Genomic DNA, 46,465 nt, shown 5'->3' with positions numbered 1-46,465 from the left:
GATTTTATTCTCCCCACCCCAACCCTCCCCATCAGGGGAGGGAGTTGCCCACCTTAACAAGCCTTAGCTCTCCGCTAATCTTCCCCACTATTTAGAGGTGACTTTATGAAAAACTTGATGATCGAGTAATAACTGACGTTACGCAGTAACCTGTTTGCCGCGCCGAGCACAGCAGGTTTTGTCGGGATCAGCCCGAATACCCGCAGGGGCGCGGCAGGGATGCCGAGCGTCGGCAAGTGTACCCAACCCGATTAAAAAAACCGTCGCGGTAACGACTCATTATTTGTTTTTTAAACCGCAGAATATGTCTGCGTAACATCAGTAACTAAGAGGAATCTATCCAAGACAAAAAAGCCGCTTAAACGTTAACCGCTGAGGCGACAATGACGCTGACAATTTCCGCTACCGCAAAGGGCAGGAAAATCAATTGGGGGGGCGTAGGGTCGATAAGCAATACTATTGAACAGCCTATATGTAAGCAGTGCTGGACTATTTGCGGCAACAGCCACAAGAAACCGAGGAAGCGGATGAGAAAGTTATCGCCCTTGATGTATGATTGCTCATTTACACTGGCAAAGCAGAACTGAAGAATTTTTTAATCATCAATAGTTTCAGCAATCCGCTATCGCGTATGGCTGGCCTTTATTTCAAAGGGCTTATCACGCTTGGAGGCAGATTTTGTAATGGTTAATGGCGGCAAGCCCAACCAGTAGCAACTGGCCTGCGGTAACAAGACGTTACCGCAGGTATGGCAACCGCCTATCACATACCTTTTTTCACGTCTTTAGCGGCACCTTCAACATGGCTGCCGCCGCTTTCTACGTCTTTGCCCATGCCTTCAATCGTGTTGCACGCAGTTAATGTCGCCATAAAACCCAATACTAATGCCCAAGCTAACAGTTTTTTTGTCATGATAATACTCCAAAAAGTGTAAATAAATGCCGGTTTGCCGATATGGCGTACCGGAAGCCGTCAGTAAAATAGGCTGACTGGCTGTTAATGTCAGTGGCCTATAGCCACTGTTTTTTCGCGTATCCCTAAATTTAGGAAGTACCTTATCGAATCTGCGTTAACCGTGGACAAGCTGTCAGTTATTTTTGCTGGCAAAAACTAACAGCCCACAGCCGGCGACCATCGCCGCCACCCCTGCCCAAATCGGAATATCGATGGTTTGGGTGTCTTTAACTGTCAGCTCTAACGGGCCTATCTTGGCTTCTTGAGTGTCCTTGGTGTAGCTAAATTGGTTATATACCAGACCCAGCAGACCCGCTGCGATCAATACGATTGCCATTATCTTGATTGTGCCCACGATCCTGCTCCTAAAAATATGAATGCGGCTGTCAGAATAAGTGGCCGGAAGTAACCGGCAGCAAGCAAGACCCTTTGCCCTACTGTTAGGATAATACTTCCCGCCTCTTGCTAAAGTCCCCGTCCTTGAATGACCCGCACCAAGATGACGATGATGGCGATAACCAGAAGAACATGGATAAACCCGCCCAATGTGTAGGCAGAGACTAAACCCAATATCCAAAGGATGATTAATATGAGTGCTATGCTTTCAAGCATGTGTGCTGCTCCGTAACAGGCCGCCCGTTGGCGGCGATAAAAACCACAGATAAATAAATGAAGTTATTGCCAAAAGCGAAAACACGCTTTATCCACCCAGCGGCCAACTTCCCATTTATCCCTAAATGACACTATTTTTCGGGTAATACCGTTACTATGTGAGAATCGGTCTAACGGATTTAATTACCTATCCGGGCAGACGGCGCTGTTAACAGCAGCCTTTCTTTACGGTTTCTTTTAGGTTGCCGACATCAGCCGGCAGTTTACCGGGCGTTTTTTGGACATTGCCGTCGGCTTCTGTAGCTTTGTCGTCCGGCATCTTGCCTGCGGCTTGTTTGCCTCGGCCTTTGGCGGTTTCGCTTTGACCGTGTAGTGGTTTTTTGTCCATAACAATCTCCAAGTGTGTTTGTCATCATCCGAACCGTGCAAACATTTCCTATTGCCCTGGCTAAAGGATACCAACAAACCTGAACAGTGTCGGTGCGGCAACGTACATAGGGAAAATATTTAGGTAGGGAAGAATGTTGAATGCTTAGCTAAGCGCATAAAACGGCGGGCTATACTATGCCCGCCGTATTGGCTGTAGCGTATTATTGCGCGTCTTTTAAATGGCTGACGGCTTCTTCGGTGGATTTTTTCGCTAACTCGGCGTGACCCATTTTGCCGTGGTCAATCGCATCATTCAGGCTTTTAATGCCCGCAGTCAAATGCTCGCTGGCGGCACTGGCATGGGTCTTGGCGGTTTCCGCATGTTCGGTGATGGTTTTGCCATCGGTGGCTTTGGCCGCCGCTTCTGCGTGCTTAATCGCTTCCGCGATATGGCTTTCGGCAGCATAAGTGGCAAATGAAGCGCCTGCTAAGCTAATGCCTAAGCATAAGGCGGCTATTTTCATGGTGTTATTTTTCATTATTATTTCCTGTATAAAACGGTTGGCTTGCGGTCATATCTGAAAATGGCGGCGCTATGCCGGATCAGATGCTGTTTTTAAGGTCTTCTTTCAGGTCGCCGAGACCGGACTTGACTTTACCGATATTTTTTTGCAGCTTGCCTTCCTCTTCCATTGACTCATTGTCCAGTACCACGCCAACCGCTTCCTTGACTTTGCCTTTGGTTTCTTCGACCCGGCCTTTCACTTGTTCTTTATTCATCACTAGCTCCCGATAATTGGTCCTGTCATGGCGACATTGCCATAAGCCTAAGCGCCGGATAGTTTCCCCACCGCTTGGTTGCACACATTACAGCTAAAACTGGCCCTGTTCGGTACGGCAACACACAGAGCGCGTTTTTTCTTCGCCCCGTCCAATAACCTAAGGCGGCGCCGCTTAGACAACATTTATTTACACTGTCCTTATGGCGGTCACAAACGGTATTTATGTACGCCAGCGTACCGACACCGCCGGAGGTTTTTCGCTAAGCTCGGTGCAGACTTATACAACAAAACCGTATCTTGCCAAGCTTAGCATTGACCGGATCCCCGCCCTTTTTTGTCATTGGAAAAACTTATGAAAACATCTGCCAGCACCACCACCCACCTTATCGTCGGTTCGTGCTTCGCTTTAGCGCTAGCCATCATTATTTTCTCGACCGCCCAAGCCGAAACGGCCGCCGTTACTGGGTCAAACGCTACCCCAGAACCTAAAATGATGGAGCATTGCCAAGCCATGCAGGCGCAGAAACAAAAGCTGCTTGATGATATAAAAGTCCAAGACACCGAGCTCACCGAACTGCTTGCCAAAATGAACACTGCGCCGGATGCGAAAAAAGTCGGCCTGCTGGCGGCTTTGGTCACGCGCATGATTGAGCAGCGCATCGCGATGGATGCGCGTAAAGCAAAAATGGAAGACATGCTGATGCAGCACGTCCAAATGGGCAAAGACGCAATGATGCCTGATGCCATGCCCAAAGGGGCCGACAAAAAATAGGCTGGTTGCGGGCATGGGTCTTAGGATACGATAGGGCTTTTAATCACCAAGGGCATCCCGTCCACAGCCGCACACTGGCCTAAACGGCAGGTCGGCCGGATGGTTTGCTCAGCAGGCAAGGATAAGAAAATGGGCATCAATACGAAAGATTTCCGCGTATCCGAAGGCGATAGCGTCAACCTCAAACACTGGCCGACGCAGACGGATCCGGTTTATGCATCAAAAAAGGCTTACCACCAATGGCTTGACGAACAAGTGGCGGAACTGAATGCCTTGCAACAGTTGCAATATGCCGCCAACCGCTATGCGGTGTTAGTTATTTTTCAGGCGATGGATGCGGCGGGCAAAGACAGCTCTATACGGCATGTGATGTCGGGGGTTAACCCGCAAGGCTGCCAAGTGTTCAGTTTTAAACACCCCAGTGCGGCGGAACTGGATCATGATTTTCTCTGGCGTACCACCCAATGTTTGCCGGAACGCGGCAGAATCGGCATATTTAACCGTTCCTATTACGAGGAAGTGCTGATTGCGCGTGTGCATCCGGAAATATTGCACAGCCAAGGCTTACCTGACGAATTGCTGGATGAAAAAAACATCTGGCAGGAACGCTATAAATCCATCGTCGATTTTGAAAAGCATCTGCACCGCAACGGCACCCGGATTATCAAGTTTTTCCTGCATCTGTCCAAAGAAGAGCAGCGCAAACGCTTTCTTGAGCGTATCGACACGCCGGAGAAAGTCTGGAAGTTCAGCATCGCCGACACAAAAGAACGCTATTATTGGAAACAATATATGCAGGCTTATGAAGCTTGCCTGAGCGCGACCAGCACCAAAAATGCCCCGTGGTATATCGTGCCTGCCGATGACAAAAAAAATACCCGCCTGATTATCGCCCAGATTATTGTCGATACCCTTAAAGGATTGGATATGCGCTATCCTAAAGCCGATGCCGCCCGTCAGCAGGAGTTGCTGGCGATACGCCAGCAACTGATGCAAGAAGATGCCTAGGCGTTCATGGCAAAGCAGCAGGCAAGCACACCCCATAACATGACGGCCACCCTAACCCCCTGCTCCATCACCTTAAAGCAAACGGAAAGCACCTTAGAAGCCGCCTTCTCAGGGGCTTGGGTGTTGGCGGCGGATATACCGCCCCTCTCCCCGGTTTTGGCGCAATTGGACAATAAGGGCGTTAAGCGCCTGGTGTTTGCCATGCAGGGCTTAGGCAAATGGGATAGCCTGCTGATGACCGAACTGATCCGCCTGATTGATGAGGGCAAAAAGCGCGGCATTGATGTTGACACCCGCACCTTACCCGAAGGGATACAGGGTTTGCTAAGCTTGGTTTATGCCGTTCCTGAACCAACCGGGAGGCAGCGCAGCGCCGCCCCGACCCAATGGCTGGCCGTATTAGGTACGGCGGGTTTAGATTTATATCAGGACGGCCAAGCATTCATCGGCTTTATCGGTGAGCTGGCCCTTAGCCTGCTGGCTTTGCTGCGCGGTAAAGCCCGCCTGCGCCCCGTTGATTTTTGGCGGCAAATCCAAGACTGCGGCCCTTCGGCATTGCCTATCATCACCTTGATTAGCCTGTTGGTCGGGTTGATTTTGGCGTTTGTCGGCGCGGTGCAATTGGCTTTATTCGGCGCGGAAATTTATATCGCCGATATGGTGGGTTTGGGCATGTCGCGGGATATGGGCGGCCTGATGGCGGCGGTCATCATGACAGGCCGCACCGGGGCAAGCTTCGCCGCACAATTAGGCACTATGCAGGCCAATAGCGAGATTGACGCGCTGAAAACCATGGGCTTTGAGCCTTTGCCGTTTTTGGTGCTGCCCCGCCTGCTGGCGCTGATCTGTATGATGCCGCTGCTGTGCCTTTATGCCGATGTGGTGGGCATTGCCGGCGGCGCCTTGGTGACGGTGAACTTTTTCGACATCTCGTTAGTACAGTACATTGAGCGCACCGCCTCAGCCATCCATCTTAAGGATTTTTCTATGGGCATCGTCAAATGTGCGGTTTACGGCGTGTTGATCGCGCTGTCCGGTTGCCTGCGGGGGATGCAATGCGGACGCAGCGCCTCGGCGGTCGGCGACGCCACCACCTCCGCCGTGGTCACGGGCATTGTCTTTATTGTCATTGCCGATGCCGTGATGACCCTGATCTGCAACCGCTTAGGCATTTGACGATGGCCACGCCCTGCCTGACCATTAAAAACCTGACCTTGGCTTATGCTGATTATGTCATTCAACAAGACCTTAATTTCACCGTCAATCAAGGGGATATTTTTATTATCATGGGCAGTAGCGGCTGTGGCAAAAGCACCTTGTTGATGAATCTTATCGGCTTAATGCAGCCCGTCAAAGGCGATGTGCTGTATGGTGAAGACAGCTTATGGCAAGCCGACCACCAAACCCGGCAGCGGCTATTGCAGCGCACTGGCGTATTATTCCAAAGCGGAGCCTTATTAAGTTCCATGACCCTGTTCGAGAATGTCGCCCTACCGCTCACCGAGCATACCCGTTTGGCTGCCGGGCGCATCCGCCAACTGGTCAACTACAAATTGGCTTTAGTGGGCTTGGCGGGCTTTGCGGATTTTTATCCGGCCGAACTGAGCGGCGGTATGCAAAAACGCGCGGGCTTGGCGCGGGCGATGGCGCTAGACCCGGAAATCCTGTTTTTTGATGAACCCTCGGCAGGGCTAGACCCGCTCAGCGCCAAGCTGTTGGACGATTTGATCCGCAACCTGCGCGACCACCTGGGCACGACCATCATCATGGTCACGCATGAATTGGCGAGCATTTTCGCCATCGGCACCAACAGCGTGTTCCTCGACACCGAAACCAAAACCATGATCGCCATCGGCCCGCCCCAACAATTACTGGCCGAGTCTAAAGACCCGAAAATCATCCGCTTTCTGACGCGTGGCGAAACCGCCGCCCGGCCAACAGACAGCCCCAAAACTCCTGCGGTGTGACATAATGAGCAAGCCAGTTAACCCTTACAGCATCGGTTTATTTATGGTCGGGGCGCTGATCTTGCTGGTCGGCGGCATTATGGTGTTTGGCGGCGGCCAACTGCTCAAGAAAAAAACCGAATACGTCATTTATTTCGACTCCGCCTTAAACGGCCTGAATGTCGGTGCGCCCGTCACCTTGCAAGGCGTGCAAGTCGGCACAGTCAAAGAAATTTCTCTGGAGCTAGACCAAAATGCCGCGCGTATCATTAAACCGGTGGTGATCGAGCTGGACTCGGAAATGGTCTTGGATGCCAGCGGGCAACCCTTTCAAGCCGCCGCCACCACACAAGAACGCCAACAAAACGCCAAACGCCTGATTGATGCCGGGCTAAAAGCCCAATTGCAAACCCAAAGCCTGCTGACCGGGCTACTGTCCGTGGAATTTAACTTCCATCAAAATGACCCGCTCAAGCTGACCGGACTGCACTACAAAGGCCTGGCGGAATTGCCCGCCGTGCCGACCACGGAAGACCAGATCAGAAGCACCGCCGATGAAATATTGCAAAAAATCCGCCAGTTACCGCTTGAAGCCATTGTCAAGGACCTTGCGGCGACCTTAAAAGCGGTGCGCGACATCGCCACCTCGGATGAACTAAAGAAAAACCGCGCGGCCTTGACCAAAACCTTAAATGAAACCGAAAAGCTCATCGCCACGATGAACCGCAATCTTGCGCCCTTATTGACCAATATGAACACAACGGTCACGGACACCCAAACCCTAGTGCGGCAATTCACCCACGACATTAAGCCCGTGCTGGCCGCCACCGAAAAAACCTTAGGGACGGCTAACAGTGTCTTGCTCGAGTCGAAAACCTCGTTAAGTTCGGTCGCAACCTTGGCCGCCCCCGACGCACCGCTCTGGCAATCGCTGGAAGCCTTGCGGGAAGCGGCGCAATCCACCAAAGAACTGACCGATTACCTGCAACGCCATCCCGATTCGATAGTGTATGGAAAGGAGTAAAAGACCATGAACGCCCTACCCGTACTGATGGTGTCGGCGCTGTTATTGAGCGCGTGTATGCACCATGACAGCAAGCCCATCGAATTTTACCGGCTCACAGCGGATGTAGGCCTTAAGCCGCCGCCGCCCACCCCTATTCCCGAAGGCATGATCGGCTTGGGGCCGATACACATACCCGACTATCTGAACCGCCCGCAAATGATGGTTGGCCTTAGCGAACACCAGTTTAAGCTGGCCGAACACCACCGTTGGGCAGAACGGCTGGACCAAAACATTGCCCTCGCCCTGTTCAAAGCCCTGCCCGCCCAGTTGGGCAGCGACCATCTTGTCCGCTATCCTTGGCCGCAACAGCAGGCTGTGGATTACCAAATCAGCATCGACATAGTGGAATTCCATGTCGGCGCCAATGGGCAAAGCCGCCTGATCGCCCAATGGGCCATCAAACATAAAGGCCAGACGGTCATAGACAAACGCTCGGAGTACCAAGCCGCCGCCTCAACCTCCGATTACAACAGCATGGTCGCCGCCCAAAGCCAATGCCTCAGCCAGTTAGGCCAAGAAATAGCCGCCGCGTTGCGGCATAGCCCATAATATTTATCTGGGTTTTAGCGGCACTAAAATATCGGAGAAAAAGGCGTTCCATGCCGCCAATATGGTTTGGATCACTGTGAAGGCTTTAGGGAGATAGCGGTTTTTTCACATTTACGCCGCTGCACCCTACCCTGAATTCATTAAAAGGGCAACAGACAAAAAGCCCATAAATTAACGCCAGGTGACTCGTTACACTTAAAGGCATGCCCAATATAGGTTTTTACATAAATGACCTTAAACGTGCTTTTATAAGCCTTAAATCCAACGCCACACCCACACCGGACAAATCACCCATTGCCGATAAAATCATTTTCTGGCCGTTTGGTAGCTCTCCATCTGCTTACGGTACATAAATGCATCATAGTCTTTTTCGCTCTTAAAACCTTGACGCTCCCAAACGGTCATTTTTTTCTTAACCGCCGGGGCTGCCTGTTGCTCCAATTCCCAATCATGCCCCCAGTCTTCTTTCAGGGCATTGACTAAAAAACCCGCATAAGACTTATCCGCCTTACCGTTACTGTACAATATATTTCTTTTAACGTAATCATAGCCTTGCTTTTTTTCGTATGCCGCCACGGAAGACAGCACTGTCTTCTTTGAACGGTGCTGTTCAGGAATTAAGCTAAGTAAGCCATCAAGCGGCGGCAAAGCCCCCTCCCCGTTATCCTTATCCGCCGGGTTCATAATCACGGCCTCATGCGTCAAAATGAGCAAGCGGATCGCTGTCACACGGCGGCCACCCTTAATTTCTTCAAAATTGAAATAAAGGTCAGATTTTTGCGTCAATTCTTTTTGCACAGCCACCAAAATAAAGCGCTTAAAATCGGCATACAACTGATATTGGTCAGGCCTAAGCCCCAAAACCTCCCGCAAAAATTCCAAGTCAAATTCCCTTTCCTTCAACTTTTCATATTGCTTCAATAACGTATAAATCCTGATGGTGTATTGGCTTTTAAAGCTCAATAACATCTCCAATTTACTCGACGTAAAATTGCCTTTAAGCTTTAACAAATAAGGTTTTAATAAAGGGTCAAAACTCAGGTTGACCTCTCCTGAACCATCAACATATTTGGCTGACGAGACCCAACCAATTTGCAGCAAACCATCCGTTTCATCAATATTGACAACCCGCTTCAATAAATTTTCAGTGGTTTTTTTACATTCCCTATAGGCCGAAGCCTTATCGACCCCCAAAAACTCGGCAAGCTCGCCAACACTGATGCAATACGGCTTGAAATCCTCATCATCAGGCTGAATCCTAGAGATCATCGTCAAAATCAAACGTTGCTCAGCTAGCGGCAAATTATATCTGGCCTCAACCAACTGATTCGATTGAGTGACAATCAGTGAAGTAGGTAATGGAATTTTCTTTTTTATCAGCATAAATTCATTAAACGCCCGCCAGAACAAAAATTAAAAACATTAAGTTTTAAATATAACACCATAATTTATGCCACACAAGAAATACAGTGCAAATTTCTCATATTTCAGCCCCAAAAGCAGTGCAAATTTCTCATATTAAGCCCACCTACCACACCATTAGCCCAGCTAAAAACACCCTAAATAGGTACAAAAATAAAATTTAACCAATTGATTTATATAAATTTAACCGTAATGTAAAAATAATTTCGCATTCAGCAATAACCTAAAAATTACCATAATGAAAAAGCCCAGCCTTTAAGCAAAAGCCTCCCCAAAAACCACCGCCATTGCCGCCAAAAACAGAAAAAAGCCGCCAGCAGGGAGCTAATATTCGCCTCACAGAACCGCCGAATCCTGATTACGATGCAAATTTCTCATAGTTCAGTGCAATTTTCTCATAGTTGACTGCAAATTCCTCATATTTCAGTGCAAATTCCTCATATTTCAGTGCAAATTCCTCATATTTCAGTGCAAATTCCTCATATTTCAGTGCAAATTCCTCATATTTAGGCTTGTAACCCCATGATTCACAGAAGGAAAAACGGTCCGAAAACATATAAAACAATTAAAACATTTAAAACAACTACAACAAGGCAGTTTGTCGTCAGTTTTTTTGAGAAACCAAACTATCTTGGCCAATCTTGTTATACTATCCCTGACAGCTAAGACGCGTACCTAAAAACCTTAAGCCCTATTGCCCGGATGACTATATGTCCGATTTGCTATCACCCCCATCAGAAGACGTTTTTAAGCGCTTTACCGCCACCTCGCTGGATGCGTTGCTCGCAGAACAGAGCATCACCCCTGAAGAACAGTCTTTGGCTTTATTTCACCGTTGCGCCGCCGAAGTGCCCGCCTACCGTCAGTTTTTACAAACCCGGCAGGTTAATCCCGACGCTATCGGTTCTTATGCGGCGTTCCAAACATTACCGCTAATGGACAAAACCAGCTACATGCGGGCTTATCCGTTACCCGCCCGCTGCTTCGGCGGTAGCCTTAACGGCACTGACCGTGTGGCGGTATCATCCGGCTCCACCGGACAGCCAACCTTTTGGCCACGTTCCGCCGCCGATGAACTGGCGGTGGCGGTGCGTTTTGAACAAGTGTTCCGTGATAGCTTCCAAGCCCACCAACGCCGTACCCTAGCGGTTGTTTGCTTTGCCTTAGGCAATTGGGTAGGCGGTTTGTTTACCACCTCCTGTTGCTGGCAGCTTGCGCGTAAGGGCTATCCGTTGATGGTGGCGACACCGGGCAACAATAAGGCGGAAATTTTCCGTATTGTCCGCGAACTGGCGGGGCATTTTGACCAGACCGTGTTATTGGGCTACCCGCCATTTGTGAAAGATGTGCTTGATGCAGGCATTGCCGAGGGCATCAATTGGGCGGATTACCAGACCAAGCTGGTGTTTGCCGGTGAAGTGTTCAGCGAAGAATGGCGCAGCTTGTTGGGCCAACGCATCGGTTCGCAGTCGCCCTGTTTTGATTCCGCTTCGCTGTACGGCACCGCCGACGGCGGTGTGCTCGGCAATGAAACGCCTTTCAGCATCGCCATCCGCCGTTGGCTGGCACACCACCCTGATGCCGCGCGTAGCCTGTTCGGCGAATCCCGCCTGCCGACCCTAGTGCAATACGACCCTAGCAACCGCTTTTTTGAAAGCCACGACGGCACTTTGGTGGTTTCGGGAGACAATGGCGTACCCTTGCTACGTTATCACATTGCTGATAAAGGAGGCTTGCTGAGCTTCAAGGCGATGCGAAAATTTTTACAGGCTCATGGTGTAGGGGGTATGTCAGAATTGGGCTTAGAGGAGGGTTTTCAGCCGCGTAACCTACCCTTTGTCTATGTATTTGGCCGTGCCGATTTCACGGTGTCCTATTACGGCGCCAACATTTACCCAGAAAACATTACGGTAGGCCTTGAGCAACCGGAACTGATGGCTTGGCTGACGGGAAAATTCGTCCTGGAAACCACAGAAACGCCAGACGGCGACAAATATCTGCATATCGCGGTGGAACTGCTGCCCAACATAAACCCCGAAGCGGTAAGCGTGCCCGCCATAGCGGCATCGGTTCGTGTGCAGTTGCTGCGCCTGAACAGCGAATTCGCCAACTACACGCCGCTTGAGCGGCAATTGCCCCACGTCAGCTTGTGTGCTTTCGCCGATCCGGCGTATTTTCCGGTAGGGGTGAAGCACCGCTATACGCGCGGGTGAGTTTTTCGCTTGCCGATGGGGTCCGGTTCATCGGTGCTGCCACTAAGTTAGTATAATCTATATAATATATTGATTTTTAATGATAAGTTTAAAATATCGGATAGAGAGGTTATCAGCAAGACACTATCGGCATCATGTTACATAACAAAAACACCTGAAAAAGTGTAACAACTTGTTACACTTTTTTGTCATCCGGCAGGTAGGCTTTGGCCGATCCCATATTTATTAAACTTGACAAGCCCTGTAACAGGCTTATAATGGCACTGGCTAGAAAAATATGATTTCGCTTTGTTTACCGACCCGATGTCCCCTCTGTAATTCCTCGCCCTGTTCTTCAGTTAGTCATTATAAAATTTATTGGCATTGGCATTGTCAATGAATCTTCATTGAAAACCGCATTAACAAACAATAAAGCTAAGCGACAGTTGTCGATGGCTTTTAACCCATACTATCCAATTTTCAACAAAAAAATAGACGAATGACCCCATCTAATAACTATAGTGCTTACTTTCAAGCGCAACTTCAAGTTACCCCCCCCAAAGCAGCCCAACCCGTTAAAGAAAAATCTAAAGTGGTTATACGATACAAGCGCAGTTGGACGAAAGAAGCCGGAACATTGGCTTAAAAAACCTTAATCCGTTCCAAGAATTTGGGTCATATAGGGCTTGCCTTGGTATAGCCGATGGGCTGGTCTTGTCGATAAGGCTACGGCTTTATATAGGCCTTTTGGCTAATTATGCGGCCCGCACCCGTTGCGCTTAAGTTAATGTTGACAGGATGAAAACTGTCCAGATAATTCTGGCAGGGATAAATCGCTAGGTATAAACTTTCGGATTTTTAATCCGGCCTAACAGCGTCACCCTCCAACTAAGGCCTGTCCGCGCTTTTTGCAGATTACTATGCACCAGCCAAATTCTCCAATTTCCTTTATAGGGTAGCCGCTTACTTATGATAGACTGCCGCCTAAGATTCCCTAATGGCTCTGTCATCACTTAATAAAGTCAATATCAGCGCTGCTGATCCGATAGTTGCCCCATCACTTTTCCCCTTCGAGACATGTAATGCCATTTTCCCATCTCGGTTTATCCGAAGCTTTATTGAAAGCGGTCGCCGATTCCGGCTACACGACACCTACCCCCATTCAGAGTAAAGCCATACCCGCCATTTTAACGGGGCAGGACTTATTGGCCGCCGCAGAAACCGGCACAGGCAAAACGGCGGGGTTTGCCTTACCGATTTTACAGCGCCTGGCACAAACCGATTATGGCCGCAACCGTCCGGTGCGTGCGTTGATTTTGACCCCCACCCGCGAACTCGCCGCCCAAGTCGGCGAATCGGTACAAAAATACGGCGCTTATCAACAGCCGCGCTTAAAATCCGAGGTGGTTTTCGGCGGCGTGAAAATCAATCCGCAAATGATGCGCTTACGCGGCGGTGTCGATATATTAACGGCCACGCCTGGGCGGTTATTGGATTTAGTGAGCCAAAATGCCCTAAAACTGGATAAAGTTGAAATTCTGGTGTTGGACGAGGCCGATAGGATGTTGGACATGGGCTTTATTAAAGACATCAGTAAAATTCTGGCGTTGTTGCCTAAAAAACGCCAAAACCTGTTGTTTTCGGCCACTTTTTCGGCGGACATACGCAAACTGACCAACGGGTTGCTGGTGAATCCGGTAAAAATTGAGGTCGCCGTGGAAAATGCCGCCGCCGATACCATAGACCAGATTGTCTATCAGGTGAATAAAACCGACAAAACGGCGTTGTTGGCACATCTGGTGACCAGCAAAAACTGGCGGCAAGTGCTGGTTTTTACCAGCACCAAGCATGGCGCGAACAAACTGGCCGAAAAGCTCAACACTGCCGACATCAAAGCGGCGGCTATTCACGGCAATAAAAGCCAAGGGGCCCGCACCAGCGCCCTAGCGGGTTTTAAAGCCGGCGACATTCGGGTCTTAGTGGCGACCGATGTGGCGGCCCGCGGTATCGACATCGCTAAGTTACCGCATGTGGTGAATTTTGAACTGCCCCGCTCTTGCGCGGATTATGTGCACAGGATTGGCCGGACAGGCCGTGCAGGACAAAACGGCCAAGCGGTTTCGCTGGTATCGCAGGACGAATATCAGGCTTTGAAGCTAGTTGAAAAATTGATAGGCACACAAATACCGCGTGCACAGATAGACGGCTTTAAAACCACCGCGTAAATTATCCTGTAAGCGTCTTGCCCGGCAACGCCAAATAAAAGCGGGGGCGACTTAAGCGAATAAGTATGCCCCCGTCTTGCATCACAATAGCTGGACCCGCCTATAAGCCACGGCAATGGTCTGTAAGTTTAGGCGTTTAACTTTTCTTCCAGTTCCTGTTGGCTCAAATGCCTGACGGCTTCGCCTTTGACCATAAAAATCAGGTGTTCGCAAAGGTAACAGGCGTGGTCGCCAATGCGTTCCAATGCCCGGACTGCCCATAGGCTGTGTAAAGTTCGGGTAATGTTGCGCGGGTCTTCCATCATGTGGGTGACCCATTGCCTGACAATGCCGGCATATTCAAGGTCGACCTTTTCGTCCATGGCTGTAATCACGGTGATGCCGTCTATGGACATTCTGGCAAAAGCGTCCAACGCCCCGTTAAGCATCTTTTTGACCAATTCGGCCATGTGCAGGATTTCGTGGTATTGGTCATGCTTGCCTTCTGTATCAGATAACTTGATAGCCACTTTGGCGATCCGTTCCGCATGGTCGCCGGCGATTTCCAACTCGCTGATAATTTTGATGACCGTCAGCAGCAACCGCAAATCAAATGCGGTGGGTTGCCTCAAGGCGATGATCTGCGTGCATTCCAAATCAATTTCTACCTCCATATCATTGATCAGGTTATCCCGTCTCATGACCAGTTCGGCGGTTTCCATATCGTTCGTGGTGAACGCTTGGATAGCTAAGGCCAATTGCTGCTCAACCAATCCTCCCATTACCAGTACCTTATGGCGTATTTCTTCGAGTTCCGTATTAAACTGCCGGGATATATGTTGGCGTATTTTGCTGTCGTCCATAGGGGGTGTTTTGTGGTTGATTTCAAGCCGCCGCGATTTTAAGGCGCGACGGGATTACGGCACCGACTGTTGGCGGGTGCTGCTTGTGCGGAAAACGCGGGTAAAACGGCGGGCCGATTTTGACATTTGAACGATAAGTGATGAAAGATTTCGTATCTACCTCCGTTAATGTTGCTGCACTTGCCCACTGGTCGCTTTATCTCCGTCAGTTGCCAGCCGCGAAAATCGGCGATAGCCGCAAGCGGAACGCCAGCCAAGTAAGCGTTGGTGGGCAATTCGTGTCAGGATAAACGGCAACAGCCGCCCTTTATATTGGGCTAAAGCCGGACGGAAATCAAGCGGCATCCGTTGGGCGGGTGCGAATTTATGGTGGGGTTGTAACGGCTTAAAGGCGGAAAACGCTTCGCTTTACCCAGCACTGGCCCGTAACGGTAAAGAAGATGTTTTTCAAAAAATGGCCGGACTCACTTCTTGTAAGTATCTGTGGCAGAAACTTATTTTATCCCATTGGTTAAGCTATCCGTGCGTTAGCGTACAGACTACAGCGCGTGATAAAAGCTATAGTTTTCTGCAAGCCGATAGCAACAAGATCGGCGGATGTTTTATGGAGAGGCCGTTACCCTTGCCCATTTTGCCAGGCTAACAATGCCGGATAAGCCCAACGATAAGTCTTGGCTTATCCGGTACTGCGCTTGGCTTGGACAAAAAAATGTCAGGCCAAGCTCATGGTACTTAACCGCACTCAGCGATATCTATCGCTTTAACAGGAGTATGAAAATGGACAAAACCTCGAAGATAACCCGCTTTTGTATAGGCCTTTTATTGATCACTTGGCTACCCGGCTGTGTGGTCGCCGACCGCTGTTGGAACTGTCATCGGCGGCGGTTCAGCTACGAAAATACTCTCCCATCGGATAGCCAAAAAATAGCCCAGAACAATCAGCAGAAAGCCCCTGTTAAAGGCCAATGATTGCCGCAATGCTGGCCGCCCCAATATTGATAACCGCCCGATAGGGTATAAGCCCCTGATTTTCACCTGTACGATGGGGAAGTTGCCCCTGCTAAGGGATTCTTCGGCTTTGCTCAAGAACCGGGGGTGGGTCGGACACGCTGAGAGGTAATGAACGCCTGCTTGATGTTATGCACATCCCTTCACCACCATCCCCAAACCCCGCAGGCAAATGCCGCCCACCTAACCTTTAAGCAAACATTATGGCAACTCAAGTCACCCAAGCGGAAGACAATCCTGCACTCAGCACTGTTATCGAACGGAACATCCGCACTATCATCCGCCTGCGGGTGAAAGCGGCCAGCGAACGGAATCTGCAAGACCGGATGGCGGATGCCATCACCGCATTTTCTGGGCGCATGATTTTTGTCTATGTGCATATCGTGTGGTTTGGGTTGTGGATTTTCCTTAATGAGGGTCATTTGACAATACCGTCTTTTGACCCTTTCCCTTACGGGCTTTTGACCATGGTCGTATCATTGGAAGCCATTTTCCTGTCGACTTTTGTCCTTATCAGCCAAAACCGCTTATCTGAAGAATCGGAACGCCGCGCTGATTTAGGCTTGCAGATCAGCTTGCTGACCGAACATGAATTGACCCGCGTCCTACAGATGTTGGATGCCATCCAAGGTAAATTGGGTATTGAAGACGATGAGAATAGCGAATTGGCCGACCTTGAAATGGAAACCAAACCGGAAGATGTGTTGGCAGAAATAGAACGCCTAAACCAACAAGCGAAGAGAAAAAAAACCAAGTCATGAAAACGAAGCCAACCTTGGCTAACCATAACTTTCTGGGTAGCCAGGGTTGGAAAATTAACAGGCCTAAATACGGGGGGAAAGGAGTTATCCGTAGTACATGCCTTAAGCCATGATCGATAATTTGGCTGTTTCTTCGTGATGCACATTGGCCTCTTCGGCTTTGTTCTGCATCAATATGCCCCGGGCTTTTTCAACTTCTTGCACCGAGCCGTGGACAATAAGGATGAATTTGTCGGCTTTCAGCGCGGTTTCATAGCGCAAGACACTGTCTTCAGGAATGCCGATACTCGCTAACGCCCCACCTAAGGCTGTCAGGCCACCCGTGATGACCGACATTTCAAGGGCGCCTAATATCCAGCTGACCAGCGGGCCGCCGACCATGACAGGGCCTATGCCCGGAATGAGGAAGAAGGCGGAACCGAACAGGATGCCCCATACCCAGCCCCAGAATAAACCGAACTTACCCCATGTCGCCATGCGGTCGCCAGTGTTGTAATAACCGACGACATTTTCTTCACTATGATAATCTTTGCCGATAACAGACAATTTTTTCATGTCGTAACCACATTTTTCCAGATCTTTGACGGCATGTTCAGCATCTTCATGATTGCTAAACAGCCCGACGGCTGAATTGTATTTTTCTAACATAGTATTGCTCCAATGATGTTGGTGAACGATACGGCATTAAGAATGGGTACAAGCTGCGGCTGATCTGGTTAAGTCCGCTATCTTTTGCCCCATAAGTGCCTGTAAACCGTTGCGTGAAGGGGGGATGGGTTTTCTTGCCCCCCCCTCATTTTCTCTGTCGCCGAATTATTTAGGCTCTGCCATTGCTTCGTGGGCGAGGGCTTTTTTCTCATATTCAGCCACTAAAGCTTCCTCGTTAACCGCTAAGGCAATTTGGCGGTTCGCCAAAAGGCGTTTGCTGGCATTGTTAAGCACGGAAGCGGCAGCCCTTTCGTGGGTCGCCAAACTTTGATGATATTGGGCATGGCCTTTTTGGATGGCGGCCTCTGCTTTATGGTCAACGGCGGTTTTTTCAGGTGTGGCGATAGCGGCCTGTTGCCCAGAAGCGACCGGTTCTTCGGCCCATAAAGGCGCAGAAGCCAAACCCATAAAAACCATACAAGCCAAACCAATATAAGTATTTTTGTTTATCATGTCGTTCTCGTCAGATTAAGGTTAATAAAACCGGGGGCGGTTGCGTACTATGCGTTTCACACCGCCTGGATCGGATTTGTAGTGCGTCACATTTTTTGCAGATTAGCCCTTAGACGGCCTTATCTGCGCGGTTATTATCATTTGTCTGCCCGGTAGCGTCTGTTCGTTGCCATACAGAAAACCACATTATTTTTATGTAACCCGTAGAACTGGCAATGGCCATCAACGCCGCTGGCCGGGCGGATAAGCTATGTGGTTGCCACGGTTAAATTTTTGGTAACGTGGGGCATATTCGCGCTGATACCAGTCATGTTTGACGAAATAGACCCGTTCATTACAGGCGTTGTATTGGCTACAATAGCGCCGCCATTGCCGGGCGTGGCCTGGCCGGACACGCAGATAAATGGGCGGGCGGTTGCTGGGCACAAATTGGGCAGCTACCGGTTGGCGATAATAGACCTGCGGCGGCGGATAACCGCCGACATTAAGCCGCCCATAGAAGCCGGACTCGCCGACCCTGATAGAGGCGGCTTCGGTAGTGCAGGTCAGCAAGGTGGTGACGGCGAGTAGTGCCGCGCCCAGAAAAAGTTTCATTACATATCCTTGTTTATTGTCAGTAAGTGACCGACATGATCCGCCCCTAGCGGTAAAAATTCTGTACGCTGGGGTACATAGGCGGACAATAAGCGTTGTAGGGGCAAAAAAAATGCCCTCCTAGTGTTTGAAGGGCATTATGAAACGTTGATATCCGGTTTGCCGGACAGTAACATACCCGGCCCGATGATTAGGAACGGGCATAAAATCACCAGAGGCGGTTTTATCTTTGGAGCGCGGGCATCTTGCCCGCCCTTGCGGGCAAGATGCCCGCGCTCCAAGACCTTTAGCGTATTTCCCACCCATTCCCTAGCTGGAGACAGGGCATGTTTCTAGTTTAGGGGCTGCAATGCAAGGCTGCCGTTGGCCACAGGCTTAAGCATTCGGCAAATATTCGGGCAGGTGTGTGCGGATGTCGGCAAGGCTGTGCGAGGCGATATTTTTTGCCAGTTCAAATGTGACGGCTTTCTGCACGGATTCTGGCAAACAGTGACGTAATAAGCCCAGCAACGACGGTTCGGCAATGATCAGCAATTGCCCGAATTGATTATCGTTATGGGCAGATTCCAACAGCGCGGCAATCGTGTGGGCGAACAGGTCGGCTTCGTGATGTTTCGGGTCAGTGGCTTGTTCAAAAGCGTGGGCGCTGCCGTCGGTGCTTTTTATTCTGCCGGGCAGGTCAGAGGTGATGTCCCGGTCATGCAAACGGCCTTCGGCATGGCCTAAGCCTTCGAGTTCAATCAAAGCTGATGAAGGCGTTTCGGCGGTAAAAATCCGCGCCTGGGTGTTGTCGGCAACGATGATCCATGTTAATTTCATAGCATTTTCCAGTTTGGTTGGTTAGGTAACAGGCCTATCCCCAACCCGGCGATTGGCGGTTTTTAACCAGCCAACAATAAAGGCAAGATAGGCGGTATTTTGACAAACTTAGCCGTGACGGCTTATTTTTAGCTGCCTCCGCAGACGTTCAAGCTCCTCCATTAAGTCCAAGGCCAAAGCGATACCTGCCAGATTTACGCCTAAATCGCGCTCTAAATTGAACGCGGCACGGACGCGCGCCAAACTGGCACCCGAAAACCGCCACGACGGCATTTCTGCGCCATCTGGTTCGATAATGCTCTCCTCCACTAAACGGACTAGCCAATCGGCTTGCACCCCGCAGCTTGTGCACAATTGCTCCAGCGTCAGGGTGTCGTCTTCAATGACCGTACCCGTATGGATAATAAACAGATTATTGGTATTCATCGGTATTTACACTCCCATGGTCTGGCGGGGGTTAAAATCAAACGCTTGTTGCAAATGCTGGTAAGCGGCTTTTTCCGCATCGGTTAGGGCGGGCGGCAAGACAACTTGCAGGACGACAAAGAAATCCCCAGGCGGTTTGCCGGGTATGCCGCGTCCCGGCAACCGTAATTTGCCGCCTTGCTTGGAATTGGGCGGCACTTTTAAATCCACCAGCCCGTCCGGCGTCGGCACTTTGATTTTCGCACCCAACGCCGCTTCCCAGGGGCTGATAGGAAGGTCCAGATAAATGTGTGCTTCAACGAGGCGGTACAGCGGATGCGGATTAAATTCCACCGCCAAGATCAAATCGCCCGCCGGGCCGTTACCGAACCCCGCATGGCCTTGGCCGGCCAGTTTGATATGCTGCCCCGGCTTAATGCCTTTAGGGATTTTGACATTCAGGCTGCGGTGTTTAAGCTGCACTTGGCCCTGGGCATTGCTGGTCGGGGTGCTTAAGGAAATGGCCCGTGTGGCGCCTTGGAAACTGTCCTCCAGATCAATATAGATTTTCGCGTGGCTGTCTTGCCCTTGTTCAGGACGGTTTGACCTTGCATCGTCAGAACGGAAACCGCCTTGGCCAAAAATCTGGGAAAAAAAGTCGCTAAAATGCGCTGAGTCGCCAGATCCTGCCGCACCGCCAAATTCAAAACCTTCATCCCAATGGGGCGGCGGCTTAAAATCTTGGCCTGCTTGCCAGTTTGCACCGAGCTGATCGTAAGCCGCGCGTTTTTCAACGTCTTTAAGCACCTCATAGGCTTCGCCCAAGGCTTTGAATTGTGCCTCGGCATCCGCCTCCTTGCTGACATCGGGATGGTATTTGCGGGCCAGTTTACGGTAGGCCCGCTTGATGTCGTCTTGCGTGGCATCACGCGCTAGGCCCATGATTTGATAATAATCTTTATACGTCATAATAAACGTCCTAAATGCTGACAATGAAGTTCCCGCCCGTTACCCGGCGGATAAGGCGGTAAAATAGCGGTTGTTAGGTTTTAGGGCTTTTGGCTAAATAAGTAGGCGTTCATTGCCCCGCCGCGCTCCAAAGCACAAGCCGCCGAGGTTATTTCCTGCCCCTTCCTTAAGGCGTTATGTTGCCCGGACGCATGGTTTCGGTCACATCTTTGCCGATGCCCCGATAGCCGATAAAGCGTCCCGACGGATCGAACACCGGTTCCCCGCTCACCATCAAATATTGCCGCTGACCGTTAGGTTTGTTCCTGCTGTAGACAAAATCCAGGAACGGTTTCCGGGCCGCCAAATTGGTTTCCAAAACCAGGCGTTCGGCTTCGTCCCAGATGATGCCTTGCTCTTCGACATTATCCAATACGTCATTATTAATCCGAATGCCCAGCATTTCATGCACCGGCCCGTAAACCATAGTGAATTGCCCGTTTGCGTCCTGCTCCCAATACCAATCTGATGACAGCTCGGTTAAGCGGCGGAAACGCTCTTCACTGGCCGACAGCTCAATGGTGCGTTCCGCGACTATTTGTTCCAAAGATTGGTTATAATATTCAAGATTTTTATACAACAGCCGCACTTCCAGCATATTACGGATGCGGTTTTGCACTTCAATGAGATCAAACGGTTTGCTGACAAAATCTTTCGCGCCCACCGTGAGCGCCCGCAATTTATGGTTAGGTTGGGCCGTGATCACTAAAATCGGCAAATAACCATCCGTTTCGATGCGTTTAAGCCCTTCCATCACCTGAAAGCCATCCATGCCCGGCATTTGCAAATCCAACAGGATCAGGTCGTAACGGTTTTTCTGATAGAGCCCGCAGACTTTGGTGGGGTCGGTAGTCGAGGCGATACAGGTATAACCCGCACCTTCCAACATCTGTTCAAGCAACAGCACATTGGATAACTGGTCATCAACTATCAAGATACTGGAATTAAGGATTTCTGCTGTGCTAATCATGGTCATTGTCCGGTTTATGGATAGCGCTCAAGCCTGTTTCAGAGCATGTCAGTACGTCATCCAAGGCATTTATAAACTCATTAATCTTGATCGGTTTGGTCAGATAACGGAAGAATCCGGCTTGTAAGCCTCTCTGAATGTCACCCGGCATCGCATTGGCGCTCAGGGCGATCACGGGAATATCCGCCGTGGCCGGATCTTCACGCAAAATATTTAACGTGTCTATGCCGCTGATGCCCGGCAGATTAATGTCCATCAGAATAATATCGGGATGATGGATACGCGCAAGCGTAACGCCTATCCGGCCTGTCTTGGCGCTGAGCATTTTGATATTTTTATGGTTGGTGATAATTTGCTCGACCAACAACAAGTTGGTCGGATTGTCTTCCACATAAAGCAGCGTGAACAGCAATTTGTTCTCCTGAACATGCAGCGTCACTTCGGCGGGCAAAGGCACTATGACCGCAGGTCCGGAAAACGTTGGCCGGATCAGTTCGACCCAAAAGACACTGCCCACGCCAACCGTACTTTCCACGCCGATATGGCCGCCCATCAGTTCGATAAGCCGTTTACTGACTACCAAACCGATACCGGTGCCTTCTTCAAGACCGTTCTCTTGTCCTAGGCGGTTGAAAGGCTGGAACAGTTGTTCGAGTTTGTCGGCGGACAGGCCTTCACCGGTGTCATGGACACTGATGCGTATACGTTCCGTTGTGTTTTGGCTATAGGTAACGGCAATCGTGCCGCCGGCACGGTTATATTTGATGGCGTTAGACAACAGGTTAAGAAACACTTGCTTTACCCGTGTCCGGTCGGCATTCACAATACAAGTGTCATCAAACGGCGGGTAACTCATGCTGATGCCGCTGGTTTGCGCTTGCGGTTCAATCATAGCCTGACAATCGTCCAGCACATCACTCAAGGAAATGGATTCCAAGGATAAGGAAATCTTGCCGGATTCGATCATCGCCAAGTCAAGGATTTCATTGATGAGCTCCAACAAATACCAGCCGGCGTGGAGAATCTGGTCGATACTGGTCTTTTGGCGCGGTGTAAGCGGCGGCGTACCCGCCTCAAGTAACTGGGCAAAACCGAGGATCGCATTCAGTGGCGAACGCAATTCATGGCTCATGCTGGAGAGAAAATCGGATTTTGCCCGGTTGGCATTTTCTGCCGCCGCCTTGGCTTTGTTCAGTTCCGCTTCGATACGCTTGCGTTCGGTAATATCGCGGATGGCGCTGGACACCAAGCGGCCTTTTTTGGTTTCCAGCGGGCTGAGGCTAACTTCAATCGGAAATTCGCTGCCATCCTTACGTTTGCCGAACAAATTCAAGCCGCCATCCATTTCGCGCGGTTGCGGCTCGGTCAGATAACCATCGCGCAAGTTGCTGTGCAGGTGGCGGAAACGGGACGGCATGAGCATTTCTACCGGTTCGCCGAGCAGTTCGGCGCGGCTGTAGCCAAACAGTGAAATCGTCAGGGCATTCACCAGCACAATCAGGCCTTGCTCATCGACAATGACAATGGCATCGGGGGCGGCTTCCAATAAGGCGCGGAATTGCTCCTCACTGTCGCGCAAAGCCTGCTCGGCGGTTTTTTCGGTCGTGACATCCAGAGCCACTAAGGTGGCGTGCTGAGGCTGCTGAAAATTGCCTTCCCCGGCAAAGCGGATATGCTTGCGTACGCGTAACCAGCGCACTTGGCCATTAGGCCATACCACCCGATGATCCATAAGGAAAGTCCTTGTCCCTCTAGGGGACAGCGCATGGGCGATGCACTGCATCACATCGGCGCGGTCATCAGGGTGGAAGCTGGCATGTATTGCTGCACGCGGCAAGGTCAATTTTACGTTGCCGAAGCCAAACATCTGTGCCGCTTCGGCGGAAAGGTGCGCCATCCCTGTGGTGTAATCAATATCGGCAAGCCCTAAACCGGCGACTTGCACACCTAGGGCCAGCCGCTCCTCGCTGGCTTTCAGGGCTTGCAAGGTGTGCATCCGTTCGCGTAACAGCACGAAACGTTCTACGGAATTCTCCACGGCCCGGGTCAGGCTTTCGGGAGTGATCCTGTGCTTGCCGATATAATCTTGTGCGCCGGCACGGAGCAGTGCCGGGCCTTTATCCTTAACCGCCCCTATAACCACTACGACCGGACACGGCGGCAACTCCGTACCCTCGCACAACACAGCCAATATTTCCTCGCTGTTCATATCCGGCAGGTAATAGCTTAGGATAATGCATTCGTAAGGCCCATCGGGTTTATCATGGGCTTTTTGCAAAGCTTCGGCACCAAGTTTGGCTTCGGTAAACCGATAGCGGCGTTCTGAGCCTGAGGCCAATTTTTGCCGAAGCTCGGCACGGTCATCATCATTTTCTTCAACCAACAAAATATGCCAGAGTGTATTCTTCATATTGCCAACAGAGGTTCAGGTGCACGGTATGGGTTAATGTTAGCCAGCAGCCACAGCATAGGGTTAACCATCAGGCAAGTCATTCCACTTTAATCCGCCGAAGCGGCGGCTTCGATAATTTCAACGCCAAATCTAAGGTGTTCATAAATTCATTGACCCGGATCGGTTTGGTCAGGTAACGGAAAAATCCGGCTTCCAAACCTTTGGCAATATCACGCGGCATAGCGTTGGCGCTGAGCGCGATCACCGGAATATACGATGTTAGCGGATCTTGCGACAAGATTTCCAACGCCATAATGCCGCTAATGCCGGGCAGGTTAATGTCCATCAGGATAACATCCGGTTGCGCGTGCCGGGCAATATCAACCCCCCGGTTGCCGTCGCGTGCCGACAGTAAGCGGATGTCCGGCCTGCTGGCCAGCAAGGTCGCAATCAACAACAGGTTGGCGGGGTTGTCTTCGACACACAGCACGGTATACAGCCGCGCGTCATCGGCCAATAGGGGTTGGGCCATGGCCATAGGTTCGTTATCGCCGTCGACACTGTGCGGTTCGGGCGTGACATTGAGTTCCACCCAAAACATACTGCCCACGCCCACCGTGCTGACCACGCCAATATCGCCGCCCATCAGTTCAACCAAACGCTTACTGACCACCAAGCCAATCCCCGTACCTTCTTCAATACCGTTCTCCTGGCCTAAGCGGTTAAAGGGCTGGAACAGTTGCAAGATTTTCTCTTCTGGCAAACCTTGCCCGGTATCGCGAAAACTGATGCGGACACGCTGGGCCGCGTTGACCTCATAGCTCACCGCCACTTCGCCCGCCACGCGGTTATACTTGATGGCATTGGACAATAAGTTAATAAATATCTGCTTGACCCGTGTCCGGTCGGCTTTGACAAAACAGGGGCTGTCAAAATGCGGGAACGTCACACGGATACCGCTTTTTTGCGCTTGCGGCTCGATCATCAATTGGCAATCACCCAGCACCTCCGCCAACGATACCGGTTCGGGCGACATCAATACTTTGCCCGATTCGATCAAGGCCAGATCCAGGATTTCGTTAATCAACTCCAGCAAATACCAACCGGCCTGTAAAATTTGGTCAATGCTGGCTTTTTGGCTGTCCGTCAGTGACGGTTTGCCCGCTTCGATCAATTGCCCAAAACCCAAAATGGCATTCAGCGGCGAGCGCAATTCATGGCTCATGCTGGAGAGAAAATCGGATTTGGCAAGATTGGCCTTTTCCGCGACAGATTTGGCCAACTCTAAGGCGATATTGGTTTCCTGTAAGGCGTGGTCGAGGAGTTTGCGCTCAGTCACATCCCGCGCCGCCGCGAACACACCTTGCAGGTTACGGTCCCGGTCATAAAACGTCGTGGCATTGTAGGACACCACAGTTTCTTTGCCATTGCGGGTACGCGCGGTCAGTTCGTAATTGGTGACGTTCTTTTCGTTCAGCACCAAATTAATGGCCGCTTCGGCGCGTTCGGGGTTGGTGAAAAAGTTTTTGAACGGTGCGCCAATCAGCTCGTCACGGGTACAGTCGGTGAGCGCTTCCATCTGCTTGTTGACATCGGTGATGATGCCAGCCGGATCGGTAGTCATAATCGCATCGATATTGGCTTCGATCAGCGAACGGGTATAAAACTGTTGGTCACGCAAGCGCTGGTCGAGTTTTTTCTGTTCCTCTTCAACCTGTTTGCGGGCGGTGTTGTCAGTGCCTATCAGCAGATAACCGATAATGGCCTCTTGGGCATCGCGCAAGGCCGTGACCGAGACCACCGCCGGAAAGCGGCTGCCGTCTTTGCGGATGTAGGTCAGTTCGTAAATGTCTTCGATGCCGCGCGAGGCCTTGAACACCAGGGCCTCAAAACCGGGCGTGATCGTGGTTTCCAACTCGGTGCTCAAGGCTTTGGCGCGGGCGATGACCTCTTGCGGGTCGGAAATGTCGGCGGGGGTGATTTTGTTCATCACGTCGGCGGCGGCATAGCCCAACATACGTTCCGCCCCGACATTAAAAATCTGGATGACACCCTTGGCATCGGTGGCGATACTGGAGAAGTTTGCGCTGTTAAAAATGGCGGTCTGTAAAGCCCCCGCTTTGACCAGCTCTTCTTCCGCCTGCTTGCGGGTGGTCAAATCACGCAGAATGCCGGTAAAATAACGCTGCCCATCCAACTGCATTTCGCTCAAGGAAATTTCCAACGGAAACGATCCCCCCGCCTTGTGTTGGCCTACGCTTTCGTATTGTGGCTCCATGCGGCTATTTGCCCTATCACCGTTGGCATTTAAGCAGATACGGCTTTGTTCTTTTGCCCATTCGGGCAGTAATACCCTAAAGTTTTGGCCGATCAGTTCGGCGGCAGTATAGCCAAAAATGCGCTCGGCCGCAGGGTTGACGGTTTCAATGCCGCCGTCCTCGGCATGGAACGTGATGATACCGTCCAACACGGTGTTGAGGATGGTCTGCACCAAGGCGTTACTGTCGTGTAAGGCTTGTTGCACGGCATAGTCGGCGGTGACATCACGGAACACCAACACCGCGCCGATCACTTGGCGGTCGTGGTCACGGATTGGGGCGCAACTGTCGGCAATATCGTATTCGTTACCGTCTTGGGCAATCAGCACCGTATGGTTGGCCAGACCTTGCACCGTGCCATGCTCCAAGGCCGCCATGACCGGAATGGTCGCGGCCAAACGGGTGGTTTTGTTGACGATTTGAAACACCTCGTCGATAGGCCTGCCGATAGCGGTGGCTTGTGTCCAAGCGGTGAGCTTTTCCGCCACCGGATTGAGCAGGGTGATCCGTGCCATGGTATCGGTGGCGATCACGGCATCGCCAATGGAATTGAGGGTAACGGCAAGTTTTTGCTCGTTGCTTTGTAAAACGGCGTTGAGTTGCGCCAGCTCTTTATTCGCGTTTTCCTGCACCTTTAAAAAATGCTGGGTTTGCAGATGCGTGACGTGCTTAAGCCGCTGTTGGGTTTGCCGATAAATCAGGTAAGCAAACGCCGTCGCCGACACCGCCATTATCAAGCTGCTGAAGATAATAATGCTGAATAAACGGCGCATAGCAGCCTGAAACTGGGCTTCGCGCTGCATTAAGGCGGTTTCTTCGCTGTTGATGAAGCCGCCCATTTCGCTACGGATAGCATCCATCCAGCGTTTACCCTCGCCACTGGCTACCGCCGTAACCGCCGCCGCCATACCGGTATGGCGGCGCAACTCAATAACATGCGCCAACTCGGCTATTTGGGCCTCTATCAACGGCGCTATTGTCGTCAGATGTTGTTGGGTTGCCATAGCATTGTCGCCCAAGATCAGTTGCCGCAATTCTTGCAAATGTCCCCCGACTTGGCCGCGTACCGCCGTATAAGGTGCCAGAAAGGTTTCATCGCCCGTCAGCACATAGCCGCGCTGCCCGGTTTCGGCATCTTTCAATTCCGATAACAAACCGTTCGCGTGGCTGATCACAGTATAGGTATGCGCCCTTGCCGCCGCCGCCGCCTCAGTTTGCTTAAATACCCAGAAAGCCAGCGTCGTCACCAGCACGGCGGACAGCACCGCGCCCGCCAGAAAAACCAAAGCCTTAGCGGACGTTTTCAAGGGCAAGTGTCCCTATGTCGTGCCGCTATCAGGCGGGCTAAGAATAGCTGGGCGGTGCTTGGGTTCATGACGTTACCTTTTTCGTTCTTGTTTAGTGGTTTAGGGCCGGTAAAATAAGTGGGCAAAATTAATTCGGAAATTGTTTGGCTGTGCCCGTATCACTCAGCAAACGATAAAATTCTTTCTTGACCACGTCATAACACTCGCAGGTACGCGATTCCAGCCCCGACCGGTCAAGCACGGTGATATGCCCCCGGCGGTAACTGATTAATGCGGCCCGTTGCAGATTGCCGGCGGCTTCAGTAATACCCTCACGGCGTACCCCCAGCATACTGGCGATCAATTCTTGGGTCATGGTCAATTCGTTAGACGGCAATTTATCCAGCGTCAACAACAGCCAGCGGCATAATTGCTGCTCTACCGAATGGTGGCGGTTACATACTGCCGTTTGGGACATTTGCGTCATCAGGGCTTGGGTATAACGCAGTAACAACCGCATCAGTGGCCCGGTGCGGTTGAATTCTTCCATCAGATGACGCGCCTTAAGCCGATAGCCAAAGCCGCCCGTATAGACGGTCGCCAAACTGGGGGTGGTGTTGCCGCCCATAAACAGGGATATGCCGACTATGCCTTCATTGCCGACCCCGGCGATCTCCGCCGATGCGCCGTTTTCCATCACATAATGCAGGGAAACAATGGCTGTGGTGGGGAAATAGACATGCTGCAATTGTTCGGCATACTCGTAAATAACATCCCCTAGGCGCATAGGAACCAGTTCCAGCTGCGGGGCAAGGCGCATAAGTACGTCTTCCGGCAACACGGCAAGAAGATGGTTCTGTTTGGGGTTATGTTGTGCGGACAACTTATCTGCCATGCTCTTGTCCTTGAAGCTTAACGCGGGTGAAAATCAAAATTGCGGCGTATGTAACAACGGAGATAACCTTTTGATAAGAAAATAGTGGGTGGCCTAAACAAAAATATTTACAACCCGTATCCTGCCTCGACCTTGCGGGGTCGACTATAAAGCTACGTCAGTTTGGTAAAAGTAAAGCCCATTAAGTTCCATTTGTCGTTTTAATGTACTCGCCTCGCGGCGGCATGAACAGATAAACGTCAAATACTAACAGTAAAGCCCGCTTGCATCTGTGCGCTAGCGCACAGATGCAAAAGCAAAAATGGCCGGGCTGGCAATCCAACGGCTTTACATACCAAAAGCGCGTACCCGTCAGGCACACGCTTTTGACCGCTTAAACTGAGGAGCGGGCAGAAAATAACCTCGGCATACGCTTATCGTGAGAACGTTTGCCTGAATTATGCCCTACCCATTCCTTAGTCTGTTTAGGCAACTAACAACAATTCCAATGTCCCAATATGCGCGTGTTGGGCGGGCAGTAACTTGGTTTCAATCAACGCCCGAATATCTGCCAGCAGTTCGGTGTCTTCCAAGGCAGACTTATAATCATCCGCACCGCTTTTTTCCCCTTCCAGCAAGGCTTTTAAGACCGATTCTTTACCTAACCAATTGGCGCCGCCCAAGACTATTTTTGCCCATGCTCCCCAAGCGCCTGAGCTTTCGGTAGGCTCGCCTGCCAAACGCTGGTTAAGGGCCTGTAAACTGGCCAAGGCTTCTTTGTGTTCTTCGAGCAGCGGCATCAACACTTCCGACTCGCCTAAGCCGACATCGGCTTTCAACGTATCCAATGCTTGTTGGTAAGTTTCTGTGGCCGATAATTCATTTTTCAGCAATTTTTCAATATCTTTAATGTGTTGCATAACATAACCCCGTGGTGGATAAAACTTGGTAAGATGGAGGAACAGCATCATCTGGCTTAAGCGCTGACTGCGGCTTCAGTCGTGACGGAAATGTCTTCGGCGTGGGCGTGCTCGAAGATTTTTTTGGCGACATCACGCTCTTCGCTAGTGGTCGCCCGCACTGAAATCAAGGCATTACCACTGCTGATTTTGCCCTCGTAGCGTTTGGCTTCATATTCGGGGATGCCCAGGCCGATTAATGCGCCGGTCAAACCACCCGTGGCCGCACCCACTGCCGCCCCGCTCAAAGCACCCATGATCGGGCCGGCGGCGATAAATGGGCCTAAGCCCGGAATCGCCAAACTGCCGATGCCGGCTAACCAGCCAAATATCGCCCCCGCACCTAAGCCCAGCGCACCGCCAATGGCGCCGCCTTCGGGGGATTTAGTGTGTTTTTCATGGGCAAAATCTTGGGTGGTGGATTTGTCCGGGAACAGCACGGAGATGTCGTTATTGGAAAAATCAGCCCCTTTTAAGTGGTTGACGATAAGTTCTGCTTGCTCCATTGATTGGGCGATACAAAATACGGCTTTAGTCATGACGTTCTCCTGGCCTTTATGGCGCTTTATTGTCTAATTGGTTATCTACCTGCATTACGCCCCGTGTTTGTGTGGCGATTTTTTGCAGTTTGGCACTTTCCGCCGCATTGGCTACCGGCCCGCGCAACGTCACCACGCCATTGCGGGTGATGATTTTTGCATTTTTGGCATCCAATGACAGCCATTTGTTTTTAACCACGGCCTTACGGATATGTGCCGTAATGCGGATATCCGTTTTCGTCTCTTTTTGTTCTTCCGGGGTTAAGGTGGTGCCGGACTTGTCGCGGGCATTGGTTTCGGTATTATCTAATGCGGGCCCGGCCGCCAAATAAACGGCGGTCTCATGGTCTGCCTGTGCTATCCCTGTTGCCAGCAGGAAACTGCCGGTTAACGTGAACATCAGCAATAAGCGTCTGGACATAGTGTTCTCCTTAAATGATGGTTGGGTCATGTTGAAGGTTTTCCATGACCGTGTTATCCCCGAATAGGCGCTATTTTGTGCCGACAACCGGGGTGGTAGCTGGGTGGGCGCTTAATAACCGACTTAACACAAAACCCATCCCTACCGCCACGCTGAGTGTGGCGACTGGGTTGTCGTTAATATAGTCCCGGCAATCTGCCATAAACTGCCGCTCCGCGATTTTTAACTGCCGGGCTTTTTTGTTGACTAACGCCGCCGCTTGGCAATGTTCAGGCGGTAATTCATTTGTTGTTTGCATCATCATGCCTTGTAAAAATAAAGGCCGCCAATCGCATCAAAAATGCCTATTGCGTGGCTAACACCTTATTTATTTATTGGTTAGGGGGTGTTTATTACTGTTGGCTTGTAGCAAGCGAGGCCTAAAAAAACGCCTTTAGACAAGTTGACGGGTAGATTAAAGGAAAACAAGCAGGAAGTCGGTGCGTTATCGCACTTAGGGGAATACAGATTGAAAACTTTAAGAACCCCCCGCACCCTCAGCAATGCATAGTAGGATTTCCAAGTGGCCGCGTTGGTCGGATGCCGCCGTCTCCAAAGTACCCTCACCCCGCTGTGTTCGCTACCGAACCGACTTTAGCAATTCTTGCCGTTAAGCTATTTTTGCGTCGCTGATATGGCAGGCTTGCCCATCCTATCAGAGACAGGCAATAGCTACTTTTTAAAAACCTAAGAGAAAGCCGATGAAAACCAAAAACGACTATATAGATAGCATGGCTGCGGAATTAAAAGCCTGGGGAATGCAGATCGATGTGCTGACAGCGCAAGCCGAGCGGTCGGTCGGCACGGCGAAACTGAAATATACCCAAGAGCTGAATTCGCTACGCGGCCATCAGCAAGCGGCCACGCTGAAAATGAGGGATTTGGAGACCGCCAGTGATGACACTTGGGAAAACATCAAAGAAACTGCCGATAAAGTGTGGGATGACCTTAGGACAGGCCTTAGCTCCGCGACCGCCAATTTCAAATAACGTCGTTAAGGGACGGGCATGGCATCAGCCCGTCACTGAAGGCCATTCTGATTGTCGCAACTTGAATGGCCCGCCCCGTGTGGCGATTTCAGGACGGCCTTGTCGGCCATGATGCTTTAACTCCCCCCCCATAATCCCCCACTTTAGGAGCACTACCATGTCACTAGGCACTATTTTACTTATCGTCATTATCCTCATGCTGATCGGGGTAATCCCTACTTGGCCGCACAGCCGCAATTGGGGTTATGCGCCCAGCGGTGGTTTGGGGTTAGTCCTTATCGTTATTCTGGCACTGATTGTTTTAGGCCGGATCTAGCCGCACCAGACCAGCAATCTCCAGCTTGCCAGTATCCGAAGCCGGAGATTCTGGGATTGGGCCCTTAAGCCAGTGAGCAAAAATTTTTTGCAGGATTATCCTCCCTATTTTTCCGCAATATTAAGAAAGCATCGTCATTTTGCACCGACGGCCCCTTCTTAAGCCTGTTTAACAATAGGCACATCGACTGACATGGCCTTTTTATCTCGCGTGGGTTTGGCGGCCAGCCCCCAATCCCCCGTTGAGTATCCACCACATTGACAGCCCCAACAGCACATTTATGATCAAGCACTTACCACAAAAACCGCGTGCCAGAGTCCTCCATCCGGGCGGCGAAGATCCCATACGCTTTGAATTGTTCAGCACCGAGCGGCTGGAACAACACGCGGTCAGTTTGGCGCAGGCGCAGAAAGTCAGCGGCCAAAAACAAGGCCAAAAACTGATTCCGCGTGTGCATGATAATGCCCAAGTGTTGTTTGAAGCCTATCAGGTGGTCGCCAAGGCGGTGCGTGAGCAACACGCCATCACCCCCGCCGCCGAATGGTTACTGGATAACTTCCATATCATTGAGGAGCAGGTCGGCGACATCCAAAACGATTTGCCGGAAAGCTATTATTTGGAATTGCCGAAACTGGCCGATGGGATGCTGGTAGGGTTTCCGCGTGTTTACGGTATCGTCTGGGCCTTGATTGCCCATACCGACAGCCGTTTTTCCGCTGAACTGCTGGCGCATTTTATTAAGGCTTATCAATCGGTCGACCCGTTGACGCTGGGCGAACTGTGGGCGATACCGATCACTTTGCGGATGTTGCTGCTCGATAACCTGCGCCGTTTGGCGGTGCGGGTCATGTCCTCGCAAACTGGCCGGAAGCTCGCCGATGATTTTGTCGACCAAGCCGAACAAATCGCCGCGTTGGCCGATAAGCCGGACGCGCCGTTGCCTACGCCCGTGTTGCCCGCCACGCCGCTGCGCCAATCTTACGCGGTGCAAATTCTGCAACGTTTGCATGACCCGCATTCGGGCGCGATGCCATCCTTGGATTTTCTTAATGAGTGGCTGACGGGTATAGGCCTTAGCCTTGATGATGTCGTGCATTTGGAACATGCCGACCAAATCGCCGACAATGCTTCGGTGCGTAACATCATCACCAGTATGCGGGCGATTTCGGCTTTCGATTGGAGTCTGTTTGTCGAAGAAATCAGTTTGGTTGATGGCTGTTTGCGCACTCATCCCGGCTACACGGCGATGGATTTTCTCACGCGTGACCGTTACCGCCATGCCATTGAAGATTTGGCAAGGCGCTCGCCGCATACCGAATTGGCCATCGCCCAGCAAGTGCTGGCGCAAACCCAGCGCGTCAGCGAACAGACCCAAAGCAACGGACGTTTACAGGAGCCGGGCTTTTATCTGATTGGTGCGGGCAGGTATGAATTTGAGAAAACCGTCGGTTATCAAACCACGTTCCGGCAACGTTGTTTGCGCACCACCATCGCCAACGCCGGGCTGGCCTATATGGGCGGGCTGATGGTATTGACCGGCTTGGTGTTGGCCTTGCCTTTAAGCCTCAGTTACGCGGCGGGCCTTAGCGGCCTGCAATTGGGTTTGCTGGCTCTGTTTGGGGTGTTTCCGGCCTCCGATATGGCGGTGTGCTTGGTCAACCACCTTATCAGTATTGGCCTGCCGCCCCGGCATTTACCGCGCTTGGAATTTAAGGGCGGCGTACCTGAACCGTTAAGTACGTTTGTGGTGGTGCCGACGCTGTTTATCAACGAAGCGGGGGTGCTAAACCAAGTCGGACAAATGGAAGTCCGGTATTTGGCGAATCCCGAAGGGCGGGTATTTTTTGCCTTGTTATCGGACGGTTGCGATGCCGATACCGAAATGTTGCCGAATGACGCAAGCTTGCTGGCCTGCGCCTTGGCGGCGGTAGCCGTGCTCAACGCCAAATACGGCGGGGAACGGTTTTTTGTCTTCCATCGCCGACGGCTGTGGAATGCCAGCGAAGGCAAGTGGATGGGCTGGGAACGCAAGCGCGGCAAGCTGCATGAATTTAACCGCTTGTTGCGGGGCGCGACTGATACCAGTTTTTTGCCGATTGACGGCCACGCCGCCGCCACGCCGTCCGGGGTGTGCTATGTCATTACCTTGGATGCCGACACCAAATTGCCGATGGGGGTGGTCAGCCAATTGGTCGGGGTCGCGGCCCATCCGCTGAACCAACCGGTGTTTGACGCGGCTTGCCAGCAGGTGGTGGACGGCTACAGTATCCTCCAGCCGCGCGTTACCCCCACCTTGCCGCTGCGGCAAGAACATTCGATGTTCCACCAAATTTTTGCCGGGACTTCGGGGACTGACGCTTACGCCAGTTCCGTGTCTGAAGTGTATCAAGATTTGTTTGCCCTGAGCACCTACAGCGGCAAAGGCCTGTACCATGTCGATAGTTTTGAGGCCGCCTTGGCAGGGCGGGTGCCCGATAACACCCAGCTCAGCCATGATTTGTTCGAGAGCGTGTTCGCCCGTTGCGCCTTGGTCAGTGATATTGAGTTTTTTGAAGAATTCCCATCCCATACTGAGGTTGCGGCATCGCGGGAGCATCGCTGGGCACGGGGCGATTGGCAGTTATTGCCGTGGATTTTTGGCCGTGGCGGTAAGGGGATGCCGATCATTGGTCGCTGGAAAATGCTCGATAATTTGCGCCGCTCGCTGTCCGCACCCGGCACTTTTTGCGCCTTGGTCACCATCTGGGCGATACCGAACGCCCCGCTGGCGGTATTGCTGGGCTTTGTCCTGACGGCCTTGGCGTTTCCGGCCATTTTAGCCATCACCAGCGAATGCAGCTTACCCCGGCGCGGCATTACCTTACTGACCCATGTCCGGGTGGCGGTGGAAAATATCCTTTTGGCGATCGTCAACAGTATTGTCGCCTTGACCTTACTGGCCCAACACGCTTGGCGGATGTTGGACGCGATAGGCTGCACCCTGATCCGGCTGTTTATTACCCGCCGCCAATTGCTGAAATGGGTTACGGCCTTACAGGCCAAAAATGCGTCCGGCCATACCCTGAAAAAGCTTATCCGCCCGCTGCTTGGCTCGTCCATCGTCGTCGGTACGGCGGCGACCGTGGTGTTGGTGTTTAATCCTGCCGGCATGGGCATAGCCGCGCCGTTTTTACTGTTATGGTGGCTGGCGCCTATCGCCGCCCGCGCCTTGAGCTTGCCGCCCCATTTGGATAACGCCGAAGCCTTATTAGCCGCCGATAGCGCCCAACTGCGCCTGATAGGCCGACGGATTTGGCGGTTTTTCACGACGTTTGTCACAGCAGAGGAAAACTACCTGCCGCCGGATAATTTTCAGGAAGACCCGGAACCGGTGATCGCGCACCGCAGTTCACCGACCAATTTTGGTTTGTATTTGCTGTCGGTGGTGGCCGCCCGCGATTTCGGCTGGCTAGGCCTGACCGACACCGTCCAGCGTCTGGAAGCGACCTTAGCAACTTTGAGCGCCCTGCCGCGTTTGCACGGGCATTTTTACAATTGGTATGACACCCAAAGCTTACAGGTGTTGGAACCTAGCTACCTGTCGACCGTAGACAGCGGCAATCTGGCGGGGCATTTGTTGGCCTTATCGGAAACCTGCCAAGAGTTTTTGGCCAGCCCTCCATTAGCCCCGGCCAATGCCTTGCTGGGGCTGGCGGACACCCAGCAGTTGTTACTGGCGGCCCTCGCCCAGATGACCGATGATAAACGGACATTGACCGTAACGTTTAAGGAATTGCAGCAAAAAAGCCTGAGCATCGGCGATCTGTTGGCCAGCCGCCCCACCGACACCGAGGCGTGGGGTTCCTTGTGGCGGCAATTGACCTTAAGCACCGAAACCCTGCACGACTTGGCTAGGGCTTATGCCGCTGAACGCGGTGAAATAGCGGACAATGAAGTGTTGGTTTGGGCTAAGTTGTTACGCAACGATACCCGTTCCCATGTCTTGGATATGCGCACGTTGTTGCCATGGCTGCCCGGCTCAGGACGTTTTATCGGCAGTACGGTGACGCAAACGCCGTATTTGACCTTGGATACACCGCTTAACGGCTTAGCGGCTTTGTATGGCCAAGTCTTGGCCGAGCTAAATGGCCTAGAGCCAAAATCGGCGGATGCCCATGCGTTGGCCGTGCTGTTAGGGCAAGCCAGAGACCAAACCGACAGTCTTACCCGCCGTTTGGCCGCCTTGGTCATGCAGGCAGATAAGCTGTTTTATGATATGGATTTTAGCTTTCTGTATGACCCGGAATGCCAGTTATTTTCCATCGGCTACCGCGTCACCGAAGGCATCTTAGACCCCAGTTATTACGATCTGCTGGCTTCCGAAGCCCGGCTGGCCAGTTTTATCGCCATTGCCAAGCGCGATGTGCCGGGTACGCATTGGTTCCATTTAGGGCGCAGGGTGACCCGCGCCGCCAAAGGTACGGTGTTGTTGTCGTGGTCGGGGTCGATGTTTGAATACCTGATGCCGTCTTTGGTAACCTTTACGCCACGCTACAGCTTGCTCGACCAAACCTGCCGCTTAGTCGTCATGCGCCAGATTGAATACGGTAAGGAATGTAATGTGCCGTGGGGGGTGTCCGAATCAGCCTTTAATAGCCGTGACCTGCAATTCACTTATCAATATTGCGCGTTTGGGGTGCCGGATTTGGGCATGAAACGCGGCTTGGATGATGACTTGGTCATTTCCCCTTACGCCACCGCCTTGGCGGCCATGTATCTGCCCCATGCCGCCGTGGAAAATTTCACCCGCTTGGAAAACGTCGGGGCGTTGGGGCGGTACGGTTTTTATGAAGCCTTGGATTTCACGCCCAGCCGTCTCGCGGAAGGGCAAAAATTTGCGGTGGTGCGCTGTTATATGGCGCACCATCAAGGCATGTCGCTGGTGGCTTTCGCCAATGCCGTCCATGACGGGCTGATGCGCCACCGTTTCCACCGGGCACCATTGATCCAAGCCGCTGACCTGTTATTGCAAGAACGGATTCCGCGCGGCGCCGACACCAACAGCTTGCCGGTTTTACAAGGTTTGGCCGCCGTCAAAGATTCGGTGCAACCGCCGGTGCGGCGCGTACCGTCACCGACTTCGCATGTGCCTTCGGCGCATTTGTTGTCGAATGGCCGTTATGCGGTGATGGTCACCGCCGCCGGTTCGGGTTATAGCGCGTGGCGCAATCTGGCGGTGACACGCTGGCGTGAAGATGTCACCCGCGACAGTTGGGGCAGTTATATTTATCTGCGTGATGTCGGCACCGGCCAAGTGTGGTCGGCAGGTTACCAACCCACCGTCGCACAGCCCGATACTTATGAGGTGTTATTTGCCGAAGACCGGGTGCGCTTGATCCGCACCGATGGCGATATTATCAGCACCTTAGAGATTGTCGTCTCGCCGGAAGACGATGCCGAAATTCGCCGCCTGAGCGTGACCAATAAAGGCCCGCGCACCCGCGAGATTGAAATCACTTCTTACGCCGAGATTGTCCTGGCCGCCATGCCGACCGATATTGCCCATCCGGCCTTCGCCAATTTGTTCATCCATACCGAACATTTGCCGCAAGCCCACGGGCTGCTCGCCTACCGCCGCCCCCGCACCAGCACAGGGCCGGTGTTATGGGCGGCGCATGTGTTGGCGGGTCGGCAAAATGGCCAAGGCTTTCAATATGAAACCGACCGCGCCCGCTTTATTGGCCGTGGCCAAACCCTGCGTGAACCGATTGCGGTGATGGACGGCAGGCCGCTCAGCAACACGGTCGGGGCGGTGCTAGACCCGATTTTCAGTTTGCGTACCCGCTTGCGTATCGCCCCCGGCACAACCGAACATGCCACGTTCACCACTTTGATTGCCGGCACCCGCCTAGAAGCGGAAAATTTGGCCGACAAATACCACAATGTCGCGGCATTTGAGCGGGTCTCGTCCTTGGCGTGGACACATGCGCACATCCAACTGCATCATTTACGCACCAAACCCGATGAGGCGCAATTGTTCCAGGATTTGGCCAACCGCCTGCTGTTTGCCGACCCGTCGTTGCGCTCCAGCAGCAAGCTGATGCAGATGAACACCTTGAATGTCACCGGTTTATGGCGTTACGGCATTTCTGGTGACCGCCCGATTATCCTGTTGCGCGTGACCGATTATGAAGACCGGGGCATTGTTGAGCAATTACTCCGCGCCCATGAATATTGGCGTATGAAAGGGCTGGCGGTCGATTTGGTGGTGCTAAACGAAAAGGAATTGTCCTACATTGAAGATCTGCAAGCCTTATTGGAAAATATGGTGCGCGAAAGCCTGGCCCTGTCAACGCATCAGGAACCGGAAAACCAAGGCGCTATTTTCGTCATGCGCGGCGACCAGCTCCCGTTAGAAGAACGGGGGCTGTTGCTGACTGCCGCCCGCGTGGTGCTGGTCAGTAGCCGTGGTACCTTGGCGGAACAATTATTAAGGCGGCCGCGCCCCAGTTCCGCTTTCGCCACCCCGAAAGCTCTGCCCGGCCCCCGTTGCCCCGCACCCGCCTTGGCCTTGCCGCCGCTGGAGTTTTTCAATGGCTTGGGGGGCTTTGCCGAAGATGGGCGCGAGTATGTCATTGTCTTGGATAACGGCCAGTGGACACCCGCCCCGTGGCTTAACGTCATCGCCAATGCCGGATTTGGCTTTACTGTGTCGGAACTGGGCAGCGGTTGTACTTGGTCGGGCAATAGCCGTGAAAACCAATTGACCCCATGGTCTAACGACCCGGTCAGCGACCCGCCCGGCGAAGCGTTTTATATCCGTGATGAGGAGACTGGCGAGTTATGGAGCCCGACCGCCTTGCCGATTCGGGTGGACAATGCCAGTTATGTGATCCGGCACGGCCAAGGTTATAGCCGTTTTGAGCATGTTTCGCACGGTATCCATAGCGAATTGCTGCAATTGGTCAGCCCTGATGACCCCATCAAAATCTCCGCCTTAACCCTGACCAACGTCTCTGGCCGCCCGCGCAAACTGTCGGTGACGGCCTACATCGAATGGGTACTGGGCGCGTCACGCAGCGTCACCGCGCCGCACATCATCACCGAACGGGATCCGCTTACCGGAGCCGTATTTGCTTATAACGCCTGGGATGCCGAATGGGGCGAACACATCGCCTTTGCCGATCTGGGAGGCGTGCAGGCGAATTGGACGGCCAACCGCGCCGAGTTTATTGGCCGCAACGGCAGTTTGGACACTCCCGCCGGGTTGCTGGGTGCCAAGCCGCTCAAAAATCGCGTTGGGGCAGGGCTAGACCCTTGCGCCGCCTTGCAAACTTTGATTGAACTCACCCCTAACGGGCGTACAGAAGTTATTTTTCTGTTAGGGCAAGGCCAAGACCGCAGCCAAGCCAGCGAGCTGATACGGCGTTACCGTGCCATACCCGTTGCCGATACCTTGGCGCAAGTGAGCCAAACCTGGGAAAAAGTCTTGGGTAAAGTCCAGGTGAAAACCCCAGACCGCGAATTGGATATTCTGTTAAACCGCTGGTTGCTGTATCAAACCCTGAGCTGCCGGATGTGGGCGCGGGCAGGCTTCTATCAAGTCGGTGGGGCTTATGGTTTCCGCGACCAACTCCAAGACAGCATGGCCTTGGCCGTGGCGCGGCCAGATTTGACCCGTGCCCATCTGCTCCGCGCGGCGGCACGGCAATTTGCTGAAGGCGATGTCCAACATTGGTGGCATCCGCCGACAGGCCGGGGGGTACGCACCCACTTTTCCGATGACCGGATCTGGTTGCCTTATGTGGCCGCACACTATATGAAAGTCAGCGGTGACACGGCGGTGCTGGATGAGGCTCTGCCCTTTCTGGAAGGCGAGTTGCTGAAACCTGAACAAGAAGATGCCTATTTCCAACCCGCACTCTCTACGCAACAAGCCAGTTTATTTGAACACTGCGCCCGCGCCCTGGATATCAGCTTGGCGACGGGGGTACATGGCCTGCCGTTAATGGGCAGCGGCGATTGGAATGACGGCATGAACCGCGTCGGCGAGCAGGGCAAGGGCGAAAGCGTGTGGCTGGCGTGGTTTTTAATCGCCACCCTCAACGAATTCGCCACCGTGGCGCAGGCGCGGGGCGACACCGAGCGCAGCAGCCGTTGGTTGGCACACGCTGGGCAATTAAAAGCCGCCGTAGAAGCCGAAGCATGGGACGGTGCCTGGTATCGGCGGGCGTATTTTGATGACGGTACGCCATTAGGTTCCGCCGCCAATGCCGAATGCCGGATTGATTCCATCGCGCAAAGTTGGGCGGTGCTGTCCGGCGTGGCCGATGACGCACGCGCCCGCCGGGCGATGAATTCCGTCCAGGAATATCTGGTGCGCGACGGTGAAGAATTGCTGTTACTGTTCACGCCGCCTTTCGACAAAACTGAACACGACCCCGGCTATATCAAAAGCTATCCGCCGGGGGTGCGTGAGAACGGTGGCCAATATACCCATGCGGCAGTCTGGTCGGTGATTGCCTACGCTATGCTCGGAGACGGCGACCAAGCCGCCGAATTGTTACGGATGCTCAACCCTATCAGACGCACCGCCACCCGTACTGGCGTTTATGCCTACAAGGTCGAGCCTTTTGTGTTGGCGGCGGATATTTATGCCGAACCGCCGCATAGCCGCCGGGGTGGTTGGACGTGGTATACCGGGGCGGCAGGTTGGTATTACCGCGCCGGCTTGGAAAATGTCTTAGGCCTGCAAGTCCGTGCCGGTACCTTAATTTTTAACCCTTGTATCCCTAAAGCCTGGCGCACTTACAGCCTGGTGTATCAGCATGAAACCAGCCGTTACCAGATTACGGTGGAAAATCCTAACGGCGTTATGCGTGGCGTGACATTGTTGGAAATGGACGGCAAACGCCAAACGGCAGGTGGCATTACCTTACAGGATGACGGGAAAATACATGAGGTTCGGGTGGTAATGGGCTAGCAATACCTATAAAATCAGCCAGGAAACGTTGATTGGCATGGCCGATAGCGCACAGCATTTCGGTAGCCGCCAGAAAACGGCGTTATAGCTAAAGTAAACCTCATGGGAGACATTGATCGTGGATACAGCGTTTTGGCAGCAAAAGTGGGAAAATAATGACATTGCCTTTCACCAAAGTACCACTAATCCGCTTTTGGTAAACTATTTTAAGGCACTTTCCCTAACCAAGGGTAGCCGTGTCTTTTTGCCTTTATGCGGTAAGACCCTTGATATTCCTTGGCTACTGGCCAATGGCTATCGTGTTGTCGGTGCTGAATTGAGCAAAATTGCCATTGGGCAATTATTTTCTACATTGGGGGTGGCGCCGAAAATATCCGCACTGGGCAAGCTAGAGCGCTACAGCGCCGAAAATATCGACATATTCGTAGGTGATATATTTGACTTGTCTGGCGAGTTGCTGGGCGTGGCCGATGCCATTTATGACCGGGCGGCGTTGGTCGCCCTCCCGGAAGCGGTACGCAACCGATACACCGCACATTTAATGGCGATAACCGCTACAGCGCCGCAGTTGCTCATTTGCTATGAGTACGACCAAAACGTGCTGGCGGGCCCGCCTTTTTCAGTCAGTAATGAGGAAGTACAGCGGCATTATAATGCCGCTTATGAGTTGACCCTTATAGCAAGCACAGCCGTTGCCGGGGGGCTGAAAGGCCAATGTGCGGCACAAGAAAACGTTTGGCTGCTAAAAAATGACCGCTCCGGGTCTTGATTCAGGCGGACATCTGCTGCATCCTCCCGGCAAGTGCGGCTATCCCCTTAGGTCGGTGTGGTGGGAAGGGCCGCTATTTTTGCGCTGACCAGCTCGCGTAAATTACGTTCTTGCAACACGGCGCCGATACTGCCATCCAACTCGCTAAACAACGCTTGCAGGCTATCGGTTGCCTGTAGGGCGGGCTGATCGCCGTCGCTGCGTATTGCCCGGATAATATCGCGCAATAAAATGGTGTCGGTATCGTGTGCCGGCCTATAGGTTTTGGTGTCGCCGTCAATAACCACGACCAAGCCGTGCTGTTGCAGGCAAGCCAATAAGGCGGCGACCGGCTCCCACGGCATGTTTATTGTCTCTGAGAGGCTTTGCAAGGTGCAGGCCGCCCCGCCTTGCAGATATTGCCGCCCGATCAGATGCATCAGCAGCAAACCCAGCTGTTCTTGGGAGCGGATGCTCAGGCGTGGGCTACGGCTGGCATAGCTCAGATAATGCGGAAACTGGATATAAAACGTCATCACGCCGCCCAGCAATAAGATCAGCCAACTGAGGTACAGCCAAATCATAGCCACCAAAATGACCGCAAAACCGGAATAAATGGCGCTGTATTGGGCGGAGTCGACAATAAAAACCGCGAAGATAAAGCCCGTCGCTTTCCAGACTAAGCCTGCACACACCCCGCCGATCAAGGCCGGGCGCAGTTTGACCGGGGTATTGGGAATAAACGCATAGACAAAGGTGAAGGCGGCAATCATCAGCACATAAGGCAGGATTAGCCCCGCCAGATAATACACCGTGCCGAACGGTTCTAACGCGATCAGGCGTTGCACTAAGGCGGTGCTGGTCATGGAAGCGGCAATGCCTAGGCCGGAAAACAGCAGTACCGGCCCTATCATGATAACACTGAGATAATCGCTGAAACGGCGGTATAAAGAGCGCGGCTTGGCGACCCGCCAAATATGGTTAAAGCACTCCTCCACTTGCTCCAGTAAAGATACCGCTGTGTAAAACAGCGTCAGAAAACCGACGAAGCCGAGGACACCGACTTGGATATTATCGACAAAGGTGATGATTTTATCGGTCACTTCCTGAGCATTGCCCCTTAGCGGTGCCAGCAATTCGGTCAATAACGCCTGGATTTGGTTATGTACGCCAAAGGCCTTAAGGATGGAAAAACTTACCGCCAGCAAGGGCGCGAGCGCGAGTAAGCTGGTATATACCAAGCTCATTGCCCGAAACTTAAGGCCGCCTTCGTTGAATTCGCGCAAGCTAATGCGTAATAAGAGTTTCAGCCCCGCAGCGGCAGCTTGGCGTTGTTCAGTAAAATTAAGGTGAGCCATAAGTATCGGATGGGCGGTGAGGGAGCGTTAACATGCCTTGATGGCTGCCAGGGGAGGCAAGCCGGGTGGTGCTTAGCGTTTATTTTGCCCAGTCATTTCGCCAATGACTCGTAACCGGCGATAACATCAAACAATTCTTCGTCAATCGCGCTCTGGCGCAGGCGGTGGAAGGTACTGTGCAAATTTTCCAGCAGGCCGTCGATGTTTTTATCGGCGCGTTCCATCGCCGCCAAGCGGCTGGCGTTTTCGCTGGCCAGGGATTCGGCGCAGGCGCGGAACAGTGAAATAAACAAATATTCGCGGATTAAGGCGCGTAATGTGGCCGTACCGCCGCATAAGGTTTCGGGCAAGTTTCTGGTCGGCCAAGGAATGTCCGCCAAGCCTTGTTGCCATTCTGAATCCAGGGGCAGCAGGCGTTGGCTGGCCGGTTCATACAGCGAACCGCTTTGCGGGCGGTTATGGAAGACATACAGCCGGGTATAGCCGGCTTTGGCGCGGTGGGTTTCGCTGTCGATTTGAATCTGCCCGACCAGCGGCGCGATAGCTTTGACCGAATTCGGCACACTGAACAGCCCTAACGGCGGCAAACCTGCCGCCGCCAAACGGTCATGGACACGTTCGCCGACTGCCCAGACGTGGGCTTGGCCGGGCAGCGCCGCGAGTGCGGCTAGGGTGTAATCGGCGATCACATCATTAAACTGCCCGACCAAACCTTGGTCGGAGCCAAACACAATCACCCCAAATAAGCCCTTGTCGTTGGGTTGTGCCTCAGCCGCCGCCGGAATGCCCGGCGGGCTGGCACGAAAACATGCCCCTAAACCCAACTCAATAGTGCGGGTGTAATCCTGCAAGGCGCGTACCGAATTTTCATATTGCCCGACGCTGGAGGCCGCCAAGGCTTTCATGGTGCGCACTACCGATTGCAGGTCTTCGGCGCTGCTGATTTTCCGGCGCAAGCTGGCCGGGCTATCGCTCATGGCGTTTTGTCCTTGCCCGTCTCAGCTGGGGGCTGGAAACGGGTCAGGGCCAGGCGGGCAATATCCAGTAACCGCTTGCGGTCTTCATCGCTGAGCTTATCGGCATTGGCAAAACGTGTACAGATTTCCGCCGGAATGTTTGCCGCCGCTGCCTGTACGGCTTGTTCGGCGGCGGGCATTTGCTCAAGCGGCACGGCATCGAAAAGGTCGGCGGTCAGCGCTAACAAAATGAGGATTTGCGCGGGTACGGAGACCGGGGCGAATTCAGGTTGCTTAAGGCAAGCACGGATGCGCCGCCCGTGGTCAAGGGTTTTGCGGGTGTGGTCGTCAAGACGGGCACCGAAACGGGCAAAGGTTTCTAACTCCTCGAATTGTGCGTAAGCCAGCTTAAGGTCGCCCGCCGCCGCCCGAAAGCTGGCCCATTGCGCTTTACCGCCGACCCGCGACACCGATTTGCCGATGTCAACGGCAGGTAATACGCCCAATTCAAACAGCGACGGCGACAAATAAATTTGCCCGTCGGTGATCGAAATCAGGTTAGTCGGAATATAGGCGGACATGTTTTGTGCTTCCGTTTCGGTGATGGGCAAGGCGGTCAGCGAACCGCCGCCCAATGCCGCGCCCAAATGGGTCGCCCGCTCCAGCAAACGGGAATGGATGTAAAAAATGTCGCCAGGGAACGCTTCCCGGCCCGGCGGGCGGCGCAGCAACAGGGACAGTTCCCGATAAGCGCGGGCATGTTGGGTCAAGTCGTCATACACAATCAGCACGTCACGGCCTTGTTCCATGAAATGCTCGGCAATGCTGGTGGCGGCATAAGGTGCGATATAGGTAAGCCCCGGCGGGTTATTGCCTTCGGTCACCACGACTACCGTGTAGGCCAAAGCCCCTTGCTCGCGCAACACCGCCACGGTTTTCGCCACGGCGGAAGCCCGCTGGCCTATCGCGCAATAAACACAAAGCACATTTTGGTCGCGTTGGTTAAGGATGGTGTCGATAGCCAATGCCGTTTTTCCGGTTTGCCGATCGCCCAAAATCAACTCGCGTTGGCCGCGCCCGATAGGGATCAGCGCGTCGATGACTTTAATGCCAGTCTGTAGCGGCACATTGACGGGCGACCTGTCCATAATGGCGACGGCGGGGCGTTCGACGGGGAGCCGCGCCGTGGTGTGTACAGGGCCGTTACCGTCGAGAGGCCGTCCGAGCGGGTCGATGACGCGGCCTAACAAGCCGTCGCCTACGCCTACGTCCATTACCCGCCCGGTGCGGGTGACTTCATCACCTGCGCGTAATTGCCAATGCTCACCGAGCAACACGACACCGACTTCATCCTCATCAATGTTAAACGCAATGCCAAAGACATCGCCGGGGAATTGGACCAGCTCTTCAAAACCGACTCCCGGCAACCCTGACACTTTAGCGATGCCAGTGGCGACGCTAGTCAGCGTCCCGACCTCGCGCAAGCGCAGTTGCGGCGTGAAGGTTTCCCGGACTTGGCTGAGTTCGGCAAAGGCGGCGGTAAAAACCGCTTCCAGGTTAGCTTCCCTGTTCATTGGCGTTGGGTTGGGGCTGAGTTTCAGGTGCGTCGGCGTTAGGCAGCAGCGCCGCAACGGCCTGTTCCAGTGAGGTCAGATAATCGTCGATGCTCCAAGCCACTTTTTGGCCATTGACGCTCAGCTCAAGGCCGCTGACCAAGTCCGGGGCGGTGACAAACTGGAGGGGGACTTGTGCCGAAAAGGTTTCGTTGACCGCCTGTTGGAGCGCCACACGTTGCGCCTCAGGCAATGCCACCGCACTGCGTAGCAGTGCAGGTTCGGCGGCGCTTTGGCAGGCTTGCGCCAGCACGGCCTTATCTTGCCCCTCTAAGGCGCGGAGGCGGCGTATAAACAACTCGCCCAAGCGTTCTTCCAAACCCGTTTCGGCCAGATCCGCCAAGGTTTTGCGGGCAATGGCAAAGACTTCCTGCTGGGTACGTTGGCGGATCGTCTGATGCAGGTTTTGGGCTTCGCTACGCAAACTCTCCAGACGTTGGGCGCTTAAGGTATCCGCCGCCTGCCGCGCCGCCGTCATCAGCCGTTGCCGTTCGGCTTCGGCATCGGCCACGGCCTGCTGTAACCGTTGGGCGCGTTCTTGGCCGAACACTTGGTTGTTGTGCTGGAACTCGTTGTACTGCTGTTGGGCTTGCGCCATCTTGGCGGCTGCTGCGCTCAGTTCCGCCGCAATACGTTTTTCCCGCTCGTCAATTGCCTGGAGAATAGGGCGGTATAAAAACCGTTTCATCAACCCCACCAGAAGCAAAAAATTAAGGGTTTGGGCACCGACAGTGAACCAATCGATCAACATGGCTTATTTTCCCACGGTTTGGGCGATGACATGATTCCAAAACGGGTTGGCAAAAATAAGGATCATGGACACCACAAAACAGTAAATGGCGGTGGATTCAATCATCGCCAGACCGACAAACAAAGTGCGGGTAATGGTAGCGGAGGCATCGGGCTGTTGGGCCAGTGAGGTAAGCGCAGTCGAAACCGCTTTTCCTTCCGCCAAGGCCGGCCCCAGACAACCGAAACTGGTGGTCATACCAGCGGTAATGATAGAGGCCATTGCAATGAGGGTGGTGTTATCCATAGTTTATGTCCCGTAGTTCGTGGTAGTTTCAAGTTTTGGCGTTACGCAGTAACGTCGCTTTACCCCGGTTTGCCGCGCCGAGCATCGCAGGTTTTGTCGGGATCAGCCCGAAGGGGCGCGGCAGGGATGCCGCGCGTCGGCAGGTGGGCAGGAGCCCACTCTGCCGACCCCCGACAAAACCGAGAAGCGCAGGA

42 protein-coding genes are annotated in these 46,465 nt (G+C 52.8%); 14 read left to right on the top strand and 28 right to left on the bottom strand.

From position 1 onward, the window contains the following. Positions 1 to 762 precede the first annotated feature (762 nt). The 6 genes from AADEFJLK_RS14395 to AADEFJLK_RS14370 all read right to left on the bottom strand — a co-directional run bounded on the left by AADEFJLK_RS14395 (position 763) and on the right by AADEFJLK_RS14370 (position 2,715). Positions 763 to 912: an entericidin A/B family lipoprotein gene (locus AADEFJLK_RS14395; RefSeq protein ID WP_103974741.1), complete on the bottom strand. Its 150-nt coding sequence runs from the start codon at positions 910 to 912 to the stop codon at positions 763 to 765. Positions 913 to 1,087: 175 nt separating this feature from the next. Next, positions 1,088 to 1,291 carry a hypothetical protein gene (locus tag AADEFJLK_RS14390; RefSeq protein WP_232463643.1) on the bottom strand — a complete coding sequence of 68 codons (204 nt, stop codon included), beginning with the start codon at positions 1,289 to 1,291 and terminating at the stop codon, positions 1,088 to 1,090. 128 nt (positions 1,292 to 1,419) lie between these two features. Next, a complete protein-coding gene (locus AADEFJLK_RS14385; RefSeq protein WP_103974740.1) occupies positions 1,420 to 1,566 on the bottom strand; it encodes a lmo0937 family membrane protein in 147 nt (48 codons plus the stop codon). 208 nt (positions 1,567 to 1,774) lie between these two features. Then, positions 1,775 to 1,954: a CsbD family protein gene (locus AADEFJLK_RS14380; protein WP_103974739.1), complete on the bottom strand. Its 180-nt coding sequence runs from the start codon at positions 1,952 to 1,954 to the stop codon at positions 1,775 to 1,777. A 202-nt stretch (positions 1,955 to 2,156) separates the two neighbouring features. After that, on the bottom strand, positions 2,157 to 2,474 hold the full coding sequence (smbP, locus tag AADEFJLK_RS14375; protein WP_103974738.1) for a small metal-binding protein SmbP: 318 nt from the start codon (positions 2,472 to 2,474) through the stop codon (positions 2,157 to 2,159). Between the two features lie 64 nt (positions 2,475 to 2,538). Then, positions 2,539 to 2,715 (bottom strand): CsbD family protein, encoded by a 177-nt coding sequence (locus AADEFJLK_RS14370; protein ID WP_088619959.1) that lies wholly within the window; start codon positions 2,713 to 2,715, stop codon positions 2,539 to 2,541. Positions 2,716 to 3,069: 354 nt separating this feature from the next. Here AADEFJLK_RS14370 and AADEFJLK_RS14365 point away from each other — a divergent pair, with 354 nt between their 5' ends. The 6 genes from AADEFJLK_RS14365 (at position 3,070) to AADEFJLK_RS14340 (ending at position 8,058) form a co-directional block, all read left to right on the top strand. Continuing rightward, entirely contained in the window at positions 3,070 to 3,489 is a 420-nt protein-coding gene (locus AADEFJLK_RS14365; RefSeq protein WP_103974737.1) for a hypothetical protein, read from the top strand. A gap of 129 nt (positions 3,490 to 3,618) precedes the next feature. Continuing rightward, entirely contained in the window at positions 3,619 to 4,497 is an 879-nt protein-coding gene (locus AADEFJLK_RS14360) for an ADP-polyphosphate phosphotransferase (protein ID WP_103974736.1), read from the top strand. Positions 4,498 to 4,536: 39 nt separating this feature from the next. Further along, the gene (locus AADEFJLK_RS14355; protein ID WP_103974735.1) at positions 4,537 to 5,673 is read left to right on the top strand and encodes an MlaE family ABC transporter permease; all 1,137 of its coding nucleotides are present in this window, start codon (positions 4,537 to 4,539) and stop codon (positions 5,671 to 5,673) included. 2 nt (positions 5,674 to 5,675) lie between these two features. Continuing rightward, entirely contained in the window at positions 5,676 to 6,464 is a 789-nt protein-coding gene (locus tag AADEFJLK_RS14350) for an ABC transporter ATP-binding protein (protein WP_103974734.1), read from the top strand. A gap of 4 nt (positions 6,465 to 6,468) precedes the next feature. Further along, positions 6,469 to 7,467, top strand: a complete 999-nt coding sequence (locus tag AADEFJLK_RS14345; protein WP_103974733.1) for an MlaD family protein — start codon at positions 6,469 to 6,471, stop codon at positions 7,465 to 7,467. A gap of 6 nt (positions 7,468 to 7,473) precedes the next feature. Continuing rightward, a complete protein-coding gene (locus tag AADEFJLK_RS14340; protein ID WP_103974732.1) occupies positions 7,474 to 8,058 on the top strand; it encodes a PqiC family protein in 585 nt (194 codons plus the stop codon). 306 nt (positions 8,059 to 8,364) lie between these two features. On the opposite strand, the gene AADEFJLK_RS14335 is transcribed toward AADEFJLK_RS14340, so the two are convergent. Beyond that, positions 8,365 to 9,441: a replication initiation protein gene (locus AADEFJLK_RS14335; RefSeq protein ID WP_088619965.1), complete on the bottom strand. Its 1,077-nt coding sequence runs from the start codon at positions 9,439 to 9,441 to the stop codon at positions 8,365 to 8,367. Between the two features lie 749 nt (positions 9,442 to 10,190). Between AADEFJLK_RS14335 and AADEFJLK_RS14325 the strand changes: the two genes are divergently transcribed. Together AADEFJLK_RS14325 and AADEFJLK_RS14320 are read left to right on the top strand one after the other, a co-directional pair. Further along, positions 10,191 to 11,693: a phenylacetate--CoA ligase family protein gene (locus tag AADEFJLK_RS14325; RefSeq protein WP_103974729.1), complete on the top strand. Its 1,503-nt coding sequence runs from the start codon at positions 10,191 to 10,193 to the stop codon at positions 11,691 to 11,693. Between the two features lie 1,061 nt (positions 11,694 to 12,754). Then, positions 12,755 to 13,897, top strand: coding sequence for a DEAD/DEAH box helicase (locus tag AADEFJLK_RS14320; protein ID WP_088619968.1), 1,143 nt, complete (start codon positions 12,755 to 12,757; stop codon positions 13,895 to 13,897). A 128-nt stretch (positions 13,898 to 14,025) separates the two neighbouring features. Here AADEFJLK_RS14320 and phoU read toward each other — a convergent pair whose 3' ends face one another. Next, positions 14,026 to 14,739, bottom strand: a complete 714-nt coding sequence (gene phoU, locus AADEFJLK_RS14315) for a phosphate signaling complex protein PhoU (RefSeq protein ID WP_088619969.1) — start codon at positions 14,737 to 14,739, stop codon at positions 14,026 to 14,028. Positions 14,740 to 14,904: 165 nt separating this feature from the next. Further along, entirely contained in the window at positions 14,905 to 15,084 is a 180-nt protein-coding gene (locus AADEFJLK_RS14310) for a hypothetical protein (RefSeq protein WP_103974728.1), read from the bottom strand. A 432-nt stretch (positions 15,085 to 15,516) separates the two neighbouring features. Here AADEFJLK_RS14310 and AADEFJLK_RS24065 point away from each other — a divergent pair, with 432 nt between their 5' ends. Next, positions 15,517 to 15,708 (top strand): hypothetical protein, encoded by a 192-nt coding sequence (locus AADEFJLK_RS24065; protein WP_146054612.1) that lies wholly within the window; start codon positions 15,517 to 15,519, stop codon positions 15,706 to 15,708. Between the two features lie 242 nt (positions 15,709 to 15,950). Then, complete coding sequence (locus AADEFJLK_RS14300; protein ID WP_088619972.1) at positions 15,951 to 16,508, top strand: DUF1003 domain-containing protein; 558 nt, start codon at positions 15,951 to 15,953, stop codon at positions 16,506 to 16,508. Between the two features lie 102 nt (positions 16,509 to 16,610). Here AADEFJLK_RS14300 and AADEFJLK_RS14295 read toward each other — a convergent pair whose 3' ends face one another. The 14 genes from AADEFJLK_RS14295 to AADEFJLK_RS14230 form a co-directional block, all read right to left on the bottom strand. After that, positions 16,611 to 17,156 (bottom strand): general stress protein, encoded by a 546-nt coding sequence (locus AADEFJLK_RS14295; RefSeq protein WP_088619973.1) that lies wholly within the window; start codon positions 17,154 to 17,156, stop codon positions 16,611 to 16,613. Between the two features lie 165 nt (positions 17,157 to 17,321). Next, positions 17,322 to 17,669 (bottom strand): hypothetical protein, encoded by a 348-nt coding sequence (locus AADEFJLK_RS14290; protein ID WP_103974726.1) that lies wholly within the window; start codon positions 17,667 to 17,669, stop codon positions 17,322 to 17,324. Between the two features lie 222 nt (positions 17,670 to 17,891). Beyond that, positions 17,892 to 18,263 carry a hypothetical protein gene (locus tag AADEFJLK_RS14285; protein ID WP_088619975.1) on the bottom strand — a complete coding sequence of 124 codons (372 nt, stop codon included), beginning with the start codon at positions 18,261 to 18,263 and terminating at the stop codon, positions 17,892 to 17,894. 375 nt (positions 18,264 to 18,638) lie between these two features. Further along, positions 18,639 to 19,082 carry a host attachment protein gene (locus AADEFJLK_RS14280; protein ID WP_103974725.1) on the bottom strand — a complete coding sequence of 148 codons (444 nt, stop codon included), beginning with the start codon at positions 19,080 to 19,082 and terminating at the stop codon, positions 18,639 to 18,641. Positions 19,083 to 19,190: 108 nt separating this feature from the next. Continuing rightward, on the bottom strand, positions 19,191 to 19,508 hold the full coding sequence (locus AADEFJLK_RS14275; RefSeq protein ID WP_088619977.1) for a chaperone modulator CbpM: 318 nt from the start codon (positions 19,506 to 19,508) through the stop codon (positions 19,191 to 19,193). Positions 19,509 to 19,514: 6 nt separating this feature from the next. Beyond that, on the bottom strand, positions 19,515 to 20,456 hold the full coding sequence (locus tag AADEFJLK_RS14270) for a DnaJ C-terminal domain-containing protein (protein WP_088619978.1): 942 nt from the start codon (positions 20,454 to 20,456) through the stop codon (positions 19,515 to 19,517). Between the two features lie 166 nt (positions 20,457 to 20,622). Continuing rightward, positions 20,623 to 21,465 (bottom strand): response regulator, encoded by an 843-nt coding sequence (locus AADEFJLK_RS14265; protein ID WP_088621624.1) that lies wholly within the window; start codon positions 21,463 to 21,465, stop codon positions 20,623 to 20,625. Then, positions 21,458 to 23,875, bottom strand: a complete 2,418-nt coding sequence (locus AADEFJLK_RS14260) for a PAS domain S-box protein (RefSeq protein WP_103974724.1) — start codon at positions 23,873 to 23,875, stop codon at positions 21,458 to 21,460. The genes AADEFJLK_RS14265 and AADEFJLK_RS14260 overlap by 8 nt, the downstream gene beginning before the upstream one ends. 79 nt (positions 23,876 to 23,954) lie before the next feature. Beyond that, positions 23,955 to 27,482: a PAS domain S-box protein gene (locus AADEFJLK_RS14255; RefSeq protein ID WP_170065123.1), complete on the bottom strand. Its 3,528-nt coding sequence runs from the start codon at positions 27,480 to 27,482 to the stop codon at positions 23,955 to 23,957. 127 nt (positions 27,483 to 27,609) lie between these two features. Beyond that, complete coding sequence (locus tag AADEFJLK_RS14250) at positions 27,610 to 28,356, bottom strand: Crp/Fnr family transcriptional regulator (protein WP_211299225.1); 747 nt, start codon at positions 28,354 to 28,356, stop codon at positions 27,610 to 27,612. A gap of 464 nt (positions 28,357 to 28,820) precedes the next feature. Beyond that, complete coding sequence (locus AADEFJLK_RS14245; RefSeq protein WP_088621627.1) at positions 28,821 to 29,255, bottom strand: ferritin family protein; 435 nt, start codon at positions 29,253 to 29,255, stop codon at positions 28,821 to 28,823. 56 nt (positions 29,256 to 29,311) lie between these two features. After that, positions 29,312 to 29,833 (bottom strand): hypothetical protein, encoded by a 522-nt coding sequence (locus tag AADEFJLK_RS14240; RefSeq protein ID WP_103974722.1) that lies wholly within the window; start codon positions 29,831 to 29,833, stop codon positions 29,312 to 29,314. Positions 29,834 to 29,849: 16 nt separating this feature from the next. Further along, positions 29,850 to 30,254, bottom strand: coding sequence for a BON domain-containing protein (locus AADEFJLK_RS14235; RefSeq protein ID WP_088619981.1), 405 nt, complete (start codon positions 30,252 to 30,254; stop codon positions 29,850 to 29,852). 70 nt (positions 30,255 to 30,324) lie between these two features. Then, positions 30,325 to 30,552 (bottom strand): DUF883 domain-containing protein, encoded by a 228-nt coding sequence (locus AADEFJLK_RS14230; RefSeq protein ID WP_146054611.1) that lies wholly within the window; start codon positions 30,550 to 30,552, stop codon positions 30,325 to 30,327. Positions 30,553 to 30,994: 442 nt separating this feature from the next. On the opposite strand from AADEFJLK_RS14230, the gene AADEFJLK_RS14225 reads away from it, so the two are divergent. The 4 genes from AADEFJLK_RS14225 to tmpT all read left to right on the top strand — a co-directional run bounded on the left by AADEFJLK_RS14225 (position 30,995) and on the right by tmpT (position 41,329). After that, positions 30,995 to 31,282, top strand: coding sequence for a sll1863 family stress response protein (locus AADEFJLK_RS14225; RefSeq protein ID WP_088619983.1), 288 nt, complete (start codon positions 30,995 to 30,997; stop codon positions 31,280 to 31,282). A 157-nt stretch (positions 31,283 to 31,439) separates the two neighbouring features. Next, a complete protein-coding gene (locus tag AADEFJLK_RS14220) occupies positions 31,440 to 31,598 on the top strand; it encodes a DUF3309 domain-containing protein (protein ID WP_088619984.1) in 159 nt (52 codons plus the stop codon). Positions 31,599 to 31,878: 280 nt separating this feature from the next. Next, on the top strand, positions 31,879 to 40,560 hold the full coding sequence (locus AADEFJLK_RS14215; protein WP_103974720.1) for a glycoside hydrolase family 94 protein: 8,682 nt from the start codon (positions 31,879 to 31,881) through the stop codon (positions 40,558 to 40,560). Positions 40,561 to 40,678: 118 nt separating this feature from the next. After that, positions 40,679 to 41,329, top strand: a complete 651-nt coding sequence (gene tmpT, locus AADEFJLK_RS14210) for a thiopurine S-methyltransferase (protein ID WP_088621629.1) — start codon at positions 40,679 to 40,681, stop codon at positions 41,327 to 41,329. 47 nt (positions 41,330 to 41,376) lie between these two features. Here tmpT and AADEFJLK_RS14205 read toward each other — a convergent pair whose 3' ends face one another. The 5 genes from AADEFJLK_RS14205 to AADEFJLK_RS14185 form a co-directional block, all read right to left on the bottom strand. Then, a complete protein-coding gene (locus AADEFJLK_RS14205; protein ID WP_103974719.1) occupies positions 41,377 to 42,666 on the bottom strand; it encodes a YhjD/YihY/BrkB family envelope integrity protein in 1,290 nt (429 codons plus the stop codon). 92 nt (positions 42,667 to 42,758) lie between these two features. After that, positions 42,759 to 43,643, bottom strand: a complete 885-nt coding sequence (locus AADEFJLK_RS14200; protein ID WP_103974718.1) for a F0F1 ATP synthase subunit gamma — start codon at positions 43,641 to 43,643, stop codon at positions 42,759 to 42,761. Next, a complete protein-coding gene (locus tag AADEFJLK_RS14195; protein ID WP_088619987.1) occupies positions 43,640 to 45,196 on the bottom strand; it encodes an alternate F1F0 ATPase, F1 subunit alpha in 1,557 nt (518 codons plus the stop codon). Before AADEFJLK_RS14195 ends, AADEFJLK_RS14200 begins: the two co-directional genes overlap by 4 nt. Continuing rightward, positions 45,180 to 45,986: a F0F1 ATP synthase subunit B family protein gene (locus tag AADEFJLK_RS14190; protein ID WP_103974717.1), complete on the bottom strand. Its 807-nt coding sequence runs from the start codon at positions 45,984 to 45,986 to the stop codon at positions 45,180 to 45,182. The genes AADEFJLK_RS14195 and AADEFJLK_RS14190 overlap by 17 nt, the downstream gene beginning before the upstream one ends. Positions 45,987 to 45,989: 3 nt before the next feature. Beyond that, positions 45,990 to 46,271 carry a F0F1 ATP synthase subunit C gene (locus AADEFJLK_RS14185; protein ID WP_088619989.1) on the bottom strand — a complete coding sequence of 94 codons (282 nt, stop codon included), beginning with the start codon at positions 46,269 to 46,271 and terminating at the stop codon, positions 45,990 to 45,992. Positions 46,272 to 46,465: the final 194 nt, after the last annotated feature.

The organism is Methylovulum psychrotolerans (assembly GCF_002923755.1).
In the GTDB taxonomy this organism is placed as follows: Bacteria; Pseudomonadota; Gammaproteobacteria; order Methylococcales; family Methylomonadaceae; genus Methylovulum; species Methylovulum psychrotolerans.
This window is presented reverse-complemented; position numbering and strand designations above follow the sequence as displayed.

Bases quoted from the DNA above. Each gene is read 5' to 3' on its own strand.
- AADEFJLK_RS14295 (WP_088619973.1), bottom strand. From the start codon at position 17,156: ATGTTAGAAAAATACAATTCAGCCGTCGGGCTGTTTAGCAATCATGAA.
- AADEFJLK_RS14345 (WP_103974733.1), top strand. From the start codon at position 6,469: ATGAGCAAGCCAGTTAACCCTTACAGCATCGGTTTATTTATGGTCGGG.
- AADEFJLK_RS14275 (WP_088619977.1), bottom strand. From the start codon at position 19,508: ATGAATACCAATAATCTGTTTATTATCCATACGGGTACGGTCATTGAA.
- AADEFJLK_RS14270 (WP_088619978.1), bottom strand. From the start codon at position 20,456: ATGACGTATAAAGATTATTATCAAATCATGGGCCTAGCGCGTGATGCC.
- AADEFJLK_RS14250 (WP_211299225.1), bottom strand. From the start codon at position 28,356: ATGGCAGATAAGTTGTCCGCACAACATAACCCCAAACAGAACCATCTT.
- AADEFJLK_RS14395 (WP_103974741.1), bottom strand. From the start codon at position 912: ATGACAAAAAAACTGTTAGCTTGGGCATTAGTATTGGGTTTTATGGCG.
- AADEFJLK_RS14385 (WP_103974740.1), bottom strand. From the start codon at position 1,566: ATGCTTGAAAGCATAGCACTCATATTAATCATCCTTTGGATATTGGGT.
- AADEFJLK_RS14380 (WP_103974739.1), bottom strand. From the start codon at position 1,954: ATGGACAAAAAACCACTACACGGTCAAAGCGAAACCGCCAAAGGCCGA.
- AADEFJLK_RS14185 (WP_088619989.1), bottom strand. From the start codon at position 46,271: ATGGATAACACCACCCTCATTGCAATGGCCTCTATCATTACCGCTGGT.
- AADEFJLK_RS14225 (WP_088619983.1), top strand. From the start codon at position 30,995: ATGAAAACCAAAAACGACTATATAGATAGCATGGCTGCGGAATTAAAA.
- AADEFJLK_RS14265 (WP_088621624.1), bottom strand. From the start codon at position 21,465: ATGATTAGCACAGCAGAAATCCTTAATTCCAGTATCTTGATAGTTGAT.
- AADEFJLK_RS14285 (WP_088619975.1), bottom strand. From the start codon at position 18,263: ATGAAACTTTTTCTGGGCGCGGCACTACTCGCCGTCACCACCTTGCTG.
- AADEFJLK_RS14240 (WP_103974722.1), bottom strand. From the start codon at position 29,833: ATGACTAAAGCCGTATTTTGTATCGCCCAATCAATGGAGCAAGCAGAA.
- AADEFJLK_RS14290 (WP_103974726.1), bottom strand. From the start codon at position 17,669: ATGATAAACAAAAATACTTATATTGGTTTGGCTTGTATGGTTTTTATG.
- AADEFJLK_RS14320 (WP_088619968.1), top strand. From the start codon at position 12,755: ATGCCATTTTCCCATCTCGGTTTATCCGAAGCTTTATTGAAAGCGGTC.
- AADEFJLK_RS14355 (WP_103974735.1), top strand. From the start codon at position 4,537: ATGACGGCCACCCTAACCCCCTGCTCCATCACCTTAAAGCAAACGGAA.
- AADEFJLK_RS14195 (WP_088619987.1), bottom strand. From the start codon at position 45,196: ATGAACAGGGAAGCTAACCTGGAAGCGGTTTTTACCGCCGCCTTTGCC.
- AADEFJLK_RS14245 (WP_088621627.1), bottom strand. From the start codon at position 29,255: ATGCAACACATTAAAGATATTGAAAAATTGCTGAAAAATGAATTATCG.
- AADEFJLK_RS14365 (WP_103974737.1), top strand. From the start codon at position 3,070: ATGAAAACATCTGCCAGCACCACCACCCACCTTATCGTCGGTTCGTGC.
- AADEFJLK_RS14220 (WP_088619984.1), top strand. From the start codon at position 31,440: ATGTCACTAGGCACTATTTTACTTATCGTCATTATCCTCATGCTGATC.
- AADEFJLK_RS14390 (WP_232463643.1), bottom strand. From the start codon at position 1,291: ATGGCAATCGTATTGATCGCAGCGGGTCTGCTGGGTCTGGTATATAAC.
- smbP (WP_103974738.1), bottom strand. From the start codon at position 2,474: ATGAAAAATAACACCATGAAAATAGCCGCCTTATGCTTAGGCATTAGC.
- AADEFJLK_RS14190 (WP_103974717.1), bottom strand. From the start codon at position 45,986: ATGTTGATCGATTGGTTCACTGTCGGTGCCCAAACCCTTAATTTTTTG.
- AADEFJLK_RS14310 (WP_103974728.1), bottom strand. From the start codon at position 15,084: ATGCCGCTTGATTTCCGTCCGGCTTTAGCCCAATATAAAGGGCGGCTG.
- AADEFJLK_RS14260 (WP_103974724.1), bottom strand. From the start codon at position 23,875: ATGAAGAATACACTCTGGCATATTTTGTTGGTTGAAGAAAATGATGAT.
- AADEFJLK_RS14335 (WP_088619965.1), bottom strand. From the start codon at position 9,441: ATGCTGATAAAAAAGAAAATTCCATTACCTACTTCACTGATTGTCACT.
- AADEFJLK_RS24065 (WP_146054612.1), top strand. From the start codon at position 15,517: ATGGACAAAACCTCGAAGATAACCCGCTTTTGTATAGGCCTTTTATTG.
- AADEFJLK_RS14205 (WP_103974719.1), bottom strand. From the start codon at position 42,666: ATGGCTCACCTTAATTTTACTGAACAACGCCAAGCTGCCGCTGCGGGG.
- AADEFJLK_RS14370 (WP_088619959.1), bottom strand. From the start codon at position 2,715: ATGAATAAAGAACAAGTGAAAGGCCGGGTCGAAGAAACCAAAGGCAAA.
- AADEFJLK_RS14340 (WP_103974732.1), top strand. From the start codon at position 7,474: ATGAACGCCCTACCCGTACTGATGGTGTCGGCGCTGTTATTGAGCGCG.
- AADEFJLK_RS14200 (WP_103974718.1), bottom strand. From the start codon at position 43,643: ATGAGCGATAGCCCGGCCAGCTTGCGCCGGAAAATCAGCAGCGCCGAA.
- AADEFJLK_RS14215 (WP_103974720.1), top strand. From the start codon at position 31,879: ATGATCAAGCACTTACCACAAAAACCGCGTGCCAGAGTCCTCCATCCG.
- AADEFJLK_RS14280 (WP_103974725.1), bottom strand. From the start codon at position 19,082: ATGAAATTAACATGGATCATCGTTGCCGACAACACCCAGGCGCGGATT.
- AADEFJLK_RS14350 (WP_103974734.1), top strand. From the start codon at position 5,676: ATGGCCACGCCCTGCCTGACCATTAAAAACCTGACCTTGGCTTATGCT.
- AADEFJLK_RS14230 (WP_146054611.1), bottom strand. From the start codon at position 30,552: ATGCAAACAACAAATGAATTACCGCCTGAACATTGCCAAGCGGCGGCG.
- AADEFJLK_RS14325 (WP_103974729.1), top strand. From the start codon at position 10,191: ATGTCCGATTTGCTATCACCCCCATCAGAAGACGTTTTTAAGCGCTTT.
- AADEFJLK_RS14300 (WP_088619972.1), top strand. From the start codon at position 15,951: ATGGCAACTCAAGTCACCCAAGCGGAAGACAATCCTGCACTCAGCACT.
- AADEFJLK_RS14235 (WP_088619981.1), bottom strand. From the start codon at position 30,254: ATGTCCAGACGCTTATTGCTGATGTTCACGTTAACCGGCAGTTTCCTG.
- AADEFJLK_RS14360 (WP_103974736.1), top strand. From the start codon at position 3,619: ATGGGCATCAATACGAAAGATTTCCGCGTATCCGAAGGCGATAGCGTC.
- phoU (WP_088619969.1), bottom strand. From the start codon at position 14,739: ATGGACGACAGCAAAATACGCCAACATATATCCCGGCAGTTTAATACG.